This is a genomic window from Acinetobacter sp. MF4640, assembly GCF_002018895.1.
In the GTDB taxonomy this organism is placed as follows: Bacteria; Pseudomonadota; Gammaproteobacteria; order Pseudomonadales; family Moraxellaceae; genus Acinetobacter; species Acinetobacter johnsonii.
Map to the genome: position 1 here is coordinate 1 of NZ_MVOM01000032.1, position 44,762 is coordinate 44,762.

Below are 44,762 nucleotides of genomic sequence, written 5' to 3' on the forward strand. Positions count from 1 at the left end.
AGCTGAATTTAACAAGGCGTTTATGAAGTCGATTGAATCCGCAATCAAAAAGGGCAAGATCGAATGAAGCAATTACCTATTTATCGAATTTTAAAGGCTGATGCCCAAGTATTTGGAATGTTGGGTGAACGCATTTATGAAGATGTGGCACCTGAAAAGACACCACTACCTTATTTGGTTTGGACTGACTTATCAGGAACCCCAAATACCTCTTTAGATAACATCACCAATGAGGATGATGTGATGTATCAGGTGATGGTCTATAGCCCTAACCAAAAGACGGCTTTAGATATTCGAGCTGCTGTATGCAATGTTCTCCAAGAGCATAGTTTGATTGATCAGAGAATCGGTCACTACGAGTCAAATACAAAGCTTTTTGCTCGTGGATTTTCAGGTAGTTGGTGGCTTGATCGGTAGAGAGTTAAATATGGAAAATTGAACAAATCACGGATTTTAGTGATGAAAGAATTAAGCCTTACAGAAATGTAAGGCTTTTTTTACGCCTGTTTATTATTCCAACTGCATTCGATAAACAGGTTTACAGCAACTCAAGGAGTTATATATGAATGCAAAAATTGAAGTTATAAAAATTGTTGATGTTGAAAAAGGTGTGCCAAAAACCACAACTTTACAAATCGCACTTGGTTTGGGTATTCAGCATAAGTCCATAATCCAGTTGGTGCGAAGCTATAAGTCAGATTTTGATGAGTTTGGCCCATTGGCATTTGAAATGCGGATGGGTGCACCACTTCCCCAAGGTGGTTATGGGCACTCTTTACAGTATGCTGTCCTAAATGAGCAGCAGGCTACCTTGCTTTTAACCTACATGCGGAACAGCCCAAAGGTGCGCCAGTTCAAGAAAGCATTAGTTCGAGCATTCTTTGAGGCACGTGCACTTCTACAAACAGACTATTTTTCTCTAATCCAAAAACGTGAAGCACTTAGCGCAAAATTGGACTGCGAGAAAGATATTGCTAGTGCGTGTGGTCGTGGTTTGTCTCAATGGAAAAAACAACGCGATGTTCTTGAAACCGCTATTGCAAATGTGGATCGGCAAATTCAGCCATGTCTATTTGAATAAATAAATCATTTTTAAACCAATACCACCGAAAGGTGGTTTTTTTATGCCAAAAATTGAGGAGTAGCTACTCATGGCGCGTATTAAAGTTCAAAAATCACAGTTGTACTATGTTGACGGTAATGAGGTTATTACCGTGCAATGTGCAAAAAACTTAACACTTGGGAATGACACTGAAGAAGATATTGATGTGACGTGCCTTGATGATGCCGAAGATAATTTTGATCCTGGTAAAAAGACACCGGGTGAAGGTTCTCTTGGTACAGATTTTGACGATGAAAACGAATCACATTTAAAGATTCTTGCTTTGTCCAAAACTGATCCACGTAAAAAAGTCATGTGGTATTTAGGTTCAAGCCATTCAGATGCGGCACCAACAGTTGCAGCTGGTGTTGTGACTTTACCGCCTGAACGTATGTGGTGGGCTTTTGAAGGTTACTTGAAAACACCTGAACGTACATTCGAAAAAGGGCAGTTTGTTGGTTACAACTATCCGCTTAAACGCACTTCTAGTGTTAACGAAACAATGCGCACAATTCCTTAAGGGTAGGTTATGGCTAAGACATTAAATCTTAAAAAGTTGCGCAAGGTAACTCAAAGCTCAGCGCCTGTTGAACAGGTTGTTAAGTGGTCCGTTCTTGTCACTGAGCAGAACATTGATGAGCTTAAAGAGCTTGTTGGTAAGCAAGAAATTCAAATTGATGAATTTCTTGAACTTGAAGGGCAAGTTTTCATTAAGCGTCTAACATTTGAAGCTCAACAAGAGGTGTCCAAGGCTTTTGAATGGGATGTTGTGAAAGATCCTGAAAATCCTGAATTAAAAGGTATTGATGGAAAGCAGTTAGTGGCATCTCGTTTGGTTGGTTCCATTTGTGAAGATGAGAAAGGCACGCCTTTCTTTGAATCGATTCAGGGCGTTTATACCTCGGATCCCAACTTTATTAATGCGATTTATGAAGCCGCAAATAAGGTTAATAATTTCACGGGAAAGTTACTGAAGAAGAGTTCGACGAAAACGAGTTCTGGTGCGAACTTGTCCTCAACGGAATCGGTGGAAGAACAATCCAAGAAGCAAAAAATACCATAAGCATTTCTGAACTACCAATGTGGAGGGCCTACCGTAAAAAGTATGGCCCTTTATTTTTTGGAAGAAGGATTGAGCAGGGATTTGGTAATCTTATGGCGGCATATTTAGCTTCTAAGGGGGCTGAAAATGTGAATGCGTATTCCTTTATGCCACATGAGAAGGAGCCTGAAGAACTTGAATACAGTGTTGATGAGATGTTTGAAAAGGGTTTGGGGAAGCTGGCTTAGGTTGGCTTTTTAACAACTCAATAGGATTGTACGTTTATGAATATTAATTCAGTAGTGGTAAATCCACCCCAAAAAGGAATATATGTCAATCTACAAAGTGAGTTTGATCACATATACCTAGATGTCGGTAATTGTTATTTGGAATTCACTAAGATAAACCAAGATACGTTCCAATTAGTAAAATCGCATTCGGTATGTTCTCAAGGCCTTCATCCAGTAGTTTTGTGGTCAGGTGTTTTATGGCCTCGGCAGGAAGCTCTCGAAGTGAATCAATCATTGACTGCTTATCTTCAGGGTTTAGGTTAGATTGATTGATTTTATTTTCTAAAATGGCTTTTAAGGTTTCAGCCTCAAATTTAACTGTAACAATATTTAATATTGCTGATAAACCACCATCATCAGCCAAAAAATCCAACCCTCTATGATTAATGCGGATGATGTTTAAACTAAATATCCCATCAACTGATTCTGTATATGGCTCACTTTCAATAAGCCTGTGTTGAGCTAGATACTCAAGATTGGCTATAACCTTATTTGCATCATAGGTGTCAAATAATTTGGTGATTTCATCACTCGCATCTTGAGGGTAATGATTTGAAGCAATCTGTAGAATTTTATTTTGCAAAAGTCTATCAATAACCATTTAGAACTCCTTACTGTTAAGTATTATTATTTATTCAACAAATAAGCACTCCTCAAATATGAGGAGTGCTCTTATGAGGGCACCTTAGGGTGCTTTTTTTAAATCTAAAGTTACAAAGTTATGCTTGTGCATCCTAGCTCAATAAGTTGCCTAGCACTTTCGTCTTTTAGGTGACACAAGACAGCGTGGTAGCTAAATAACCAATAATTAAGGCCAAGTTGAGTTAGCTTAATTTCTTTGTATTGAGACTCAAATAAACCAATTGTTATAGCCCCAATTTCAATCGAAGCTGCAGGTTCATTTAAGTCATTAAATTTAGTTACTCTAAAAAAATCAGGTTCAAAGCTTTTCTCTAAACGATATACAGCTTCAGCATTTTTGGAGCGACCACTTTCCTTGCAAGCACTCTCAAGTTTTTCTTTAAGGTCTAATGGAAGTCGCAATGGAAATTGTTGATCTGTTCTCGCCATGAAAATTGCACAATAGTTTATTCAAAAAAATAATAGCATCACGGTGTTGTAATTTATACCAACACGGTGATACTATTATCACCGTGATAGTGTTTAGGGGGTGTTATGGCACGATTGGATACACAGGTAGCAGTACGAATTCCACCTGAGTTGCATAAGCAACTAAAAGAAAAATCGGCAAAGGATGAGCGTTCAATGAATTATTTGATTAATAAGGCAGTTGAATTTTACTTGACCCATAAAGAGAATGCGAAAGCATGAAATCAATAGACAACAAAAAAGCGCACCAAGACCTGAGAAATCCAATGCGCTTTATGTAGTCAATACCAAAGGAAATTAATATGACTTCAAATAGTCTAACACAACAACTTGAACTAAATCATCAACCACTTGTTATGGTTTTTGAAACAGTAATAGGGAATTTAAAGCAATTGGCGGTTAATGCGCGTGACTTGCATTTATTCTTGCAGGTGGGTCGTGACTTCACCACTTGGATTAAAGGCCGTATTTCAAAATATGGATTTGCACAGAAGTTAGATTTTGAAATTGTTGAAAAAATGAGCTCACCAAATTCGGGGAGCTCAAAATCTCGTCAACAAGTACTGGTTGAATACCACATCACGCTCGACATGGCTAAAGAGTTATCTATGGTAGAGAATAATGCCAAAGGTCGTGAGGCTCGTCGTTACTTTATAGCAATGGAGAAAAAGGCCTTAGGATATGTAAATGCAATCCCCACTCCTGTTTCACCAAAACTAACAAAAGAGCAAGATGTGGAGCTTAGTCGGAAAATCCATTTTATTGGTTGTAGATTTTATTGCCGAGATGGTGCAAATCAAAACATAATGAATCGCTTAAGGGTTGATCTTGGATTACGTCAAATGGGTGATATTCGTCAATGTCATTTTGGGCAAGCCCTTCAAATATTGAATCATTTAGATGATGTATCTAAGGCATATTCAGCTTGGCAATACGAAATTAATCGACTGGTTATTGATTATATAATTAGAGATGGAAGACCTTGGACGCCATTGGTTGTGAAGAAGTTGAAAAGTGAGTTGGATGTGACTATTAATCAACATCCGGATTGGAATAAGCTGGCAGCACTTATAATTAAGTAAACATAAGCCTCCTTCGGGAGGTTTCTTTTTGCCCGTAGAGTTAGTATCTTGTTCTAAATTATAAATTTAGGGTAGGGTTGTGAAGAGAGTAATTTTTATATTTTTGACTATATTTTTAAGTGGCAGTGCCTTTGCTGATAGTTATTTACAGTCCAGAAAAATAGTTAGAGATTCTTTGATAACTTGCCTTAAGGATCCTGAGAACGCAAAATATTCAGCAGCGTATAATAGCTGCCTGCTTGAAGCTTCGGATGGATTTCTAGAAAAAGCTAATGCGGAGTTTAATCAACAGTTCATCAAAGGAAATGCAACTACTCGAAACTCCTTGGTTAAAGATAGAAATATCTACTTAAATGCAATCAAATTTTGTGAGTTATTCCAAGAGGTTAGCTATGATGGATTTACCAAAGAAGCTATATGTAAGCTTAAAACCACTAAAGAGTATTTAAGTTTACTGACAAATGGAGATTCCTCCTTGCCTAATAATTGGAAAATAGAAGATAGGGTTGATAAGTTGTTTATTGGGTATTAGAAATAAATCTTAAAAGCATTGTGTTAGAAAAAAGCTCGAATTTATCGAGCTTTTTTTACGTCTGAGGAAAAGTAATGGCAACAGCTTCACTGGGTAGACTAACCCTTGATTTAGTCGCGAAAATTGGCAATTTTACTGAGCCTATGACTAAGGCGGAACGCCATGCAAAGAACTCAAGTAATAATATTGCAGACAGTTTTAGTATTGCTAGTGTTGCAGCAAAAGCATTGGGCGTAGCTGTTGCAGGTATTTCTGCTGGTGGTGTTATTTCATTTACCAATCAAACCATTAATGCTGGTAATGAAATTAAGAAATTCTCACAACTTGCCAATAGTTCTACACGGGATTTTCAGTATTATGCTAAAGGTGCTGAAACGGCAGGATTTAGCATGGAGAAATTCGCCGATATTAATAAAGATGTTTTGGATCGTTTAGGTGAGGTATCTCGCAGAGAAGGCGAGATGATGGATTTCTTTGAGAGAATTGCGCCTAAAATTGGAGTAACAGCAGCTCAATTCAAGAATCTAAGTGGCCCTGAAGCGTTGCAGGCTTATTACAATGGTTTGCAGAAAGCGAATTTAAGCCATGCAGAGCAAGTCACCTACATGGAGCAACTTGCTAATGATGCATCTATGTTGATTCCGCTTCTTAAAAATGGCGGTGAAGGTTTTCAAAAATGGGGTGATGCTGCGGAGCGCATGAATGCATTGATGTCTGATGAGATGATTGCAAATCTTGCTTTGGCTAAAGAAAACGTTCAGCTTTTAAACTTACAGTGGGAAGGTGCTAAAAATACATTAATCAATGGTTCTATGCCTGCAATACAAGCAACCATTGATAATATGGATGCGCTAACCAATGTGACAATGATTGCAGGTGCATACCTTGCAGGTTCTTATATTCCAACTCTAGCAATCGTAACAAAGGGACTTGTTACAGATACGGTTGCAAAAATCAGCAATATCGCTTCTACACGTGCAAAAACCTTGGCTGATTATGAGGTTGCCAAAGCAAATTTAGCAGCGACAGCTGCAATGGTTAGAGCTATGGGGGTAACCAATGCGCAAACTGTAGCAATGATGACTAATGCTCGAGCCGCATACCAGCAAGCAGCTGCTGCTAAAGCAACCATGTTTGCAGGTTCAGGATTATTGGGTGTTTTAGGAGGGCCTGTTGGACTAGGAATAACAATGGCTAGTGTGGCCGCAGGCTACCTACTAATGAAAGATGGCGCTGAGAAAGCAACCGCTTCGATTGATATACAGGGAAAATCCGTTGCTGATTTGGTTGTTAAATATAGAGAGTTAAATACTCTTCAGCGTGACAATGAAACAAAGGCTTTAGCGGATCAAGTTGAAGATTTGGGGCTTAAATATCGAGTAGCATCATCTGACTTATATTCCTTCATGGAAGCTTTACCAATTTCTGATGAAAAAATAGCAACTTTTACGAAATTAAATAGCGAACTATCGCAGGGGCGAATCAGCAGTAATGAGTATTACGAAGCTGTTAAGAATGTGAATATTTTAACTGACTCTCAGCTCAGTAAGGTTCGTGGATTGGTCGGTGGGTATGTTGAGGCAAAGAACAAGTTTAATGAGGCTGAAACAGCGCAAGATGCTTTAGCAAGCTCCATGGGGAGTACTACCCAAAAGGCTAAAGAGCAAGCTGCAGAAGTAGCAGGACTAAGTGAGGAAATAAAAAAGCTACTCGGTACCAATAAAGAAGCAATGTTAAAAAACACTTCTTTGAATGCCATGATTGGAGCAGGTGCTGACCCTAAGCTAGCTGAGTACTTGTATGAGGCACGTAAGGCGCAAGGAATTCTCGGAACATCGAAAATGCTTAGTGAGGATGTTAGAAAGTCGGTATTAGCTCGCTATAACTCTGAGATTGGGTTAAATAAAACTCTTGAAGAGCGTGCAAAAATTGAGGAGAGAAACAAGAAACTTATTGAAGCACAGGGCGATGCGATGAAGGTGAATGCTTTAGTTGCATCTAATGCAGCTAAGGCTAATGCGGAGGCTTTAGAGGCTGCAAAAAATTTACCTAAAGGCTTATTATCTGCTGTAAACATGGTTGAATCTCCTAATAGCAACAACGCTACCAGTAGAGCTGGAGCTGGTGGGCCAATGCAATTCATGCCTGCAACAGCAGATCGCTATAAAGTTGATATTAAAAGTGTCGAGTCTAGTTATCGTGGAGCATCAAATTATCTAAAATATTTGTTAAAGATGTTTGATGGTGATATCGAGAATGCGCTCAGAGCTTACAACTGGGGCGAAGGAAACATGCAGAACTATTTAAAATATGGTTCTGGTATGAAAGGTAGGGAAAAAGGGTATTTCCCAGATAAACCTATGCCTAAAGAGACTCGCGAATATTCAGGCAAGGTAATGGGCTTCATGGGTGGTGCAAGTGGAGTTTCATTTACAGAAGGTTATTCTTTTGATGATTGGCTTAAAGAGCAGGAAAAATTCTCAATTGAGCGTGAAAGACGTGAAAAAGAGCAAGCTGCTAAACAATTAGACCTTACCAATGCTGTAGCTACAGAGAAAGTTCGCATTAACACCAAACTGGCACAAGATATTAAAAGTATTGAGGAAGCTGGTTTTCCAGAGTCTGAGTCTAAAAAACTGATTGCGGAGTACCAGCGCCGTGCTGATATTGATATTCAAATTGCTGACGCTGCGCAAATTGATAAATTATCCAGTTTTTCTGATTACACCAAGTCTGAAGAGCAGTTGCTTAATGAAAGTTATGCCCGCCGGCAGCGCGATTTGAAACTTGATATTAGTTTGACTATTGGGGCATACACCGAAGCATCGGCCCATATTGAAAAGCAACGGCTTAAAGATTTGCAAAAAATTCGACAAGCAATGTATGAGTCAATTTCAAACCCATTAGCAGAAATGCAATCTATTGGCTTTAATGCTAGTGCGCAAGCATCACTAAGCCCAAAGGAGTTCCAGCAGTGGCAACTTGGTAATGAGCATCAAGCAGGATATTCGCAATTAGCAGATAGCTTTTTGTTATCGCAGAAAGCCATTTCTGAAAATGAGCTAATCAGTGAAACTGAAAAGTATGCTCAACTTCAGTCCATCTATGAGGCATATCTTCAAAGTAAGTCAGAACTTTCTGCATTGTATGCGGAACAAGAGCAAGAATTAGTTCAATCCCAACATGAAGCTCAGATGAGCATTTGGCAGGATTTATTAACTCGAACAGGAACTATATTTAATGATATGGCTGCCATGGTTAAAGAAACATCCGGTGAATCAAGTGCAGCTTATAAAGCAATGTTCTTGGTGAATCAGGGTATTTCGATTGCTCAAGCATTGATTAATACAGAAGTTGCTGCAACAAAAGCTATGGCCGAGGGCGGAATGATTGCAGGTATACCTATGGCCACAGCAATACGTGCACTTGGTTATGCATCAGTAGGATTAATTGCAGGTCAAACGATTGCAGGTATGGCTCATAATGGTATTGATAACATTCCAAAAGAAGGCACATGGTTATTGGATGGCGGTGAGCGAGTGTTAAACCCTCAGCAGAACAAGGATTTAACTAATTATCTTGCTAATAAGCCAAATCATCAGCAATCTCAGCCTATCGAAAATAGCCTTAGGGTAATCATGGTCAAAGATGAGAGTGAAGCTAAAGATATGCTCTATAGCGCTGATGGGGAAAAGGCTTTCCTTTATCATATGAAACGAACTGGATATGCGAAGAAATAACCAGCCTTAATAGGTCGGTTTTTTATACCTGCAATTTGAGGACAAAATGAAAATACAAACCCAATATGGGGAGGTGCATGTATTAACAAATTGCCCTCTACTTGATTCTACTGAGCGATTGGAGTTTAAAACCGAGGTGCATGAATCATTCGATGGTAGTGAAGACCGCTACATCCAGCGGGATGCACCAAGGCAGGTTTTGAGCTTCAATTACGTGAATATGCAGAAAGCGATGGGCGACATCTTCCATATGCTCTATGCGAATTTACGCAAGCAGTGGGGGGTTCCATTGCCCCAGTTCAGGCAATTGATTCCAGATATGGTAGACAGTGATTTTATTATCATGGACACAACAGCACACCAAGCCGACCTTAGAGTCGGTTTTATTTTGCTTGAAAGCTCTGAAGGCGCTCAAACTGCTGAGATTGTGAGCATTGGTCGATACATCATTACTCAGGAAGAAATCCGAGATCCTGAAACGGATGAAATTATTCAGGAATTGATTACTGAATATCAGGATGGGTTTCGATTAGCCCAGAATGTGACTGTATCAAATGCTTCAATCAAGCCGATGCGGATCTGTATTATTGATGGTGATGCGTCAATCAATACTGGCGGATTTTGGTCAAACTCATCCGTGGTGTTTCGCGTACTGGCAGAAGATTCACCTGAACATAGTGGTGATGTACCAGAACAGTACCAGGGCGAGGATATCTATTTCAAACCATTGCTTTTGGATGGCGATTCGTTAGAAATGACATTAACGCAGCACCAAAACATTGTGGATGCTGATGTGGGAGGTTTTCAACAATTCACCCATTGGAAGAAACCACGCTACTTAAAACCGTTTAAATCAGTTTTAAAAGGATGGGATCAATATAGTGAATACCGCCGATTCCTATTTCGGCGCATGGGCCGTTATCAAGCATTTTGGATGCCTTTATATGAAAAGCATTTGAACATTTTAAACACGGCAAATATCACTACCTCACTGAGTACCAATACCAAGTACTTACTGGACGCTGATCGTAAGCATATTGCGGTAAAGCGTAAAAACGGAATGTGGACCGCGCATGAGATTACTGCCAAAACGGGTGGCTCTTTAACGGTATCACCTGCAATCAATGCACACAGAAACGATATCCAAACCATTTGCTATTTAGGTTTGCATCGCCTTGATGCGGATCAAATCGAATTTCAGTTTTTAGGTGCACAGATTACACAAGTGACCGTGCCTATTGTGGAACTATCATCATGAGAAACAGAGCCGAGTTATTTCAACTCAAGCATGGGGATAAAGTTTGGAACTTTACCAATGCACGTAAAGCTGTGGTTCATAACAGTATTGAATATTTACCAGTTCGTGGCCTACAACGCACCGCTATTGAAGATGAAAGTATTGATAAATGCGATACCGAAGTAATATTCCCACAAATGCATTTACTCAATGCTGAGGGTGAAGATTTGGCCGCCATCTTTGCAGGCAAGATCTTCTATGGTGGTGTGACCATTACCATCCTTGAACGTTACCAGGGCGAAAAACTGGTCCTGCATAAAGGCCGGGTGACTCAGCCAAAGTATGATGAAGATGCAGATACCGTGACCTTGGTGTGTGAAACGGGAGAGTCGTATTTAAACCGTAATATTCTGACACGCAAGTTTCAGTATTCTTGCCCAAACTCAATCTATGACCGCTGGTGTGGGCTCAAGTTTGAAGATTGGTCATTTGAGGTTGAAGTGACTGCGATCGATGGCTTAAAGGTTTCTTTCAATGTGGTGCCCACTCAGGCTTTAGATGCAGAAGGCAATCCAATGTTTGAGCAGGTCCCAGTATTAGATGAAGAGGGAAATCCTGTTTTAGATGAACAGGGCAGTCCTACTTTTGAAAATGGAGACCCGATCATGGAAACCAAGACTTATCCGGATCAATGGCTGAATTTGGGGTTGATGCTGAAAGGTGGTGTACATACCTTAATCACGACCAGTAATGCGAATAGCTTCACGTTGTACCGTCAGCATGTCGGTTTAGCGGTGGGCGATGTGTTTCCAGTTGTGCCGGGTTGCGACCAATCTAAAAAAATGTGTGATGAAAAGTTTAACAATTGGGCGCGTTATGCCGGGCATCAATTCATCCCCAACAGCAATCCAATCTTTACCCAATTAATTAAGTAAGCGAGGTGTCGAATGGTTATTGCACCATGGGTGATTTACGCAATGCTTGCGCTGATGGTCGTCACAGCCGCTTATAGCTACTACGCCATGCGCAAAGCCCAAAAGAAAAACCAGCAAACCGCCAATCAATTAGACGGCACCATTGCTGATGAAGGCGTTTCTTTCTCAGATATAGCAGGTAGTCCGCATATGTATGGAAACATCACCCATATTTGGGGACATGCAACGACGGATATCAAACAGAAAGGTGGCAAGTGAGAATTTACATGTCAGATATACGAAAAGCAGGAATGTGTGCTCGCGGATCGCGGGCATTTTTTTTATCTCAAGGTTGGGATTGGACAGCCTTTCTTGAAAACGGCATCGATATCGAAATTGTTGAACAAACCAATGATGCCATGGCGCAGCAAGTTGTGGAGTATGTAAAAAATGGGCGGAAGCAGTAGTCAAACAATAGGTCAAAGATACTTCGCCAAACTCACGACCTTTATTGGCAATCCGATTGAAAAGTTGATTGGGATTAACTTTGATAATCGCGGCTGGATTTTTAAACCCGATAATGATGAAACCTTTCTGCGTGTAGAAAGCCCAAATCTATACGGGGATAAAGAGGGCGGTGTTGCTGGGTTTATCGATATTCATACAGGCACCGCAGATCAATTGCCTAATACCACTTATAGCGCTGACTTTCCAAAAGTTTCAGGCTATCCATTTCAGTCTTATTTGTTATTTCGTGGACTGGGCAAAGGGGTTTCCTCGGGTGGCGTTGTTGGTGAAATTGCAGGAATTATTGCGAAACGGCACCACTACAATAAATCGTTTTATCATGGCAACTCAGGTTACATGAAAGAGATGTTGCTGTGGCCACAGCGGGTTCATGTTCGTAACGATGGACGACCTCAGTGGTATAACGAAAAGGCGGAGATTAATGCAGGTTGGGTGAAAGGTTCTGCGGCTTATGATTTTAACGGTTTGACGTGGGAATTTGGGGCGGAAACAAGCACAACAAATGCCTATCCAAATATTGAAAAAGTTGCAATTGTAGAAATTTACGATGAACCAGACAAAATACACACAGTCAATATTGAATTTGAAGCATTTGTAGAGATGCGCCCCGTTATCGGCGGGGAAGTTGCTGGAGGTGAAAATGGAGAGATCGTAAAAGGTGGAGAATATGATGTAGGCGCGAGTGCAGAAGGGATTAGCTATAAATGGTTTAACCGTTACACTCTTGAGATTTCTGACCCACCACAAATTTATTATCTCAACAATGGTACTGCTGTAAACGGAGGTCGTTCTTCATTTTCTGGTAATTTTTCAGTTCAAGTTAGAAATGGCGCAACAATTACGGCAAAAGCTGAAACAGGCGATCCAGGCTATACAGGAACAATCAATGGTTATTGGCAGTATATTAAATTCAAAGCTAAAGGCGAAAATGGGAAATACGCTGACATCAACCCCATCCATAAAATTCGAGAAATTCTCACAGATGATACGGCTATGAATAAGCCTGAGTCCGATATCAACGATGTTAATTTCAAAAAAGCCGCAGATGTGATTTATACCGAAAAACTGGGAATATCTTGGTCTGTAACAGAGAAATCATGCCTTGAGGCAATCAATGAATTGTGCGGACACATTGAAGCAGGTGTCCGAATGAATCGTCAAACGGGTTTATATGAGATGGTCTTATTTCGTGATGACTGGTTTGACGATGATGAGATTCATACTTTGCCTGTCAACAAAATTAAGGGTATGCAGCTGGATGGAGCAACATCTGCAGATGAACTGATTAATAAGTTGAACGTGAGTTATTACAATCAAAGTGCGATTAAAAACTCTTCATTTTCAATTGCCGAGAATGCTGCAATTCGGAACTTAAATGGACATGAAAATTCTGATGACGTGAAGTTTCCTTATTTCATGCATCAGCGTAATGCAGCAATAGTAAGTCAGTGGAAGCTCAAGCAGGTATCTACTCCAGTTTGGCGAGGAACTTTCACAACTGGGTTTTATCAGGCACGAAAGTGGAATCGGTATGACTTGCTAAGACTTGAATGGCCAAGACGTTGGAGCGGTACCATTTTAGTTCGGATTATGAAGATCAACTTGGGCACCGGTACAGATGTATCGATTGATTTTGTAGAGGTTGTGCCTTATTCAGGTAATCTTTCTTCAAATATTGTGAACGACACACCTGTAGACACCACACCAAAACCTCCACTGCCTGCATTGTTTAAGGCTTTTGAGTTGTCCTATTTAGAAGCAGTGCAACTCAATGGGCAGAAAGCTGTGGACGAGGCGCTAGCTTATAACCCCGATGCGGGCTATGCGGCGGTGATTGCCCAGCGCCCACAAAGTAATTCATTAAATGCTTTGATGTATACAGATACAGGCAATGATTATGAGCGAGTAGGTGCAATTGCATACTGCGAAACAGCTGAGCTGGATCAGAATATTTCGCAGATCAACACCTCTTTCATTATAAAAAATGCAGGTGATATTGATATGGTTAGTCTCAGTACGCAGATCACTATAAATCAAGAGATTATGGTGTATCAATCCTATGATGATGAAACTGGGCTACTCACTGTCAAACGTGGTGCTTTAGATACAATTCCTCAAAATCACGTGGCGGGCAGTGTACTGTACTTTGCAGATGATTTTATCACGGTGGATCCGACTGAATATGTCACTGGCGAGATCATCAACGTAAAAACCCTGACCACCACACCAAGTGGAATTTTAAGTCTGGATGCTGTGGATGCACAGCAAGTAGAAATCAAAGCCCGAGCGATCAGACCTTATCCCCCAGCGAATGTGAAAATTAATAATCAGTATTGGCCTGTTTACTTTGAAGACGATTTTACACTGACTTGGTCTAATCGAAATCGGTTACAGCAAACAGGTGGGGATTTTATTGGGTATTTTGAGCAGGATGTATCACTTGAAGAAAACACACAAACATTACTCACTGTAATTGAACTTGATGCAAATAATGTTGAACTTGTTACACATAGTATCAATGCAACTGCATCAAACAGCTTCACATTACTTGAATCAGCAATGCAAGTTAATGCGCGTTCAATTCACGTTATTTTAAAAACTGTTAGAGACGGCTATGAGTGTTTATATGCTTTTGATCATATTGTAATGCGATCAACGCTTGTTGCGCCGAGTAACGTCACTTTTGAAGTTATAGAGTATTGATATGTCTGTAAAAGTCAAAATAAATTGGAAAAATGACAACGTAATATCCGAGTCAGTGCGAATTTATCGTTCGGACTCCGTGTTTGCGTCTACGTCATTGCCGCCGCTTTTAACTGAAATAGTCGGTGATGTTTATGAGTATGAGGATTTGGATGTTATTGAAAATCAGACATATTTTTACATGTTGTCAGCTATGCTGGATGAGCAAGAAGTATTTACTGAATGTTTTGAGTTGATTGTTGGGTTGCCTGCGAATTATGTTGAATTAAGCTTAGTGACATCAAATCAAGTATTTACCGGTACAGGCTCATTAAATATTAAAGAGCCTGCACACAATGCTGGGGATGTTTTGATTAGTGTAATCGCTAGCTATTACAATTTAAGTTTGCCGACTGGATATACGTTACTTGCTCAGCGTGGGCAAATGTATGTAGTTGGTAAGATATTTACATCTGCATCACCAACTGATGTTAACACGCCAACAAATTTAACTTGGGGTGTGACGCATAATATATTGTTGCGTCCAGCTTCGCTTGTTTCAGAGTTAGGCGTTGATGTCTTGACGGGAAGCGCATCAAGACCTGCAGGCGGAACAACCATGACATTCAGCATGCCACTTTTAGCAACCCAAGCACAGCACGTCGGCTACGAGTTGGGTGTGTTTAGGTGGCATAATCGGTGGGGCTATACTGCTGAACCAATTACGCTTGATGGTATATATTCAAAAATGCAATCAAAAACCTCAAGCGATTCTGCAGGTGTTGCAGCATTGTGCAGCTTTGGAAGAAAGGCGAATCAAAACGATAGCGTTGGCGGAAAGTCTGTGAAAATTGACGGCTTGCCGACAGACTCGATTAGCGTTGAAGCTATAACGATATGTATTTATGTGAAATAACACAGCACCTAATCAGGTGCTTTTTTATTGCCAAAAATAGGGGGCGCAATGTCGAATGACTACTCATCTGACCCACCAGTAGCAACGGCAGGGCAGTTGCTTGCTATATCAGACAAGATCAGCGACATATCAAAGAACATGGATAAGTTGGCTGAGATGCCTCAGAAGCTCGACCGTATGAACATGCAGTTAGAGCAACTCAACAAAGAGCATCAACAGACACGAAATGACTTAACTCAAACTCGTGACAATCTGCAAGAAGATTTAGACCGCGCAAAGTCAAACTTCAAAAGTGAGATTAAGCAGCTCAGAAATGAAGTTGAGCCAAGATTTAAGGAGATGGACTCGCAGATTAGGGTACTGCACGAAAGTAAAACCAAGATCGACAGCATCACCAATCTTGTACGCTTTGGCGGCATTTTCTTAGCAGGTCTATTCGTTGTCGCTTGGAATACTCAGACAAGCAAAACAGACACGGTAAATACTCAAGCCACAACCAACGCCCAAAGTATTCAGGTTCTTGAAAAACAGTCTGATCAACTTTTGAGAACAGTTGAAGAAATCCGAAACAAACTTTATGAACGAAATGTGAGAGAGGAAAAATGAAAGTCATTCCTGAAAACGCGCTGAAATATACCAGCGTCAAATGGCCCCTAATTGGGGCTTTTTTATTGGGTGTAATTCCTGTTTTGTTGCAAGAAGGAATCAATGCACAGCTCATTCCAGCTGAATATCATTCATTAATTTTAACCATTGTACTGCCCGCACTGGCGTATTTCGGCAAAAAGAAATACCAACCTGAACTACATCCCGAGCCGACTATTTTAGGCTTTGCAAAACTGCCAGTGGATTCAATCACTTTTGATGAAGCATTCCGAAGGTTAATTGGTCATGAAGGCGGTTACAGTACAGATCGGCGCGATCCGGGTAACTGGACTGGTGGCAAGGTTGGAGTAGGCGTATTAAAAGGCACTAAATACGGCATTGCTGCAAACACCTACCCCAATTTGGACATTAAAAATCTTACGATTGCTCAAGCCAAGGCAATCTACAAAAAAGACTGGTGGGATAAATTAGGCGGCAACGGTCTGCATTCCGCTATCACATTTCAGTTGTGGGATTTCGCAATTAATGCAGGAAAGAAGCGGGCAGTAATGGAGCTGCAACAAGCGGTTGGTGTAACCGCGGATGGAGTTATTGGTCCTAAAACTATGGAAGCCGTGAATGCTCAAGATCTAAATGACGTGATTCTAACTTTGACTGCTGAGCGATTAAGGTTTTATACATCACTTTCAACATGGTCAACATATGGCAAAGGTTGGACGAATCGTGTAGCGGATAATTTGAAATATGCTGCTCAAGATAATTAATCTTTTATTGCTGTGCATCCTCTTATCGGGTTGCACAGCACATTCGATTTCGACAAAAGTGCATGTCACCGTTTGTGTTCAGTGTGTGAATTAAAAAAGCCCTCTAAATGTGTCTTTGTTGTCGTGTTTTCATTTTTCACACTCACTTTTTTATTTCAAAATAGATGTTATAATCAGCGTACACAAGAATTCAAAGGCTTGTGGATAAAGTCACGTTTAGACCAAGATTATCCCATATTAAAATAAGCTATTGTTTTTTCTATAAAGATACTACGTTGACATCGTAGAGGTCAGCAGTTCGAGTCTGGATATACCTACCAAGATATATATTGAGTAAAATCAATATTTTAAGGGGGTATTGTAACGATATTTCCCTGTTTTTATTGTCAAATAGGTCAGCTTTGGGTAATCAAAATACCCAAAATTTGCATTAAAAACTGCTTTATATTTCGCTTTCGGGCGCCGTTTTGAGATGGTCGTATGTATCTCAAGATGGATGGCGCCCGTTTTCGGCACCAAATATTGAGAGTTTATTAATATGCAAAAACCTGTCAAACGCGGCAATGCATGGCGCATCCAAGTTAAATACAAGCATCTTCGTGATGCAGCAACAAGAGATACCTCACAAGAATGTATTCAATGGGCGCACAAGCGACTCATGGAGTTACAGCTTGAGTATGAAAAGCAGCTCAAAAATTTAGATAAACCCCAATACACTGTAAAGCAGCTATTTAATATCTATTACGAAAAAATTGGGCAGTTTACCAAAAGTAAAGTCTACATCAAAAATCACATCAAATATTTAGAACGGTATTACGGCAAACTCACCGAATACTCAATTTATGATCTCACTCCAAAGCTAATCACTGAAAATAGAGAAAGACGATTGCAGTATGTGAAAGCAGGGACTATTCATAAGGAAATGAGCCTTGGATCTTCTGTTTTCACATTTGCAGTACGTGAACTATTTTTACTGCCTTCAAATCCATTCAATTTGGTTAAGAAGCCAATTAAACCACCTGCACGAAAGAACCGTATAAGCCAAGATCAAATCAAAATGGTTTTGGTGGGTTTAGATAATTATGAAGAAGGTATGGTGCCGAAAACACCAGCGCACTATGTAGCTTGGAGTTTCTTATTTGCATTGGAAACTGCCATGCGTAAAGGCGAGATATTAGGAATTGAGAACCAACATGTCTTTCCTGATTATGTTCATTTGCCTGATACTAAGAATGGTACCTCACGAGATGTCCCACTAACGACAAAGGCAAGAGCGCTATTAGATCTACTGCCTAAGCGCGAAGGGTTACTGGTCAAACACAACTCCAATTCGTTTAGATTGCTTTGGCAGCGTAATTTAAAGCGTGTCGGACTTGCTGGAGCATTTACGTTCCATGATTCACGTCATGAGGCCATTACATGCTTTGTGAATAAACAAAAATTGCCTGTTGAGATATTAGCTAAATTGACTGGGCATAAAACCATTGGGGTTCTTGTGAACACATACTACAACCCAACGGCTTCTGAGATAGAAAAAATGCTAAATGCTGCTTAAGATATGCCCCATTGAATGGGGCTTTTTATTATGCAAATTTCTGATTTATCATTAAATGAATTAACAACAGTAATTTTGCGTGAATTTTCTTCAGAGAGGAGATCGGGCTCTGATATTGTAAAACTATTTAATTATTTAGGGTTCAGTGATGATTATTGGGAGTTGAATAAAAAAGGGGAATTTGGTAGTAGAAGGGACTTCACAAATAAAAAGCTTGCTGAGATAAATGGAACTTTTAAATTAATTTCCTTGATCGAGATTTTGGTTGATGATCGCCAAACACAAAATCCTGATGAGATTGCATGTGAACTCAATAAAATACTGAAACATGATGGTTTATTGCTTTATAAAACTGAGAATGAAATCTATAAAATTGGTGGAAAATCTACTCAAGAGGATTTACAGCTCAAGCCTGTTTTTGAAAAAATAGAGAAAGAAATAATAGAACATATCAAAACAAGTAAGTATTCCGTATGGGTTGCGGTTGCATGGATTACTTCTAAGCCGATAGCTGAGGCACTTTATAGGCAACATCAAAAAGGGGTTAACATAAGAATTATAGTGAATGATGATAGTTTGACTGAAAGCAAGGGAATACGCTTTGAAAAATCTGAGATCGAATACTATAAAATCTCACCTAAAAATGGCAATTTCAATAATTTAATGCATCATAAATTTTGTGTTATTGATTTCAAGAAAGTTATTACGGGTTCTTTTAATTGGACTGTGAAAGCATCATTTAATAATGAAAATATAACTGTGATTGAACAAAAAGATCAAGCTGAGAAATATGCGGACGAATTTATAAAGCTCATCAAAGATTTACCAAGAAGATAGAATTTTTTATTTGGCATTGAGTTCAGCGCATTTATCTGCGGGTAAATTATATGAAATTGCCAGCAATCAACTCTAGCCCAATCTTGCGCAGATGACTGGCGTCGGTGAAGTTGAAATTGATGGCGCGTCTATGCCTGCGGTGCGGATTACTTTAAATCCGAATGCACTCATTGCACAGGGCGTTTCATTGGAACAAGTCCGTACTGCAATTGAAAAAAGCAATACAGTACAAGCATTGGGCGTGGTTGAAACCGATCAACTTCGTTGGCAAGTCGCACTGTCGAATGATTTAAAACAAGCGCAAGATTTTGCCAACTTGGTGATTCATCGTAATGCTCAAGCCATCGTTCGTTTAAAAGATGTGGCTGAGGTGCAAGACTCTGTTGAAAACCGCTATGTCAGCGGTTTTCATAATGGTCAACCTGCGGTGATTATCAAAATCAGCCGTCAACCCAATGCCAATACCGTGGCGACCATTGATCAAATCAAAGAAAAACTGCCTGAATTAAAATCACTGATTCCCGCAGACGCACAATTGACTACAGTGATGGATGGTTCTGAAATCATTCGCGCAGGTTTAGCGGAAGCCCGTGATACGTTGTTATTTTCCATGCTGTTGTTCATTATTGTCGTTGCTTTGATGTTAGGGCATATTCAAAGTGCTCTTGTGCCGGGTATTGCCATGTTGGTGACTTTGGTCGGGGCGTGTAGTTTGGTGTATTTGGCAGGCTTTTCGCTCAACAACCTCTCCATTATGGCGGTGATTGTCGCTATTGGCTTGGTGGTGGATGATGCGATTGTGGTGCTGGAAAACATTAAGCGTCATATTGAGCAGGGAGACTCTCCTGTACAGGCTGCTATTAAAGGGATTCAGGAGGTAGGGCTGACTTTAGTGGCCATGAATTTGGCTTTGGTGGTGATTTTCATTTCAGTGCTGTTTATGGGCGGTGTGATTGAGCGGCTTTTCCGCGAGTTTTCACTGACCTTAGTTTTTACCGTGGTGTTATCCGTTTTTGTTTCCTTGGTGTTGACACCAAGCTTATCTGCACGCTGTTTAAAACCGCTAGAGAGCGACCAACAACAGCCTTTATATCAATTTAGCCATCGTTGCATGCAGCAGTTCAATCATGCTTATTTAACATCTTTAAAATGGATGCTAGCACATGGCTATGTTGTGATTTTGTTTTGGTTAGGTGCGATTGGGGCTTCATTCTATGTTTATCAGCACCTCCCTAAACGGGTATTGCCTGAGCAGGATACAGGACGGGTTGAGGCTTTTGTTCGTGGTGATGACGGGTTTTCCTTTCAAATTATGCAACCCAAAATTGCAGCCTTTAGCCAAAGCTTGCTGAGTGATCCTGCTGTAAAAGATGTGGTTGGAACTTCAGGCGGAGCAGGTGGAACCACAAATTCCTTTTTCATGGTGAGTTTAAAACCCAAATCGGAACGTGAGGGGCAAAGTTCACATGCCATTGTCGAGCGTATGAAAAAAATGCGCCGTGGCAGGCTGGGGCAATTTTCTCAGCACGTGTGGAACAAGAATTAGAACTGGATGATCCTTTTTCAAGTGGCAGTGGTCAAGATTATATGCTGTTACTACAGTCAGACGAGGTTGCACAGCTACGCCAATGGGTACCGAAAGTCGCGCAGGCCATGCAAAAACTACCTGAACTTGAGGAAGTGGAAACCATGGGGGATGAAGGCGCGCAGCATGTCACCCTAGATGTAGACCGTGAAGCAGCACGTCGTTTGGGCGTTGATATTGAAAGCATTTCGAGTGTGCTGAACAACTCATTTTCACAGCGCCAGATTTCAACCATTTATGATCAAATCCAACAGTTTCATGTGGTCATGGAAGTAGATAAGCACTTCACGGAACATCCTGAATCCTTAGCCAATGTACAAGTTCCTAATAAAGATGGACAAACTGTGCCGCTACGTAACTTTGCGACATGGTCTTATGGAATTACCAATGATCGAGTGTATAGACGTAATCAATATGCCGCGATGGGTATTGGTTATGTCGTGAAACAGGGCTATAGCTATGAACAGGCCGATACCGCGATCCGATCTGTTTTAACTGAAGTAATGTTGCCAAACAACGTTTTTATGACCACGGATAAAGATGTAGAAGCAGAAAGTTTACAAGCGGGCTTAAGTACACCGTTACTGATTCTTGCGGTGATTGTATTGATTTATATCGTGCTTGGGGTGACCTATGAAAGTGTGGTTCATCCGTTAACGATTTTATCGACCATACCCGCTGTGGCTTTGGGTGCAATTCCGCTGGCTTGTAGTTGGGGTGAAGGGGCAGAGTTACGTCAGCCTTTGGGTGTGGTCATTGTGGGCGGCTTAGCGCTTGGGCAGCTCTTAACTTTGTACACAACGCCTGTTTTGTATTTGCTCTTTGAAAAATGGGCTGAATCTTGTTCAAGATTTAAACGTAAATTTGTGCTGCAAAGCTTAGGCAAATAGATAAAGAAATAGGAAAATAGAATGTCAGGTTTGGTTTATAAAAATGTCTTCAGCCTAAGTTGTGTGTTGTTGTTGACTGCATGTAGTTCTACGGCGGTCGTACGCCCTCCCGAATATAAAACACCGCTGATTCAAGCGGATGAGCAATATAAATATGCTGCGCTCAATTGGACAGAAACAGCAGGCTTAAAAGGAGCGACAGTCGCATGGTGGAATATTTATGAAGACCCCGTTTTAAGCCAACTGCTGCAATAGTTAAATGCAGAAAACTTAAATTTGAAACAGGCCGAGGCACGTTATAGACAAGCCAATGCTTTACTTGAGCAGCAAAAAGCCAGTCGTTCTGTCAGTCTAAGCTTAGAAGGTGCTGCCAAGCGTAATGGCGCAAAGCATACATCTCCAAACAGTCAGTTTAGCACAGGGGTTCAGGCTAGCTGGATTCCCGATGTCTGGGGACGTGTGGCGAAAGCCATAGAGGGACAACAGGAAAATTTAGAAGCGGTGCAGGCGGACTTAGCCGCAGTGAAACTGAATCAACAGTTATTGGCGACTGAGGCTTATTGGAGCATTCGTGTTTTGGATGCGCAACTTGATGTACTGCAGCAAACCCAAAAAAGTTACCTACGTTCGGTGCAAATTTTAAAAAACCAATATACAGCAGGGATGATTGCGCGGGCAGATGTGATACAGGCAGAAACACAGTTGAAACAAGTGCAAATACAGCAGATCGAAACGCAGCGTGAACGCAATTTACAGGAAAATGTGTTGGCGGTCTTGCAAGGTAAAAGTGTGGCCCAGTTTCAACTGGTGAAACGACAGCAAGGTTTGAGTATTCCTACTGTACCCGCGCAGTTACCCAGTCGTTTACTCATGCAACGTCCCGATGTGATTCGTGCAGAGCGGGAGCTTGCGAGTACACATGCACAGTTGGGTTTAGCGCAAACGGCTTGGTTGCCAGATATTAGTATTGGTCTTAATGCGAGTTTAAATAGCCAAGTGTTGGGTCAGTTGTTCCAAGCCCCTGCATATTTATGGTCTACGGGACTAGAAGCAGCTTCGGTTATTTTTGATGGTGGAAAACGTCAAGCTGAAATTGCCCAAGCGCAGGCAAGTTATGATGAAAAATTAGCAGCCTATAAGCAAGCTGTACTTACTGGCTGGAAGGAAGTTGATGATGCTTTAATGCAAACTTCAAGTTTGAAACAACAACAACTGGAGCAAGCTCAGTTACTGCAACTGACTAAAGAAAATGAACAAGTGGTGATGCGACGTTATAACGCAGGTTTAGTCAGTTATTTGGAAGTGGTCACGGCGCAGAATTTAAGGCTGCAAGCTGAACAGAGCACATTAGAGTTACAACAAATGCAATTAAAAAATACAGCGCAATTAATGACTGCTATGGGTGGAAATATTTCCTAGACACTTGCTTTCTTTCCAAGTGGTGATTGACCAAACCATTAAGCCTTACATCTTGGGCATCAGATGTAAGGCTTATGCTATTTATTTGAAAGTAATAATAAAATAGAAAGTATGTGCTATTGAACACGAACTTTTATGACACACCGTTTATAAAAACAGTGCGCCTGACATTGCTCCAAAGAGCATGACCCACAGTGGATGAATTTTTTTCACTAAACTTAAACCAGTAGCGACGATAACGATTGCAATGAGTAACCAGTTCTGAGCAGATGTAGCGGCAATAATATATGCACTAACCAAAACCAAGCCGACAGTAATTGGTTTCAGTGCTTTTTCAAACATGCTGCGTAGTGGATGATCCTTAAACTGATTCCAAAACTTGAGTGCAAATACAGTCAGTACAGAAGAGGGCCCAAACTTTGCCAATGAAGTCACGAACAGTCCAGCAGGTCCAGCCACATGCCAGCCGACTAAAGGTACAATCATCATATTGGGGCCCGGTGCCGCTTGCGCCATGGCAAACATGGTGCTGAACTCTGTGGCAGTAAGCCAACGATGCACTTCAACCAATTGATGTTGCATTTCAGGCAAAATGGCATTGCCGCCACCAAAGGCCAGTATAGAAAGCTGGGTAAAAACGATGGCTAGAGTGAGTAAAATCATGCGTTTTTTCCTCTTTTGTTCAAGCTTAAGACTGCGACATTGATGCTGACTAAGATCAGTAACGTTAATGCCAATGGAATCTTAATAATCAGCATAAAGACGATGGTCAGCGCGATAGTAAAGATCGTGAGGTAACTTTTCAGAATGGGTTTCAACATTTTTAACCCCATCGCAAACAGTAAACCTGCCGCTGCCGCTGCTAGACCCTGTATCATGTGCTGAATCACGGCGATACTTTGAAATTGGCTATAGAGCTGATACAGCAAAATCACAATCACCGTCGGTGCAAAAATCAACCCGAGAACTGCACTAATCGCACCTTTAACCCCCTGAAACTCATAACCAATTGCAACGGCCATATTAATGATGTTTCCTCCAGGGAGGATTTGACAGACACCCAATAAGTGCGTGAACTCTTCCGTGTTGAGCCATTTTTGCTCTTCTACAACCATTTGGTGTGCAAGTGGCAGTACGCCACCAAAGCCCATGAGTCCCAGCTTCATAAAGCCTGCAAATAGTTCCCGTGAAGTCGGGTGGGTTATTTGTTCAGCAGGGAGCACTTCAGTGTTCATGTCTTTCGCCTTTTGTGGAATGTGCCCAGTATGAACCTGTAGAGATATATTGAAAAATGCTATTTTTGACGTTATATATACTGAAAAAGTATGTTTGATGGGGCAGACATGATTGATATCCATAAACTCAGAGCATTTGTTGCAGTGGTAGAAGAAAGTAATATTTCGCATGCTGCTGTTCGTTTGAATATGCAACAACCACCGTTGACACGGATTATCAAAAGCTTGGAAGAAGAGCTGAATGCTCAGCTGTTAAAGCGTTTGCCGCGTGGTGTCGAGGTAACAGAAGCGGGCAAGGTTTTGTACAAAGAAGCCCTTGCGATATTGGCGCATGCACAGTTGATTCCCAAACGTGTGCAGGATATTTCTTTGGGGGTTGAAGGTCAGATTAATATTGGCTTTACCAACTCGGTTGGCTTACATCCTTTTTTACCGGCTTTGCTGCGTAACTTTCGGGAAACTTTTCCACGTGTTTCAATTCATCTGGAAGAAGATGGCAGTAGCTCGCTGATAGACTCCATTAGTAATGAAAAAAATGACATTGTGTTCTTACGCAAACCTGCACCGATTGGCCTTGGTTTAACCAGTCTACATGTATTAGATGAGCCACTCATTGTGGCTTTACCCAATAATCATCCTTTGGCTGAACAAGCCGAACCGATTCACTTGCTGGATCTTGAACCGCATGATTTTGTGTTATACCGACGTTTAGCTGGACAAGATTTATTCGATAATATTTTGGCCAGTTGTTACCAAGCTGGATTTAGTCCCAAAATTGTACAAGAAGCGCCACGTTTAACCTCAAGCTTAAACTTGATTGCTGCAGGGATTGGTTTATCCATCGTGCCTGAGGCCATTCGTGACTTTTGGAATAAGCAGATTGTTTATAAAACGCTTAAGGCCAATAACCCATGTATTGCGCCGATTTATGCAGTGTATAAAGAAAATATAGACAATGTCCGTTTGCAACACATCTTAAAGTTATTGCAATAATTCGTTGAATATTGAGCACTTTATTCTGCCTGACAAGAGCTGGCTTAAAGTGCTAAGGTAGAGTGATGATGTGTTGTATTTAAAGTTTTATAACTATAACGAATGCTCGTACGGAGCAAAATATAATATTTAGCAATATGAGGTGTTTAACCCATGCTTTTTAATAAGGTTTCTTTTGCACTCACGGCTCTACTTTCTTCCACTGTGGTAATGATGAGTGGTTGTGCAACCAGTCTGTCTAGCACCGCTTCAAACACACAACAACAGGCGCAAAATGCCTTATTGGTCTATGGTGGCCACATTTTAACCATGCAAGGCATGCAGCCCAGCTATGTCGATGCCATGATAATTCAAGATGGAAAGATCCGTTATACAGGCCCATTGTCTGAGGCTGAAAAGCTTGCGCCACAGGCGAAACGCTTAAACTTAAATAACAATACCGTCATCCCAGGCATCATTGATGCCCATAGTCATTTAAACTCTGTCGGTATGCAGCAAACTGTGGCAAATTTATATCCGCCGCCAGATGGCAAGGTGGTGAGTATTGCCACACTTATCCAAGAAATGAAGGCGTGGGCGAAGCAAAATCCAACCTTTGTCCAAGCGACTTCTGGCTGGATTATTGGCAATGGTTATGATGATACCCAGCTACAAGAGAAAGCTCATCCAACAGCCACAGATTTAGATCAGATTTCAACGACTCAACCTGTACTGATTTTGCATCAGTCTGGACATTTGGCCTCTGTGAATCACAAAGCGCTAGAGTTGTTAGGCATTAATGAAAAAAGTAGCAACCCCAGTGGTGGTGTGATTCGACGCGTAGTCGGGACAAATATTCCAAATGGTGTACTGGAAGAAAGTGTTGTGATTGAAGCCATGCTACAGGCGTTTAAAACGGTCCCACCTGAAATGATGCAGCAGATGGCGTTGACTGCGGTACAGACCTATATGAAAAATGGTTACACCACGGTACAAGAAGGACGAGCTGATCGTGGTACTTCAGAACTTTGGCGAGTTTGGCTAATCAAAACAAATTAGCGATTGATGTCGTCTCTTATCCTGATATTAGTTCTGAACAGGCGTATATGCTCGAAAAAGGTGTAAGCAAAAACTATGTCAATCACTTTAGAATTGGTGGCGTGAAAATTAGCTTAGATGGTTCACCTCAAGGTAAAACAGCGTGGTTAACCGAACCTTATGTGGTTCCGCCTGAAGGGAAAGATAAGAACTATCGTGGCTATCCTGCATTTCCAGAGCAAAAAACAGTCCAGCACATGATTGATTTGGCTTTTCAAGAGCAGTGGTCCATTTTGGCACATGCCAATGGTGATGCCGCGATTGATCAATACCTCAATGTGATTGCCAATGCGCAAAAGAAATATGATGCCTCACAGCGACGAGATGTGATTATTCATGCGCAAACTATGCGAGAGGATCAACTGGATCGGGCGAAACAGCTTCACTTGATTCCCTCATTTTTTTCTTTGCATACCTACTACTGGGGCGACTGGCATGTGGCACAAACCTTAGGTGAAAAGCGTGCTGAACACATCTCACCAACAGGTTCGGCCTTAAGAAAAGGCATGATTTTCACTGAGCATCATGATGCTCCTGTTATCCCACCGAAAAGCATGATGGTGTTGGATGCAACGGTTAATCGCACCACGCGAACAGGCAAAGTTTTGGGTGAGACACAAAAAGTCAGCCCGTATATCGCACTTAAAACGATGACGGACTGGGCTGCATATCAGTATTTTGAAGAAGATATTAAAGGCACTTTAAGTACAGGGAAATACGGTGACTTTGTTATTTTAAGTGCCAATCCAATCACCACTGAACCATCTAAAATCAAAGACATCAAAGTTCTTGCAACCTATAAGCAAGGACAGTTGGTTTATCAAAGATAAAGTTGTTTAGCGGCTTGTAAACCTGCGACTGAAAAGGTCATGAGATGTTTGACTAAAAGCGCAGGTTCAAGCTTGGAGACATTTTTAAGTGGGCTTGGCCCATTTGCATCTGCCAAAATCAGCATCATACAAGGCGCGACGGTGCTGAGTACACAAGGCAAAAGTGCAGGATGATTTTCATCGATACCTGAAACTTGGCTAATAATTTTTTTAACCAAAAGAAACTTTCGCGCACCATCATTTTGCATAAACGTGTATAGGTGGGTGGTCGGTGAAAAAAGCTCACGAACAAACACTTTGCTATGCCAGACATCGGTTTCAACCAGCTTACCGATTAGGCTTTCAAAAAAAGCTTCCAGTTTTTCAGTAGGCGTTTTAGAGCTGTTAAGCAAGGTCAAGAGTTCTTGTTCATCAATATAATGCGTATGTGCTTCGGCAAGTACGGCACGATATAAGCCATCACGACCATCGAAGTGATAGTTAATGGCAGCCAAATCGACTTCGGCCAGCTTGGCAATGGCTTTACTCGTGGTTTTTGCAAAACCATCCTGAGCAATTAGGCGGCCAGCAGCATCCAAAATTTTCGATTTGGTTAAATCACCATCGCTACGTCCAGCTCTAGACATTATTTACTCTGCATCAAAATTTAGACTTGAAGTATATCTTTCTTAACTGAATTGTTATAGTTTAAATTAGATTTAAACTTGTATTAAAACTAAGCGAAGGTTTGGTGTACATGAACAAAAGTAAGTTCATACTGTTGGTTGGGGTGTTGCTCATTGCTGTAGCGGCTGCATTTTTGTGGTTCAGTCGAGACAAAGCCGATCCCGATCATCTGGTGTTATATGGCAATGTTGATATTCGACAAGTCTCACTGGCATTTGAAACGGCTGGACGTATTCAAAGCTTATTTGTTCAAGAAGGCGATCGCGTTCAAAAAGGTCAGGTTCTTGCCGAACTGAATACCGATGCGTTGACTATACAAGCACAGCAAGCCCAAGCACAGTTACAAGTTCAACAGCAAACCTTAAATGAACAAGCTGCGGGCAATCGACCTGAAGAGATTACCCAAGCGAAAGCGAAAGTACAGTCTGCCCAAGCCCAATTTGAAAATGCCGATAAACAATACCAGCGTTTAAATGTCTTAAACTGGAGTACTGCGGGTCAAGCAGTGAGTAAGCAAGAGGTTGATGCTGCAAAAAGCAATATGAAAATGGCGGAAGCGGCTGTAGGTGAAACCAAAGCCAACCTGGAGCTACTTTTGAAAGGTGCACGCACAGAAGAACGTGAAGCGGCTAAAGCACAATATGAATCGACCAAGGCCAATCTTGATTTGATTGATTACCAAATTACTCAAAGTAAGCTGCTGGCACCTGTGAATGGCGTAATTCGTGCACGTTTACAAGAAGTTGGTGACATGACGACTTCAAACAAGTCCGTCTATACCATTGCCCTGATCCATCCTAAATGGGTGCGTGTTTATGCCAGTGAAATGGATATTGGGCATATCAACATGGGCGCAGCAGCACAAGTCATTCGTGACTCACAACCGAATCAGCCCATCACAGGAAAAATTGGTTATATCTCATCTGTGGCGGAATTTACCCCGAAAACGGTACAGACCGAAGATATTCGCACGACTTTGGTGTATGAAGTCCGTATTTATGTCGATGACCCGAATGACCAACTAAAAATGGGACAGCCTGTGACAGTGAGCATAGCCAAATCATCGCGTCCAACTGCCAAGAATAATCCTTAAGGCATGGGAGTATGTCGATGTCAGTAGAGAGCATTGTGATTGCCACGGATTTAAACAAAACCTTTAAAGCAGAACAAAAAGATTTGGATGATGTGCAGGCTTTGCAAGGCATAAATATGCAGATCAAAACAGGAAAACTGACGGCTTTGGTCGGGCCTGATGGTGCTGGTAAAACCACATTTTTAAGATTGATCGCAGGTTTATATAAGCCAACCACTGGAAGCTTGAAAGTCTTAGGAATGGATGTCGCCAAAGATCCACAATCTGTGCAAGATCGTATCAGCTACATGCCGCAAAAGTTTGGTTTGTACGAAGACCTCAGTATTCAAGAAAATTTAGACTTGTATGCGGATTTGCATGGCGTGCCAATGGACGTTCGCAAGGAACGTTTTGCACGTTTGCTCAAGATTACCGACTTGGCGCACTTTACTGAACGTCCCGCAGGAAAACTCTCTGGGGGTATGAAGCAGAAGTTAGGTTTGGCCTGCACTTTAGTCCGTTCACCTGAACTATTGCTGTTGGATGAACCAAGTGTCGGTGTCGATCCACTCTCACGCCGTGATCTGTGGATCATCATTGAACAATTGGTGAGGGAGGAGAACTTAAGTGTAATCCTCAGTACTGCGTATATGGATGAAGCTGAACGCTGTCATCAGGTTTATGTCATGTTGGATGGACAAGTCTTAAAGCAAGGTACACCCGACGAACTGACGGCTCAGGCACAGGGACAAACATGGCAAGTAAAACCCAGTCCCAACATGAAGGCACGGGTATTACAAGCACATTTACTTGATAATCAACATTATATTGCCGATGCAGTTCCCAAAGGCAATATAGTGCGTTTTATTACGCGAACTGAAAGCCCATCACTTCCAGCAGATCTGTTACCCAAAGGCGTTGTTGCGGAACAGAGGCCAGCAGAGTTGGAAGATGCATTTATGTTGCTTTTACACGAGGCGAAACATATTCAAAAAACGGTATTGGCACAGGAAAATTTAGCTTTAGACCCTTCAATAACTTTGATAGAAAACTCTGATCCACCACAAGTGAAAACAGAGCAGAATGTAAAACAGCAGCTCGAAAAACCTGTGATTGTGGTGAAGGATTTGGTACGCACTTTTGGTGATTTTACCGCCGTGGCCAGTACCTCGTTTGATGTATCCCGCGGCGAAATTTTTGGTTTGCTTGGCCCCAATGGTGCAGGTAAGACCACGACGTTTCGTATGCTCTGTGGCTTACTGCCCGCCAGCAGTGGTGTGTTGGAAGTGGCAGGCATGAATTTGCGTACAGCTCGTGCGCAGGCAAGGGCAAAAATTGGTTATGTATCGCAGAAGTTTGCCCTGTATGGCAATTTGAGCGTACTGGATAATCTAAAGTTTTTTGGTGGTGCTTATGGCTTATCGGGCAAACAGTTAAAACAGCAAATTGATAAAGCGTTGCTTCAGTTTGAACTTAAGCCACATGCTAAAAGCGGTGATCTACCAAATGGTTTTAAACAGCGTTTGTCGATGGCAGCAGCACTGTTACATCAGCCTGAAATTGTATTTTTGGATGAACCAACCAGTGGTATTGATCCGTTAGCAAGGCGCTCTTTTTGGTACACCATTGGAGAGTTGGCGAACCAAGGCATGACCATTATTGTGACTACACACTTTATGGAAGAAGCTGAATACTGTGATCGGATTGCGATTCAAGATGCAGGGAAATTGTTGGCGATTGGTACACCTCAACAGATTCGTGGGATGGCACAGTTAGAGGATGTAAACGATATGAATAGTGCTTTTATTGCCATCGTTGAACAGTCCCGTGCAGACATGCAGGCTCACTGAGGAACGTCAAATGAATCATTTCTCAGCTTTCTGGACACGACTGTTTGCCTTAACACGTAAAGAATCCAAACAGCTGCTTCGTGATAAAAGTAGTATGGCGATTGGTTTCATTCTACCGATTATTTTAATTTTGTTGTTTGGTTATGGGCTGTCTTTCGACTTAACCAACGGACGAGTTGGGGTTGTGGAGCAACAGCCCACGCCACAGAGTCAGCAACTGATGAGTGGCTTAAACGGCTCTAGATACATTACCGTCAAGCACTATCCAAGCTTTAGCCAAGCTGAAGCTGCAATGGGCAAGGCTGAAATTGATGCCATCGTCAATATACCCAGCAACTTTGCGGAGCAATATGCAAAGGGGACTGGTGTTGTTCAGGTCATTACCAATGGCCGTTCGACCAGTATTGCTTCGGCCTTGCAGGGCTATATTACCAGTACGCTCAATACCGCCAGTTTGATACAAGCAGACCGAACCAATGCAGCTTCGGTGGGTGGCATTATCACGGTTGAACAACGTATGTGGTTTAACGAGTCCGCAAATAGTACGTGGTTTTTAGTACCAGGTTTAATTGTCCTAATTTTGACCTTGGTCGGCGCATTTTTAACAGGCTTGCTGATTGCACGTGAGCGCGAGCGTGGCACTTTAGAAGCATTATATGTTACGCCCGTACGTCCTCTAGAAATTGTACTTTCAAAACTGGCGCCCTATATCGTGATTGGGATGATTGATATTGTGATGTGTTTAGTTGCAGCACATGTTTTATTTGATGTCCCCATTCGAGCATCACTGTTCTCTGTTATGAGTGCTTCTTTTTTCTATTTAATGGTGTCGTTACTGCTGGGTCTGATGATTTCAGGCCTATCCAAAAGTCAGTTTCAAGCCAGTCAAATGGCACTACTTGCCAGCTTCATGCCTGCTTTAATGCTTTCAGGTTTTGTGTTTGATACACGGAACTTACCGCTAATTGTGCAAGTTATTAGCAATGTTTTACCTGCAACGCACTATATGACTTTGATTAAAACCTTATTACTCGGTGGCGATGATTGGTCTTTGTGGTTTAAAGAATGTGGCATTTTATTGATTTATATCGTGCTATTCACGGTAATGACCGCGCGTACGCTGAAAAAGCGTTTGGGCTAGCGAAAGGAAGGATAGTGTTATGGCAACGTTAATACGCTGGTTTCGTTATCTTTGGGTGCTAATCCGAAAAGAGTTTTTAGCCATTTTAGCCGATCCTGCCAATCGGGTGACCTTAATCGCGCCTGTATTTATCCAAGCGGTCTTGTTTGGTTATGCCGCAAGTTATGATGTGAATCATGTTGATTATGCCGTGCTGGATCAAAGCCGAAGTCAAAGCTCACAACAAGTTTTAGCACATTTAGATGGTTCAGGAATTTTTAAACGAACGGCAGATTTGCAGAATAATCGACAAATCCAACAGGTGATTAATGATCGAACAGCCTTGGCAGTCATCACCATTCCTGCTGATTTTGAGGATGAGTTAAATAATCAAGAGTCTGCACCGATTCAAGTGATTTTAGATGGGCGAAACTCATCAACTGCAAGTATGGCGGGCTCCTACATCAGCAGTGTGGTGGGGCAGGTCAATCAAGAACGTTTGGGAACCAACTCCGCGATCACGGTACAAGCGCGGACATGGTATAACCCGAATGTCGAGTCGAGATGGGGCATCATGCCCTCCTTGATTGCAACTTTAAGTATGATGCAAACACTGTTGCTTTCGGCACTTTCAGTAGCACGCGAGCGTGAACAAGGGACTTTTGATCAGCTCTTAGTTACACCTTATACCCCGACGCAGATTATGATTGGGAAGGCCATTCCGCCGATTATGATTGGGGTTATTCAATCTTCCATTATTTTGGCAATTATTCTGTTCTGGTTTCAGATCCCGATGAATGGCTCCTTGACTTTACTGTATTTTGGATTATTTGCCTTTAATATTGCTGTTGTGGGTGTGGGCCTGTCCATTTCAGCGATTGCACTCAATATGCAACAAGCCATGCTGTATACTTTCTTTTTGATCATGCCTTTAACGCTTTTATCAGGCTTACTAACTCCTGTACAAAATATGCCTGAAGTGTTGAATTGGCTGACATATGCCAACCCGCTACGCTTTGGCATAGACTTGGTACAACGGGTGTATTTGGAAGGTGCAAGTTTTGCGCAAGTGAAATGGGACTTTGTACCGATGTTGATATTAGCCATAATTACCTTGCCTTTGGCTGCGTGGTTATTTAGAAATCGTTTGTCATAATAGCGTGATATCTTTATGTCTCGCTTATCGATACAGACTGTGACTCGGCGTTTGATGTTAAATAATGCAATCAATATCGGTTCATGATTAAAAAAAACGATTTTTGCATTGTATTTCTGGCTTAAGCTTTTTATTATTGCCCGCTTGTTTTCGCGATCAGCTTGGAATGGAACCTTGAGTAATTTTCTAACCGAACACCTGATTCATCGAGATGAAGACTTTATGGTCATCCATAAGCCTGCAGGTATACTCACCGTTCCGGGGAAGACAGAAGACTTACAAGATTGTATGATCAATCGTTTAGTCAAACTAGAACCTAAAACACTACTGATCCACCGTCTTGATCGCGATACCTCGGGTATCTTGGTTTTTGGTCTCAGCCGTTGGGGACAAAAATCCATTTCTCGTCAGTTTCAAGAACGTCAAACCGATAAAACCTATCAAGCGATTGTGGCTGGTCATTTAGATGGTCAGGGCACTGTTGATGTGCCTGTGATTTATGATCCATCCCGTCCACCGTTACATATTGCAGAGCCCAGTCATAACAAGCCTGCTGTGACTGAGTGGAAAGCCATTGAACATTTTGAAATACAGGGTCAGCCCGTGACTCGTGTGGCGCTCACACCTATTACAGGACGTTCGCATCAACTTCGTGTACATATGCAGTTTTTAGGTCATCCTATCGTGGGAGATACGCTTTATGCTGCGCCTGACCAGCAAGATTTGATGCCGCGTTTGTGTTTACATGCAGAGCGTTTGAGTTTTCATCATCCCCAAACCGACCAACGTATCGAATTTATTTGTCCAGTACCATTTTAAGTACGTGGAATCATCAAATTTGCTCACTTTTTTAGTGAGCTTTATGTCAAAATATATTGCTTAAAGGTGTATAATTTTGCTCAAATATCAAACAATGTTTGAGCATTAAATTTGCAGTCCTAACTTGTAGATAAAGGTGGAAAAATTGCAGCAGTTTGCTATTGGTCAACGTTGGTTATCAGATACTGAAACGGAACTAGGTCTAGGAGTTCTTATTGATGTAGATGAGCGATCTGTCAGCATCTTATTCCCTAAAAGTGATGAAACACGTGTATATGCACGGAATAATGCACCTTTATCACGTATTATTTTTAATGTGAACGATGAATTACAAGATCAAGAAGGCACCAAGTGGACGGTTGAAGCACATGAAGACCGTCATGGTGTGGTGCGTTATAACGTTGTTCGTCGCTTAGAAGATGGCACGGAAGAACGTAAATCACTGAATGAGACTCGCATTGGTGCTCAAATTCAGCTGTCTAAACCGCTTGATCGCTTATTGGCAAGTCAAATTGACTATAAAGAATGGTACGACTTACGTATTGAAGCGATGCTAATGCAAGCCAATATGAAGTCGAGCCCACTGCGTGGTATGGTCGGTTCACGTGTCGGTCTGATTCCTCATCAGCTGTATATTGCACACGAAGTGGGTCAACGTTTTGCTCCGCGTGTCCTTTTAGCCGATGAAGTGGGCTTAGGGAAAACCATTGAAGCTGGATTAATTATCCATCAACAGCTTAAAACGGGCCGTTCAGAACGTATCCTAATTTTGGTACCCGATTCACTGCAATATCAGTGGATGATTGAAATGCGTCGTCGTTTCAATTTGAACTTCTCATTATTTGATTTAACCCGTACGGCTTCAATCAAAGAACATGACCCTGAACTGAATCCATTCCTGACTGAACAATGCATTATTGCGTCAATCGATTTGATGATTGACCATGATGACTTGCGTGAACAGGCCCTAGAAGCTGGTTTTGACCTGTTAGTGGTCGATGAAGCACATCACTTGATGTGGAATGAAGAAGACGGTGGTAATGATCGTTACGACTTGATCGAAGAGTTAGCAGAAAAAACACCGGGTGTTTTACTGTTAACGGCAACCCCAGAACAGCTGGGTGTGGAAAGTCACTTTGCGCGTTTACGTTTACTTGACCCACAGCGTTTTAGTTCGCTGGATCGTTTCTTAGATGAAGAAACCCAATATCAACAAACTGCAAAAATTGCTGAAGTACTGATGTCAGATATGCCACTTGAAGAAGGGCATTTGGCTGCATTAGAAGGTTTGCTAGGGCATCGCATTGAAGATGCACCAGAACAACGTTTCCGTGCCATTCATGAGCTTTTAGACCGTCATGGTACAGGGCGTATTTTGTTCCGTAACACCCGTGAGGCCATTCAAGGCTTCCCAGGTCGTGACTGTCAACCTGCGCCTTTGCCTGCACCAGAAAACTGGTCTAAAGATGGTAAATTACGTGAACAAATGTGGCCAGAAGAAGCACAGCTTGACGGTGCGTGGATGGAAGCTGACCCGCGTGTCATGTGGCTCATGGAAAAACTACGTACAGACTTAAAACACAAAAAAGTGTTGCTTATTGCACGTACTGGTCCCGTGGTTGAAGCACTTGAAAACGTACTCCGTTTACATGCGGGTATTCGTACTGCAATGTTCCATGAAGGCATGAGTTTGCTTGAGCGTGACCAAGCGTCGGCTTACTTTGCTGAAGAATCTTATGGTGCACAAATTTTACTGTGCTCTGAAATTGGTTCTGAAGGTCGTAACTTCCAGTTTGCATCAGATTTGATTTTATTTGACTTGCCTGCAAACCCAGATGTACTTGAACAACGTATTGGTCGTTTAGATCGTATTGGTCAAGAAAACCGGATTCAAATTCATGTGCCGTATTTGATTGGTACAGCGCAAGAACGTATGTTCCGTTGGTATAACGAAGCCTTGAATATTTTCAGTAATATCTCGCCAACTGCGCAAACTTTACAAGAAAACTTTATTGTTGAATTGAAAGATTGTTTACTGACAGATAAAGGTCAGCAGTTTGATGACTTACTCGAAGCGGTCAGCGTACAACGTGAAGCGTTAGAAGCAGAGTTACAATCAGGTCGTGACCGTTTGCTTGAATACAACTCTTGTCGTCCAATTGTGGCGCAAGAAATTGTACAAGCGCTTGAGTCTTATGATGACAACACCACTTTGCCAATGTTTATGAAGCGCTTTATGGCGTCGACAAATATTGATTTTGACGAACAAAGCAACGGTACAGTCATCATTAAACCAACCGATCAAATGCAAGTTCAAGGTTTAACCTTGGATGAAGAAGGCATGACTGCGACATTCTACCGCGATCAAGCTCAGATACGTGAAGATGCTCAGTATTTAACCCTTGAGCATCCATTTACTGAAAGCGTAATGGAAATGATCAACACTCAAGGTTTTGGTAGTACCAACGTTGCAGTGTTGAAGTCAGCTGCTTTACCACAAGGTTCGGTATTGTTGGAAGTTTGGTTTAAAGTCGATGTGGTTGCACCGAAAGCATTGAACTTGCCTTCAAGCTTACCGCAGCAGTTGGTTCGCGTCTTGCTGAGTGAAAAGGGTCAAGATCTGTCGCAGAAAATTGCGCCTGAAATCTTAAAACCATACTTGCATCATTTGGATGGTAATAGCTGTCGTCAAGTCGTGAAAGCACGTCGTGAAGTGATTGAACAGCGTTATGTACAAGCATTGGAGCTTGCGCGTGCAGCTTTACCAAGCTTTGTGCAACAAGCGAAAGAAGTCTACGGTAGCAAGTGGCAATACGAAATTGACCGCCTAACTTATTTAAAGCAGTTTAATCCGAGTATTCGTGAAGATGAAATTTCACGTCTACAAAAACTGCAAAAAGAAGGTCTTGGTTTGCTAGATGGCCTATCGGTTACACCAGAAGCAATTCAAGTGATGGTTGTGGTTAAACCATAAGCACAATCGCTGTATGAAAAGCACCTTCGGGTGCTTTTTTAATGAATCCTTAAAAAAGGGATGTCTAAGTTGTATTTGAAAAGTAATCCATTCAAATTCTAAGCGCTTGCTTATGCTAGAATTTTCGCCATTAAAACTCTAATGTATCGAACAATAAATTATGTCTAAAGCTCTAGTAACAATGGGTTCAAAAACAACACATGGTGGCATCGTCGCTGAGTGTGAAAACAGTTTTGTGATCAATGGTATTGCTGTGCATTTAAATGGAATGAAGCACTTTTGTCCTAAGTGTCGAATGGTGGTTTCTGCGATTGCAGCAGATCAGAGCACAACGGTCTTGGGACGTGCTGTGGTGATTGCAGGAGACAAAACCAACTGTGGCGCTACTTTTTTAGGCAATCAGAACTTAACTGTTTCTGCAAAGTGATCTCAGATCTATCCCAGAATATTTTTATAAATTGGCCGAAGTGATCAAAGTTCATGACTTAGGATTCATCCTGCGCCATTTCGTTTAGATTGAAAAACGATTATGGTAAATAGGGTATAAAACAATAGATCTGAATGACATGAGCAAACCAGCCTTACACTTTACCCATGCAAATGGCATTCCCTCGGGCAGCTATCAAAAATTTTTCCAGTTTTTGAATAAAGATTTTGATGTCAAAGCGATCCCGATGATTGGTCTAGATCCGCACTATCCTGTGGAATACCGTTGGGAAGCGTTGGTGGATCAAGTTATTTCAGATATTGAACAGCAGTTTCCACAGCAACACGTGATTGGTTTAGGGCATTCTTTTGGCTCTTTACTCACACTTATGGCGGCTTATAAAAAACCACAGTTGTTTTCGCAAGTGATTATCATGGACCCACCGTTTGTGATCGGTTCTAAGGCCTTTTTATTTGAAGCGTTACAAAAGCTGGGATCAAAGTCCATTGAAAAACTCACCCCAGCCGCGGTGACCGTCAAGCGTCGTGATCATTGGGAAAGTATTGAACAGGCCAGTCAGGCGCTCAGACCGAATCGTATTTTTAAAGACTTTGATGAACAGTGTTTTGCAGACTTTATAGCGTGTGGTTTAAAAAGTGATCCGACTCGAAATGGGGTGACGCTAACCATTCCGAAACATACTGAAGCTGAGATCTTCAGGACAGTGCCTGCATGGTGGTGGCGTACCCCACGCAAAGCACCTGCTATGCCGATTCATGTGTTGACTGCAAAAGATAGCCATTTCTATAAGCAAGGTTTACCCCAAGGGATGAAAAAAACCTATGCGATCGACTATAGTGTGCTTGAAGGTGGGCATATGTTTCCGCTAGAACAACCGAAACAGACCGCAGAATTTGTGCACCAGCTCATTAAAGAGCAACAGCGAAACAAATAAGAAGATATTTCAGCGAATCTGTTGGGTGTAATCACAGATTAGCGAATCATCGCTTCATCCAAATGACGTGAACCTTCCAAAATCATGCGAATCATGATCATGGTTTGTTCAGCCATTTTTTTACGCTCTACACTTGGCATATCAATCACTTTGGCACCCATATTGAAGACCAATTGGGTGATTGCCATGGACACCAATTCAGGGTGGAAGAGTTTGCTATTATTTAAACGTTCTAAACGAATTAAATCGTCTTTGAGTTCTTGTTGGAAATAATTCAACTGTCTTTCGACCGCATTTTTATAAGATGCCGAACCCGTATATGCTTCGCGTAATAGTAGGCTTAAGTTGCCATCATCAGCATCTAGTTGTTCAATAAAAACTTCGACTGAGCTACGAATAATACTTTCTTGGCGAATGGCCTTAATCCGTGCTTCATGCAAAATTTGACGTAGCACAACACCTGCACGTTCAATCAGCTCGATAGCCAGTTCATCGGTATCTTTAAAATGACGATAAAAACTATTCGGCGCAATGCCTGCTTCACGTGCGACTTCACGCAAGCTTAGGGATGCAATACTTTTTTCAGGACCAATCAAATTTAAAGCAGCTTGAAACAGTTCATCTTTTGTAATCGTTGCTTTTCGACCAACACTACGTGCAAGCACTGGTGCATGTTTTTTTGAAGCTTCATGCTCTGTGTTGGTTGTATGGGTTTGAATGGTGGTCGGTATCATATTTATCAAGCAATTAAATCAATCGGTTCATTATAGCCCCACTGGTCGGCATTGTGAAACGAAACGAAACAATCAGAGTATATATACAAATATATATACATGTGTATAATAATTCAAAATCTATGGCGTGGTCCTTTACTATGCAGATCCTTGAAAGAACTAAATCTCCTTTAACTGAGTATGCTGAGAGTGTTATAGACCGACACACAGCTAACTTTTGGCTTCAAAAAATCAACCCACTTTGGTCGATACACCAAGCTTTGGGTAAAGTGGTAAAAAAAGAGCAAGTTGCACACGATATGGTGAGTTTAACGCTGCAAACCAATCGTCATTTTCAAATGGGGCAAGCGGGGCAACACCATCCTGTATATGTCGTGGTTCAAGGCGTACGTTATGAACGTACCTATAGTTTGACCCAGATTGATGCGCAACATGTCTTACTGAATGTAAAAATGGTAGACCAAGGTAAGGCAAGTCATTGGCTATGTGAGCAGGTTAAAATCGGCGATGTTTTAGAATTCGGCCAGCCTTATGGCGATATGCAATTGACTGTAAATGATCAACAGTTAATTTTACTCGCTGCGGGCAGTGGTATTACCCCCATGCTGAGTTTATTGAAACGTTTAGAGAAGACCGCCAAGCTTAAAAAGCAGCCTGTACATTTGATGTATTGGGTGAAAAAGCATACTGATGCTGCGTTCAAAGTATATTTTGAACAGTTGGCAGCACAATACTCAAACTTTACATTCAGCATGTTTTATACCCAAGAGTCAGATGAAGGTGAGCGTTTAAATCAAAACCATGTGTCTGGACTGAATCAGATTGAAAAGGCAACGGTATATGCATGCGGCCCTTCAGGGTTTGTAGCTACGGTTGAGCAGCTTTTCGCTCATGCCAACACCTTAAAAACTGAAGCGTTTAGCATGAGTCCATTTGCAAATGATGATGTTGGTTTTGTGAATATTACCTTAACAAAGTCGAAGAAAATTTTAAGCATTCCCAAAGGTCAATCTATTCTTGCAAGTTTGGAACAGCAAAATGTGAAGCCTCAACATGGCTGCCGTATGGGAATCTGTAATAAGTGTGCTTGCAACAAAGTTGAGGGTTCAACCAAAAACTTGGTCAATGGTGCACAAAATTCTGAGCCTGGAAATTTTCTAAAAATTTGTGTCAACACGGCACAAACCGATCTTATTGTCGATTTATAAGGGGAATAAATACAATGAATATGCCTGTTAAAGTTGAATATTTTAAAAACCCGAAGAATCGTGAGTTAACGACATTTGAGTTAGATGAACTTGCACGTGAGCTAGATGCCATTAAGCAAGAAGTACTGGATGATATTGGCGAGAAAGATGCGCAATATATTCGTCGTGTCTATGCAGCGGTGCGTTATGCATCTATCGCAGGTCGTGCATGTTTATTTGCAGGTTGGTTCCCACCTGCATGGGTGTTGGGCACGGGCTTGCTGAGTTTTGCCAAAATCATGGAAAACATGGAATTAGGTCATAACGTGATGCACGGTCAATATGACTGGATGAATGACCCTAAGTTTAATGGTCAAAACTATGAGTGGGACATCGTAGGTACAGCAGACAATTGGCGTCAGACTCATAACTATAAGCATCATACTTATACTAATATTAAAGGGATGGATGATGACATTGGCTATGGTCTGCTTCGATTATTCCCTGAACAACGTTGGAAACCGGGCTTTTTATTGCAACCGATTTATAGCATTCCATTTTGTTTGTTGTTCCAATGGGGCGTTGCGATCCAAAATTTGGAGTTAGGCAAATACTTCAAGGGGCGTAAAAGCAAAGCGCAGACTTTAGCTGAATGGAAACCTATGCAGCGCAAAATTGGTAAACAATTGTTTAAAGATTATGTGTTTTTCCCACTCATTGCAGGACCTGCGGCGTTGCCTGTGTTTACAGGGAATTTGGTTGCAAATGGTATCCGTAATATGTGGACATTTAGTGTGATTTTTTGTGGTCACTTCACCAAAGATGTGGAAGTTTTCCCGAAAAAAGTACTAGAAAATGAAAGCCGTGGTCACTGGTACATGCGCCAAATTCGTGGTTCGTCGAATTTAACTGGTTCAGAAGCATTCCATATTTTGACAGGGCACTTAAGTCATCAAATTGAGCATCACTTATATCCAGATGTACCTGCGCGTCGTTACCGTAAAATGGCACCGAAAGTACAAGCAGTGTGTGAAAAGTATGGCATTAACTATAACAATGCCAGTCTAGTAAAACAGTATGGTAGCGTCATCAAACGTATTGTGAAATATGCGTTTCCCTTTAAAAAGTAAGTAAAAAAGCCACTTCATTTGAAGTGGCTTTTTTTGTTATTTACTAAATTGACGTAATGTCTTTACCAGATGATGGTAATCACCTTGTTTGGCGATATTGAGCACATGTTCAATTTCGTGTTTTAACCATTTTTGTTTTGAAGCATTAAAAGCGAACTGCGCCAATAATACAAAGGGACTTTCACCGAATTTGATCGAAAGACCTTTGACATACTTGGGTGGAGATAATTGTTCCATACTGATGCCTTTTTATAATTTAAGTAGAATGGTTCTCAAAATATTTTTATTAGGCAAAATTTATCATAAATATATTTTTTGGTAAATAAAACATACTGAATTTTAATAATAAATATTTTTAAAAATTCAATATGGCTAATTATTAACCTATACTTAATAATTAGCTTATTTGGCGCTGATTTGATGTATTTGACAAGTCAGGAAGACTTAAATCTGTCCCTACCAAATAGCTAAAATCAGCCAAAGACAACATTTGTTTATCTTCAATGCTATTTCCATAAGCATAAACGGCATGATAACTATCCAGCTCATATTTTTCTTGGATACGTTGCGCTTTGTAGTCACAGCTACAGTCAGCAGTCAGATAGCGCCCTGTATAGCGTTGCCGGTCTTGTTCAACTTGGGTACAGATCAGATCAATTGAGAGTATTTCACACACATATTTTAAATAGATATCAATTGAAGCAGAGACCAAAACCACATCATCGCCCAAACTTTGGTGTTGCTTTAGTTGGCTATAAAGTGCTGGGTTAAGTCCTTTGATTAAGAGTTCTGCATAGCGTTTTGCATAAGCGTCAATTTCGCTGACTTCAGCTTGCTTAAACATCGCATGGAAGAGTTTAGAGCGCATATCATGCGCAGGATAAAAACCTAAATAATAACTTTGAATATAAGGCAGAACTTTTAAGCCTTGTAGGGCAATATGCCGTTTCGAGTGTACATAGAAGATGAACCCCGTAAAACTATCTTTGTCATACAGGGTGCCATCAAAGTCAAATAAGGCTAGATTTTTATGCGCTTTGCACGTTGCATGCATCTTTGATAACGTCCATTGACACGAGTGGCAAACCAGTTGGTATTATAGTCACGGCTGAGCTTCGGACCAGAAATGACGACTTCTGGCATCATGGCATAGAAAGGTTCTTTTTTAGTGACTTCTTGATACAGTTTAGCCACAGCGCGATAGGTTGCTGTATCTTCAAATTTCTTCTCTTTCTCTTTTTTCAGGTCAGAGCGAATTTGACGTGGAGTAACCAAAATATTGTGCTGAGCAAAAACACTGATGAGTTCACGCTCTGATTGACTCTTTGCAGATTTAGGTGAGCCATCTTTGCCATAAAGTAACAAGTCACCGTCTAAATCAAGTTCTGCTTCAGTTAAGTCATTCAACATACTTTGGAAAGCGGCATTTCGACTTGAGTACATGCCTGAGTTATAGTCGGCGAAACGGTAGAGCGGTTTGTCATAGTCAGCAGGGTACATCATTAGTCGGTGAATGCCGTAGTACAGACCACCATATTGGCTATAAAGGTCGGTACGTAAGTCAGCCATACTGCCACCTTCACGTTTATTGTCTTTGGCATAACCGATATGCACTTGCATTGAACCCAACGTGGTAATCGGGTTCATTTTTTCACCTACGTCCTGACCGACAAGTTTGGCTGCACCTGTGAGTGCACTGACGTGATAGTGCTTTGACATATAGTCAAAAATTTTACGGTACAGTTCATCCAGTTCACGTTCTGTTTTAACGCGGCGCATTTGACTTAAATAGTTATCTTCAGGGCTTGGCTGTTCTTTTAAGACCTGTTGGAAATAGCCCGCAATCGTGCCACCGATAGCATCGCCGAGCTTATCTTTAAATTTTTCATCTAAACGATCTTGGACTTCTTTAACCGCTTTTTCACCTAAACCATAAACTTGTGGATCTGCAACAAAGTTAGACTCTTGATCAACCACGGCAATGATCGAACACATATTCTCTTTATTTTGAGGAATACCAAACTGCTCTGAAATATCGTAAATATCTTCAGCCCATGAACGGCGGTCATTTACGCGTCCGGGAATGATGCGTGCGATTTGTTCAGCATTGAGCTTAGGCTCATCATCTGTCCACCATGAACGATCACCGCAGGCGGTTAAGCCTATAGATATGGCCAAGACACTTAGTGTTTTTAAACCAGAAGAAAGAAACAGCTTTTTATTCATAAACAGAGAACACATGATAAAAGGTGAGCCGAAACAGCAGGTGCAGTATACTATGTCGGTCGAAAAAGTGATGAATTTATATGTATATTGGTCGGTATCAACTGTCAAATCATTTGATTGTTGTTCCGATGGCAGGTGGGTTCGATTATTAAGAATAATGAATGTTATTCAGCCTGTTATCTGTTTTATTATGACGGATGGCGCAAAATTAGTGTAATAGATTGAGGAGAACTTAACTTATGATTCTTCCATTTTTTGAACTTCTTTTTTTAATAAATCAAACAGAAAATAGTCCAACGAATAGACTGTAATGAGATTCTAAAAACAAATTTAAATTAATATTTGAAAAATAAAGTAAAAGGGTTAAGATCTAAAATTAGATCAAAAAATATACTTGTAATAATAATGAGGGGAATATGGAAAATTTTATTAATAGACTAAGAAGCCATATTGAGCATGTGAAAAAAGTAGGGGGCCACTGTACTACAGAAGAAACAACTAAGCAGGCTTTAATCCTTCCTCTATTAGATATTTTAGGTTTTAGCCCTTATGACCCGACCAAGGTGCTTGCAGAATTTGCAGCTGATTTTCCAGGTGTGAAATCTACAGAAAGAGTTGATTATGCCCTTTACTGTAATGGGCAACCTGTAATGTTTATTGAAGCAAAACCTTATGTTGCTAATTTAACGAATCATGCTCCGCAGCTATCTAGATATTTTAATAGTAGTTTAGGGGTGACGATTGGCGCGATCACAAATGGTAAAGAATGGAGATTTTTTACTGATTTAATTAATCCAAATGTGATGGATGATAAACCATTTTTAACAGTTGATTTTACGAAGAATAAAGCCGAGGATTTGACACAGCTAGCTGAGTTTAAACATGATAATTTTCATGTAGAAAAGCTACGCTTTTTTGCTGAAGAAAATCAATATATCCAGCAGTTTAAAACTGTAATAAAAAGAAGTATTAATGAAGTTGATATTGATTTTGTTCGCTATGTGGCTCAACAAGCAAGTATTCCTCGTCAATTAAACACTAAATTTTTAGAGTCAATTCAGCCTTTTGTAAAACAAGCTGTTGAGCAGTCAATTAGTGATACCGTTGTTAAAGGACTATCTTCGCCTACAATTATTACTGCCCAGCCAGTTGAACAAAAAGTAGAGGAGACTATTGAGATTGTGTCCGAAAGCTCAACACTATCTGACATTGTTAACTCTGAAAATGAAAGAATTGTGACTACTGTTGATGAACAGGAGTTAAGTCGTATTGTGACAGAGCTCTTTCCTGAAGTTGAATTGGTGGCTAAAGACACAGAAAGCTATTTTAGCGTGCTGTTTCAGAATAAAAATAGGTGGTGTTTCAAAAAGTATGCTGGCGTTAAACAAATCCGTTATTAAGGTAAAAGAAAGTCAAATCAAAGGCTTTAAAATGATTTTCGAGCTTTTTAGAAAAGTTGCAACTTCTCCTAAATCCACGC

At 41.1% G+C, this 44,762-nt stretch carries 40 protein-coding genes and 4 pseudogenes; 34 read left to right on the plus strand and 10 right to left on the minus strand.

The window, feature by feature from the left end:
- Positions 1 to 63 precede the first annotated feature (63 nt).
- The 5 genes from MF4640_RS11520 to MF4640_RS19975 all read left to right on the plus strand — a co-directional run bounded on the left by MF4640_RS11520 (position 64) and on the right by MF4640_RS19975 (position 2,392).
- A complete protein-coding gene (locus MF4640_RS11520; RefSeq protein WP_078389655.1) occupies positions 64 to 417 on the plus strand; it encodes a DUF3168 domain-containing protein in 354 nt (117 codons plus the stop codon).
- 145 nt (positions 418 to 562) lie between these two features.
- Positions 563 to 1,081, plus strand: a complete 519-nt coding sequence (locus tag MF4640_RS11525) for a Rha family transcriptional regulator (protein WP_078389656.1) — start codon at positions 563 to 565, stop codon at positions 1,079 to 1,081.
- 70 nt (positions 1,082 to 1,151) lie between these two features.
- Entirely contained in the window at positions 1,152 to 1,622 is a 471-nt protein-coding gene (locus MF4640_RS11530; RefSeq protein ID WP_078389657.1) for a phage tail tube protein, read from the plus strand.
- 9 nt (positions 1,623 to 1,631) lie between these two features.
- Positions 1,632 to 2,165, plus strand: a complete 534-nt coding sequence (locus tag MF4640_RS11535; RefSeq protein ID WP_078389658.1) for a phage tail assembly chaperone family protein, TAC — start codon at positions 1,632 to 1,634, stop codon at positions 2,163 to 2,165.
- Between the two features lie 92 nt (positions 2,166 to 2,257).
- Positions 2,258 to 2,392 carry a hypothetical protein gene (locus MF4640_RS19975; protein ID WP_413772696.1) on the plus strand — a complete coding sequence of 45 codons (135 nt, stop codon included), beginning with the start codon at positions 2,258 to 2,260 and terminating at the stop codon, positions 2,390 to 2,392.
- A 148-nt stretch (positions 2,393 to 2,540) separates the two neighbouring features.
- Here MF4640_RS19975 and MF4640_RS11545 read toward each other — a convergent pair whose 3' ends face one another.
- Both MF4640_RS11545 and MF4640_RS11550 read right to left on the minus strand, forming a co-directional pair.
- A complete protein-coding gene (locus MF4640_RS11545) occupies positions 2,541 to 3,035 on the minus strand; it encodes a hypothetical protein (protein WP_078389660.1) in 495 nt (164 codons plus the stop codon).
- A 110-nt stretch (positions 3,036 to 3,145) separates the two neighbouring features.
- Complete coding sequence (locus MF4640_RS11550; RefSeq protein ID WP_078389661.1) at positions 3,146 to 3,505, minus strand: Arc family DNA-binding protein; 360 nt, start codon at positions 3,503 to 3,505, stop codon at positions 3,146 to 3,148.
- 105 nt (positions 3,506 to 3,610) lie between these two features.
- Here MF4640_RS11550 and MF4640_RS11555 point away from each other — a divergent pair, with 105 nt between their 5' ends.
- The 16 genes and pseudogenes from MF4640_RS11555 to MF4640_RS11630 all read left to right on the plus strand — a co-directional run bounded on the left by MF4640_RS11555 (position 3,611) and on the right by MF4640_RS11630 (position 22,831).
- Positions 3,611 to 3,766, plus strand: coding sequence for a toxin-antitoxin system HicB family antitoxin (locus MF4640_RS11555; protein ID WP_078389662.1), 156 nt, complete (start codon positions 3,611 to 3,613; stop codon positions 3,764 to 3,766).
- 80 nt (positions 3,767 to 3,846) lie between these two features.
- Positions 3,847 to 4,626 carry an antA/AntB antirepressor family protein gene (locus tag MF4640_RS11560; RefSeq protein ID WP_193791550.1) on the plus strand — a complete coding sequence of 260 codons (780 nt, stop codon included), beginning with the start codon at positions 3,847 to 3,849 and terminating at the stop codon, positions 4,624 to 4,626.
- Positions 4,627 to 4,705: 79 nt separating this feature from the next.
- Positions 4,706 to 5,158, plus strand: a complete 453-nt coding sequence (locus MF4640_RS11565; RefSeq protein ID WP_078389663.1) for a hypothetical protein — start codon at positions 4,706 to 4,708, stop codon at positions 5,156 to 5,158.
- A gap of 74 nt (positions 5,159 to 5,232) precedes the next feature.
- Positions 5,233 to 8,898: a lytic transglycosylase domain-containing protein gene (locus MF4640_RS11570; RefSeq protein WP_078389664.1), complete on the plus strand. Its 3,666-nt coding sequence runs from the start codon at positions 5,233 to 5,235 to the stop codon at positions 8,896 to 8,898.
- Between the two features lie 46 nt (positions 8,899 to 8,944).
- A complete protein-coding gene (locus MF4640_RS11575) occupies positions 8,945 to 10,156 on the plus strand; it encodes a hypothetical protein (protein WP_078389665.1) in 1,212 nt (403 codons plus the stop codon).
- Positions 10,153 to 11,070 (plus strand): phage BR0599 family protein, encoded by a 918-nt coding sequence (locus tag MF4640_RS11580; RefSeq protein WP_078389666.1) that lies wholly within the window; start codon positions 10,153 to 10,155, stop codon positions 11,068 to 11,070. The genes MF4640_RS11575 and MF4640_RS11580 overlap by 4 nt, the downstream gene beginning before the upstream one ends.
- A gap of 12 nt (positions 11,071 to 11,082) precedes the next feature.
- Positions 11,083 to 11,328, plus strand: coding sequence for a hypothetical protein (locus tag MF4640_RS11585; RefSeq protein ID WP_227518652.1), 246 nt, complete (start codon positions 11,083 to 11,085; stop codon positions 11,326 to 11,328).
- Positions 11,329 to 11,336: 8 nt separating this feature from the next.
- Positions 11,337 to 11,516 (plus strand): hypothetical protein, encoded by a 180-nt coding sequence (locus tag MF4640_RS11590; RefSeq protein ID WP_227518653.1) that lies wholly within the window; start codon positions 11,337 to 11,339, stop codon positions 11,514 to 11,516.
- Positions 11,500 to 14,280: a hypothetical protein gene (locus tag MF4640_RS11595; protein ID WP_078389668.1), complete on the plus strand. Its 2,781-nt coding sequence runs from the start codon at positions 11,500 to 11,502 to the stop codon at positions 14,278 to 14,280. The genes MF4640_RS11590 and MF4640_RS11595 overlap by 17 nt, the downstream gene beginning before the upstream one ends.
- A gap of 1 nt (position 14,281) precedes the next feature.
- Complete coding sequence (locus tag MF4640_RS11600; RefSeq protein ID WP_078389669.1) at positions 14,282 to 15,175, plus strand: hypothetical protein; 894 nt, start codon at positions 14,282 to 14,284, stop codon at positions 15,173 to 15,175.
- 48 nt (positions 15,176 to 15,223) lie between these two features.
- Complete coding sequence (locus tag MF4640_RS11605) at positions 15,224 to 15,781, plus strand: hypothetical protein (RefSeq protein WP_078389670.1); 558 nt, start codon at positions 15,224 to 15,226, stop codon at positions 15,779 to 15,781.
- 248 nt (positions 15,782 to 16,029) lie between these two features.
- A complete protein-coding gene (locus MF4640_RS11610; protein ID WP_171263879.1) occupies positions 16,030 to 16,545 on the plus strand; it encodes a glycoside hydrolase family 108 protein in 516 nt (171 codons plus the stop codon).
- A gap of 538 nt (positions 16,546 to 17,083) precedes the next feature.
- Positions 17,084 to 18,100 (plus strand): tyrosine-type recombinase/integrase, encoded by a 1,017-nt coding sequence (locus MF4640_RS11615; protein WP_005399651.1) that lies wholly within the window; start codon positions 17,084 to 17,086, stop codon positions 18,098 to 18,100.
- A gap of 30 nt (positions 18,101 to 18,130) precedes the next feature.
- Positions 18,131 to 18,937 (plus strand): phospholipase D-like domain-containing protein, encoded by an 807-nt coding sequence (locus MF4640_RS11620; protein WP_005399650.1) that lies wholly within the window; start codon positions 18,131 to 18,133, stop codon positions 18,935 to 18,937.
- A 1-nt stretch (position 18,938) separates the two neighbouring features.
- Positions 18,939 to 21,412, plus strand: a pseudogene (locus MF4640_RS11625) (efflux RND transporter permease subunit); the annotation flags it as partial.
- 21 nt (positions 21,413 to 21,433) lie between these two features.
- Positions 21,434 to 22,831 (plus strand): annotated as a pseudogene (locus MF4640_RS11630) (efflux transporter outer membrane subunit).
- Positions 22,832 to 22,978: 147 nt separating this feature from the next.
- On the opposite strand, the gene MF4640_RS11635 reads toward MF4640_RS11630, so the two are convergent.
- Together MF4640_RS11635 and MF4640_RS11640 are read right to left on the minus strand one after the other, a co-directional pair.
- Positions 22,979 to 23,494: a chromate transporter gene (locus MF4640_RS11635; protein WP_078389672.1), complete on the minus strand. Its 516-nt coding sequence runs from the start codon at positions 23,492 to 23,494 to the stop codon at positions 22,979 to 22,981.
- Positions 23,491 to 24,066: a chromate transporter gene (locus MF4640_RS11640; RefSeq protein WP_078389673.1), complete on the minus strand. Its 576-nt coding sequence runs from the start codon at positions 24,064 to 24,066 to the stop codon at positions 23,491 to 23,493. Before MF4640_RS11640 ends, MF4640_RS11635 begins: the two co-directional genes overlap by 4 nt.
- A 108-nt stretch (positions 24,067 to 24,174) precedes the next feature.
- Here MF4640_RS11640 and MF4640_RS11645 point away from each other — a divergent pair, with 108 nt between their 5' ends.
- Entirely contained in the window at positions 24,175 to 25,059 is an 885-nt protein-coding gene (locus tag MF4640_RS11645) for a LysR family transcriptional regulator (RefSeq protein WP_078389689.1), read from the plus strand.
- A gap of 153 nt (positions 25,060 to 25,212) precedes the next feature.
- Positions 25,213 to 26,966: pseudogene (locus MF4640_RS11650) on the plus strand (amidohydrolase).
- Here the strand turns inward: MF4640_RS11650 and MF4640_RS11655 are convergent.
- Positions 26,957 to 27,592 carry a CerR family C-terminal domain-containing protein gene (locus MF4640_RS11655; protein WP_004693547.1) on the minus strand — a complete coding sequence of 212 codons (636 nt, stop codon included), beginning with the start codon at positions 27,590 to 27,592 and terminating at the stop codon, positions 26,957 to 26,959. The pseudogene MF4640_RS11650 and the gene MF4640_RS11655 overlap by 10 nt on opposite strands.
- 110 nt (positions 27,593 to 27,702) lie before the next feature.
- Between MF4640_RS11655 and MF4640_RS11660 the strand changes: the two genes are divergently transcribed.
- The 8 genes from MF4640_RS11660 to MF4640_RS11695 all read left to right on the plus strand — a co-directional run bounded on the left by MF4640_RS11660 (position 27,703) and on the right by MF4640_RS11695 (position 38,005).
- Positions 27,703 to 28,725: an HlyD family efflux transporter periplasmic adaptor subunit gene (locus tag MF4640_RS11660; RefSeq protein WP_078389674.1), complete on the plus strand. Its 1,023-nt coding sequence runs from the start codon at positions 27,703 to 27,705 to the stop codon at positions 28,723 to 28,725.
- Positions 28,726 to 28,742: 17 nt separating this feature from the next.
- Positions 28,743 to 30,554: an ATP-binding cassette domain-containing protein gene (locus tag MF4640_RS11665; RefSeq protein WP_171263880.1), complete on the plus strand. Its 1,812-nt coding sequence runs from the start codon at positions 28,743 to 28,745 to the stop codon at positions 30,552 to 30,554.
- 10 nt (positions 30,555 to 30,564) lie between these two features.
- Positions 30,565 to 31,695 carry an ABC transporter permease gene (locus tag MF4640_RS11670; RefSeq protein WP_078389676.1) on the plus strand — a complete coding sequence of 377 codons (1,131 nt, stop codon included), beginning with the start codon at positions 30,565 to 30,567 and terminating at the stop codon, positions 31,693 to 31,695.
- Positions 31,696 to 31,714: 19 nt separating this feature from the next.
- Entirely contained in the window at positions 31,715 to 32,830 is a 1,116-nt protein-coding gene (locus MF4640_RS11675; protein ID WP_078389677.1) for an ABC transporter permease, read from the plus strand.
- A gap of 174 nt (positions 32,831 to 33,004) precedes the next feature.
- Positions 33,005 to 33,649: an RluA family pseudouridine synthase gene (locus MF4640_RS11680; RefSeq protein ID WP_078389678.1), complete on the plus strand. Its 645-nt coding sequence runs from the start codon at positions 33,005 to 33,007 to the stop codon at positions 33,647 to 33,649.
- Positions 33,650 to 33,785: 136 nt separating this feature from the next.
- Positions 33,786 to 36,623 (plus strand): RNA polymerase-associated protein RapA, encoded by a 2,838-nt coding sequence (gene rapA / locus MF4640_RS11685; protein ID WP_078389679.1) that lies wholly within the window; start codon positions 33,786 to 33,788, stop codon positions 36,621 to 36,623.
- A gap of 160 nt (positions 36,624 to 36,783) precedes the next feature.
- Positions 36,784 to 37,050: a PAAR domain-containing protein gene (locus MF4640_RS11690; RefSeq protein ID WP_078389680.1), complete on the plus strand. Its 267-nt coding sequence runs from the start codon at positions 36,784 to 36,786 to the stop codon at positions 37,048 to 37,050.
- 139 nt (positions 37,051 to 37,189) lie between these two features.
- Complete coding sequence (locus MF4640_RS11695) at positions 37,190 to 38,005, plus strand: alpha/beta fold hydrolase (RefSeq protein WP_078389681.1); 816 nt, start codon at positions 37,190 to 37,192, stop codon at positions 38,003 to 38,005.
- A 38-nt stretch (positions 38,006 to 38,043) separates the two neighbouring features.
- Here the strand turns inward: MF4640_RS11695 and fabR are convergent, their stop codons facing one another.
- Positions 38,044 to 38,739, minus strand: a complete 696-nt coding sequence (fabR, locus tag MF4640_RS11700; RefSeq protein WP_078389682.1) for an HTH-type transcriptional repressor FabR — start codon at positions 38,737 to 38,739, stop codon at positions 38,044 to 38,046.
- 140 nt (positions 38,740 to 38,879) lie between these two features.
- On the opposite strand from fabR, the gene MF4640_RS11705 reads away from it, so the two are divergent.
- Both MF4640_RS11705 and MF4640_RS11710 read left to right on the plus strand, forming a co-directional pair.
- Positions 38,880 to 39,947, plus strand: a complete 1,068-nt coding sequence (locus MF4640_RS11705; RefSeq protein WP_078389683.1) for a ferredoxin reductase — start codon at positions 38,880 to 38,882, stop codon at positions 39,945 to 39,947.
- 14 nt (positions 39,948 to 39,961) lie between these two features.
- Positions 39,962 to 41,056, plus strand: coding sequence for a fatty acid desaturase family protein (locus tag MF4640_RS11710; RefSeq protein WP_078389684.1), 1,095 nt, complete (start codon positions 39,962 to 39,964; stop codon positions 41,054 to 41,056).
- Positions 41,057 to 41,092: 36 nt separating this feature from the next.
- On the opposite strand, the gene MF4640_RS11715 is transcribed toward MF4640_RS11710, so the two are convergent.
- The 3 genes from MF4640_RS11715 to MF4640_RS11725 all read right to left on the minus strand — a co-directional run bounded on the left by MF4640_RS11715 (position 41,093) and on the right by MF4640_RS11725 (position 43,282).
- Complete coding sequence (locus MF4640_RS11715; RefSeq protein WP_004693524.1) at positions 41,093 to 41,293, minus strand: hypothetical protein; 201 nt, start codon at positions 41,291 to 41,293, stop codon at positions 41,093 to 41,095.
- Between the two features lie 160 nt (positions 41,294 to 41,453).
- On the minus strand, positions 41,454 to 42,110 hold the full coding sequence (locus MF4640_RS11720) for an HAD-IB family hydrolase (RefSeq protein ID WP_078389685.1): 657 nt from the start codon (positions 42,108 to 42,110) through the stop codon (positions 41,454 to 41,456).
- On the minus strand, positions 42,077 to 43,282 hold the full coding sequence (locus MF4640_RS11725) for a DUF1615 family protein (protein ID WP_078389690.1): 1,206 nt from the start codon (positions 43,280 to 43,282) through the stop codon (positions 42,077 to 42,079). Before MF4640_RS11725 ends, MF4640_RS11720 begins: the two co-directional genes overlap by 34 nt.
- A 416-nt stretch (positions 43,283 to 43,698) precedes the next feature.
- Here MF4640_RS11725 and MF4640_RS11735 point away from each other — a divergent pair, with 416 nt between their 5' ends.
- Positions 43,699 to 44,682, plus strand: a complete 984-nt coding sequence (locus tag MF4640_RS11735) for a type I restriction endonuclease (RefSeq protein ID WP_227518654.1) — start codon at positions 43,699 to 43,701, stop codon at positions 44,680 to 44,682.
- Here the strand turns inward: MF4640_RS11735 and MF4640_RS19025 are convergent.
- A pseudogene (locus tag MF4640_RS19025) lies at positions 44,663 to 44,762 on the minus strand (IS1 family transposase); the annotation flags it as partial. The gene MF4640_RS11735 and the pseudogene MF4640_RS19025 sit on opposite strands and share 20 nt — an antisense overlap.

Excerpts from the sequence above, each read along its gene's own strand:
- MF4640_RS11520 (WP_078389655.1), top strand. The coding sequence starts at position 64 with ATGAAGCAATTACCTATTTATCGAATTTTAAAGGCTGATGCCCAAGTA.
- MF4640_RS11525 (WP_078389656.1), top strand. The coding sequence starts at position 563 with ATGAATGCAAAAATTGAAGTTATAAAAATTGTTGATGTTGAAAAAGGT.
- MF4640_RS11530 (WP_078389657.1), top strand. The coding sequence starts at position 1,152 with ATGGCGCGTATTAAAGTTCAAAAATCACAGTTGTACTATGTTGACGGT.
- MF4640_RS11535 (WP_078389658.1), top strand. The coding sequence starts at position 1,632 with ATGGCTAAGACATTAAATCTTAAAAAGTTGCGCAAGGTAACTCAAAGC.
- MF4640_RS19975 (WP_413772696.1), top strand. The coding sequence starts at position 2,258 with ATGGCGGCATATTTAGCTTCTAAGGGGGCTGAAAATGTGAATGCGTAT.
- MF4640_RS11545 (WP_078389660.1), bottom strand. The coding sequence starts at position 3,035 with ATGGTTATTGATAGACTTTTGCAAAATAAAATTCTACAGATTGCTTCA.
- MF4640_RS11550 (WP_078389661.1), bottom strand. The coding sequence starts at position 3,505 with ATGGCGAGAACAGATCAACAATTTCCATTGCGACTTCCATTAGACCTT.
- MF4640_RS11555 (WP_078389662.1), top strand. The coding sequence starts at position 3,611 with ATGGCACGATTGGATACACAGGTAGCAGTACGAATTCCACCTGAGTTG.
- MF4640_RS11560 (WP_193791550.1), top strand. The coding sequence starts at position 3,847 with ATGACTTCAAATAGTCTAACACAACAACTTGAACTAAATCATCAACCA.
- MF4640_RS11570 (WP_078389664.1), top strand. The coding sequence starts at position 5,233 with ATGGCAACAGCTTCACTGGGTAGACTAACCCTTGATTTAGTCGCGAAA.
- MF4640_RS11575 (WP_078389665.1), top strand. The coding sequence starts at position 8,945 with ATGAAAATACAAACCCAATATGGGGAGGTGCATGTATTAACAAATTGC.
- MF4640_RS11580 (WP_078389666.1), top strand. The coding sequence starts at position 10,153 with ATGAGAAACAGAGCCGAGTTATTTCAACTCAAGCATGGGGATAAAGTT.
- MF4640_RS11585 (WP_227518652.1), top strand. The coding sequence starts at position 11,083 with ATGGTTATTGCACCATGGGTGATTTACGCAATGCTTGCGCTGATGGTC.
- MF4640_RS11590 (WP_227518653.1), top strand. The coding sequence starts at position 11,337 with ATGTCAGATATACGAAAAGCAGGAATGTGTGCTCGCGGATCGCGGGCA.
- MF4640_RS11595 (WP_078389668.1), top strand. The coding sequence starts at position 11,500 with ATGGGCGGAAGCAGTAGTCAAACAATAGGTCAAAGATACTTCGCCAAA.
- MF4640_RS11600 (WP_078389669.1), top strand. The coding sequence starts at position 14,282 with ATGTCTGTAAAAGTCAAAATAAATTGGAAAAATGACAACGTAATATCC.
- MF4640_RS11605 (WP_078389670.1), top strand. The coding sequence starts at position 15,224 with ATGTCGAATGACTACTCATCTGACCCACCAGTAGCAACGGCAGGGCAG.
- MF4640_RS11615 (WP_005399651.1), top strand. The coding sequence starts at position 17,084 with ATGCAAAAACCTGTCAAACGCGGCAATGCATGGCGCATCCAAGTTAAA.
- MF4640_RS11620 (WP_005399650.1), top strand. The coding sequence starts at position 18,131 with ATGCAAATTTCTGATTTATCATTAAATGAATTAACAACAGTAATTTTG.
- MF4640_RS11635 (WP_078389672.1), bottom strand. The coding sequence starts at position 23,494 with ATGATTTTACTCACTCTAGCCATCGTTTTTACCCAGCTTTCTATACTG.
- MF4640_RS11640 (WP_078389673.1), bottom strand. The coding sequence starts at position 24,066 with ATGAACACTGAAGTGCTCCCTGCTGAACAAATAACCCACCCGACTTCA.
- MF4640_RS11645 (WP_078389689.1), top strand. The coding sequence starts at position 24,175 with ATGATTGATATCCATAAACTCAGAGCATTTGTTGCAGTGGTAGAAGAA.
- MF4640_RS11655 (WP_004693547.1), bottom strand. The coding sequence starts at position 27,592 with ATGTCTAGAGCTGGACGTAGCGATGGTGATTTAACCAAATCGAAAATT.
- MF4640_RS11660 (WP_078389674.1), top strand. The coding sequence starts at position 27,703 with ATGAACAAAAGTAAGTTCATACTGTTGGTTGGGGTGTTGCTCATTGCT.
- MF4640_RS11665 (WP_171263880.1), top strand. The coding sequence starts at position 28,743 with ATGTCAGTAGAGAGCATTGTGATTGCCACGGATTTAAACAAAACCTTT.
- MF4640_RS11670 (WP_078389676.1), top strand. The coding sequence starts at position 30,565 with ATGAATCATTTCTCAGCTTTCTGGACACGACTGTTTGCCTTAACACGT.
- MF4640_RS11675 (WP_078389677.1), top strand. The coding sequence starts at position 31,715 with ATGGCAACGTTAATACGCTGGTTTCGTTATCTTTGGGTGCTAATCCGA.
- MF4640_RS11690 (WP_078389680.1), top strand. The coding sequence starts at position 36,784 with ATGTCTAAAGCTCTAGTAACAATGGGTTCAAAAACAACACATGGTGGC.
- MF4640_RS11695 (WP_078389681.1), top strand. The coding sequence starts at position 37,190 with ATGAGCAAACCAGCCTTACACTTTACCCATGCAAATGGCATTCCCTCG.
- fabR (WP_078389682.1), bottom strand. The coding sequence starts at position 38,739 with ATGATACCGACCACCATTCAAACCCATACAACCAACACAGAGCATGAA.
- MF4640_RS11705 (WP_078389683.1), top strand. The coding sequence starts at position 38,880 with ATGCAGATCCTTGAAAGAACTAAATCTCCTTTAACTGAGTATGCTGAG.
- MF4640_RS11710 (WP_078389684.1), top strand. The coding sequence starts at position 39,962 with ATGAATATGCCTGTTAAAGTTGAATATTTTAAAAACCCGAAGAATCGT.
- MF4640_RS11715 (WP_004693524.1), bottom strand. The coding sequence starts at position 41,293 with ATGGAACAATTATCTCCACCCAAGTATGTCAAAGGTCTTTCGATCAAA.
- MF4640_RS11720 (WP_078389685.1), bottom strand. The coding sequence starts at position 42,110 with ATGCATGCAACGTGCAAAGCGCATAAAAATCTAGCCTTATTTGACTTT.
- MF4640_RS11725 (WP_078389690.1), bottom strand. The coding sequence starts at position 43,282 with ATGAATAAAAAGCTGTTTCTTTCTTCTGGTTTAAAAACACTAAGTGTC.
- MF4640_RS11735 (WP_227518654.1), top strand. The coding sequence starts at position 43,699 with ATGGAAAATTTTATTAATAGACTAAGAAGCCATATTGAGCATGTGAAA.